At 41.3% G+C, this 57671-nt stretch carries 56 protein-coding genes (1 of these 56 running past the window's edge); 35 read left to right on the top strand and 21 right to left on the bottom strand.

The annotated features are described in order from the left end of the window. On the bottom strand, positions 1-1731 hold the 5' portion of the coding sequence (locus CWC16_RS09565; RefSeq protein ID WP_138541381.1) for a bifunctional diguanylate cyclase/phosphodiesterase. 1290 nt of this gene lie to the left of the window's left edge; the window shows 1731 of its 3021 coding nt (coding positions 1-1731); it begins with the start codon at positions 1729-1731; its stop codon lies beyond the left edge, outside the window. Between the two features lie 346 nt (positions 1732-2077). Here CWC16_RS09565 and CWC16_RS09560 point away from each other — a divergent pair, with 346 nt between their 5' ends. Further along, the gene (locus tag CWC16_RS09560) at positions 2078-2920 is read left to right on the top strand and encodes a pirin family protein (RefSeq protein WP_138541380.1); all 843 of its coding nucleotides are present in this window, start codon (positions 2078-2080) and stop codon (positions 2918-2920) included. Positions 2921-2941: 21 nt separating this feature from the next. Continuing rightward, positions 2942-3922, top strand: a complete 981-nt coding sequence (locus CWC16_RS09555; protein ID WP_138541379.1) for a glutathione S-transferase family protein — start codon at positions 2942-2944, stop codon at positions 3920-3922. A gap of 70 nt (positions 3923-3992) precedes the next feature. Here CWC16_RS09555 and CWC16_RS09550 read toward each other — a convergent pair whose 3' ends face one another. From CWC16_RS09550 to CWC16_RS09540, 3 genes are read right to left on the bottom strand one after another with little or no spacing between them, the layout of a single operon-like run. Next, positions 3993-4235 (bottom strand): hypothetical protein, encoded by a 243-nt coding sequence (locus tag CWC16_RS09550; protein ID WP_055017502.1) that lies wholly within the window; start codon positions 4233-4235, stop codon positions 3993-3995. Between the two features lie 10 nt (positions 4236-4245). After that, positions 4246-4692, bottom strand: coding sequence for a threonine/serine exporter family protein (locus tag CWC16_RS09545; protein ID WP_138541378.1), 447 nt, complete (start codon positions 4690-4692; stop codon positions 4246-4248). A 5-nt stretch (positions 4693-4697) separates the two neighbouring features. Continuing rightward, positions 4698-5036 carry a DUF883 domain-containing protein gene (locus tag CWC16_RS09540; protein ID WP_082422669.1) on the bottom strand — a complete coding sequence of 113 codons (339 nt, stop codon included), beginning with the start codon at positions 5034-5036 and terminating at the stop codon, positions 4698-4700. 501 nt (positions 5037-5537) lie between these two features. On the opposite strand from CWC16_RS09540, the gene mraZ reads away from it, so the two are divergent. The 16 genes from mraZ to lpxC all read left to right on the top strand — a co-directional run bounded on the left by mraZ (position 5538) and on the right by lpxC (position 23286). Then, on the top strand, positions 5538-5996 hold the full coding sequence (mraZ, locus tag CWC16_RS09535) for a division/cell wall cluster transcriptional repressor MraZ (RefSeq protein ID WP_004589407.1): 459 nt from the start codon (positions 5538-5540) through the stop codon (positions 5994-5996). 28 nt (positions 5997-6024) lie between these two features. Next, positions 6025-6963, top strand: a complete 939-nt coding sequence (gene rsmH / locus CWC16_RS09530; protein WP_055014178.1) for a 16S rRNA (cytosine(1402)-N(4))-methyltransferase RsmH — start codon at positions 6025-6027, stop codon at positions 6961-6963. Further along, complete coding sequence (gene ftsL / locus CWC16_RS09525) at positions 6960-7286, top strand: cell division protein FtsL (protein ID WP_138541377.1); 327 nt, start codon at positions 6960-6962, stop codon at positions 7284-7286. The genes rsmH and ftsL overlap by 4 nt, the downstream gene beginning before the upstream one ends. Further along, positions 7283-9100, top strand: coding sequence for a penicillin-binding transpeptidase domain-containing protein (locus CWC16_RS09520; RefSeq protein WP_055019422.1), 1818 nt, complete (start codon positions 7283-7285; stop codon positions 9098-9100). The genes ftsL and CWC16_RS09520 overlap by 4 nt, the downstream gene beginning before the upstream one ends. After that, entirely contained in the window at positions 9093-10571 is a 1479-nt protein-coding gene (gene murE, locus CWC16_RS09515) for a UDP-N-acetylmuramoyl-L-alanyl-D-glutamate--2,6-diaminopimelate ligase (protein WP_138541376.1), read from the top strand. Before CWC16_RS09520 ends, murE begins: the two co-directional genes overlap by 8 nt. Then, positions 10568-11950, top strand: coding sequence for a UDP-N-acetylmuramoyl-tripeptide--D-alanyl-D-alanine ligase (locus CWC16_RS09510; protein ID WP_138541375.1), 1383 nt, complete (start codon positions 10568-10570; stop codon positions 11948-11950). The genes murE and CWC16_RS09510 overlap by 4 nt, the downstream gene beginning before the upstream one ends. Next, positions 11950-13032, top strand: coding sequence for a phospho-N-acetylmuramoyl-pentapeptide-transferase (gene mraY, locus CWC16_RS09505; RefSeq protein WP_138541374.1), 1083 nt, complete (start codon positions 11950-11952; stop codon positions 13030-13032). Before CWC16_RS09510 ends, mraY begins: the two co-directional genes overlap by 1 nt. Next, positions 13033-14367, top strand: coding sequence for a UDP-N-acetylmuramoyl-L-alanine--D-glutamate ligase (murD, locus tag CWC16_RS09500; RefSeq protein WP_138541373.1), 1335 nt, complete (start codon positions 13033-13035; stop codon positions 14365-14367). Then, positions 14364-15539 carry a cell division protein FtsW gene (gene ftsW, locus CWC16_RS09495; RefSeq protein WP_055014171.1) on the top strand — a complete coding sequence of 392 codons (1176 nt, stop codon included), beginning with the start codon at positions 14364-14366 and terminating at the stop codon, positions 15537-15539. Before murD ends, ftsW begins: the two co-directional genes overlap by 4 nt. Then, positions 15536-16612 (top strand): undecaprenyldiphospho-muramoylpentapeptide beta-N-acetylglucosaminyltransferase, encoded by a 1077-nt coding sequence (gene murG / locus CWC16_RS09490; RefSeq protein WP_138541372.1) that lies wholly within the window; start codon positions 15536-15538, stop codon positions 16610-16612. Before ftsW ends, murG begins: the two co-directional genes overlap by 4 nt. Positions 16613-16654: 42 nt before the next feature. After that, entirely contained in the window at positions 16655-18064 is a 1410-nt protein-coding gene (murC, locus tag CWC16_RS09485) for a UDP-N-acetylmuramate--L-alanine ligase (RefSeq protein ID WP_502704905.1), read from the top strand. Next, entirely contained in the window at positions 18061-18981 is a 921-nt protein-coding gene (locus tag CWC16_RS09480; RefSeq protein ID WP_138541370.1) for a D-alanine--D-alanine ligase, read from the top strand. The genes murC and CWC16_RS09480 overlap by 4 nt, the downstream gene beginning before the upstream one ends. A 1-nt stretch (position 18982) precedes the next feature. Then, positions 18983-19768 carry a cell division protein FtsQ/DivIB gene (locus tag CWC16_RS09475; protein WP_138541369.1) on the top strand — a complete coding sequence of 262 codons (786 nt, stop codon included), beginning with the start codon at positions 18983-18985 and terminating at the stop codon, positions 19766-19768. Further along, positions 19765-20997 (top strand): cell division protein FtsA, encoded by a 1233-nt coding sequence (gene ftsA, locus CWC16_RS09470; RefSeq protein WP_004589420.1) that lies wholly within the window; start codon positions 19765-19767, stop codon positions 20995-20997. The genes CWC16_RS09475 and ftsA overlap by 4 nt, the downstream gene beginning before the upstream one ends. A gap of 23 nt (positions 20998-21020) precedes the next feature. After that, positions 21021-22268: a cell division protein FtsZ gene (gene ftsZ, locus CWC16_RS09465; protein WP_138541368.1), complete on the top strand. Its 1248-nt coding sequence runs from the start codon at positions 21021-21023 to the stop codon at positions 22266-22268. Positions 22269-22374: 106 nt separating this feature from the next. Next, positions 22375-23286 (top strand): UDP-3-O-acyl-N-acetylglucosamine deacetylase, encoded by a 912-nt coding sequence (lpxC, locus tag CWC16_RS09460; RefSeq protein ID WP_004589422.1) that lies wholly within the window; start codon positions 22375-22377, stop codon positions 23284-23286. An 82-nt stretch (positions 23287-23368) separates the two neighbouring features. Here the strand turns inward: lpxC and yjjG are convergent, their stop codons facing one another. The 3 genes from yjjG to CWC16_RS09445 all read right to left on the bottom strand — a co-directional run bounded on the left by yjjG (position 23369) and on the right by CWC16_RS09445 (position 25548). After that, the gene (gene yjjG, locus CWC16_RS09455) at positions 23369-24043 is read right to left on the bottom strand and encodes a pyrimidine 5'-nucleotidase (RefSeq protein ID WP_138541367.1); all 675 of its coding nucleotides are present in this window, start codon (positions 24041-24043) and stop codon (positions 23369-23371) included. Continuing rightward, entirely contained in the window at positions 24043-24585 is a 543-nt protein-coding gene (yjjX, locus tag CWC16_RS09450) for an inosine/xanthosine triphosphatase (RefSeq protein WP_138541366.1), read from the bottom strand. The genes yjjG and yjjX overlap by 1 nt, the downstream gene beginning before the upstream one ends. A 63-nt stretch (positions 24586-24648) precedes the next feature. Continuing rightward, entirely contained in the window at positions 24649-25548 is a 900-nt protein-coding gene (locus tag CWC16_RS09445) for a phosphoribulokinase (protein WP_055017496.1), read from the bottom strand. A gap of 116 nt (positions 25549-25664) precedes the next feature. Between CWC16_RS09445 and CWC16_RS09440 the strand changes: the two genes are divergently transcribed. Beyond that, positions 25665-26537 carry a TolB-like translocation protein gene (locus tag CWC16_RS09440; RefSeq protein ID WP_138541365.1) on the top strand — a complete coding sequence of 291 codons (873 nt, stop codon included), beginning with the start codon at positions 25665-25667 and terminating at the stop codon, positions 26535-26537. 63 nt (positions 26538-26600) lie between these two features. Continuing rightward, positions 26601-26966: a hypothetical protein gene (locus tag CWC16_RS09435; protein WP_138541364.1), complete on the top strand. Its 366-nt coding sequence runs from the start codon at positions 26601-26603 to the stop codon at positions 26964-26966. A 65-nt stretch (positions 26967-27031) separates the two neighbouring features. Here CWC16_RS09435 and CWC16_RS09430 read toward each other — a convergent pair whose 3' ends face one another. From CWC16_RS09430 to CWC16_RS09405, 6 genes are all read right to left on the bottom strand, one after another. Next, the gene (locus CWC16_RS09430; protein ID WP_138541363.1) at positions 27032-29605 is read right to left on the bottom strand and encodes a M1 family metallopeptidase; all 2574 of its coding nucleotides are present in this window, start codon (positions 29603-29605) and stop codon (positions 27032-27034) included. Positions 29606-29753: 148 nt separating this feature from the next. Further along, positions 29754-30434 carry a site-specific integrase gene (locus CWC16_RS09425; RefSeq protein WP_138541362.1) on the bottom strand — a complete coding sequence of 227 codons (681 nt, stop codon included), beginning with the start codon at positions 30432-30434 and terminating at the stop codon, positions 29754-29756. A 153-nt stretch (positions 30435-30587) separates the two neighbouring features. Next, positions 30588-30938 carry a DUF2750 domain-containing protein gene (locus tag CWC16_RS09420; protein ID WP_055014159.1) on the bottom strand — a complete coding sequence of 117 codons (351 nt, stop codon included), beginning with the start codon at positions 30936-30938 and terminating at the stop codon, positions 30588-30590. Positions 30939-30955: 17 nt separating this feature from the next. Further along, the gene (locus CWC16_RS09415) at positions 30956-31534 is read right to left on the bottom strand and encodes a glutathione S-transferase family protein (protein WP_138541361.1); all 579 of its coding nucleotides are present in this window, start codon (positions 31532-31534) and stop codon (positions 30956-30958) included. Between the two features lie 54 nt (positions 31535-31588). Beyond that, the gene (locus CWC16_RS09410; protein WP_055014157.1) at positions 31589-31870 is read right to left on the bottom strand and encodes a peptidylprolyl isomerase; all 282 of its coding nucleotides are present in this window, start codon (positions 31868-31870) and stop codon (positions 31589-31591) included. Between the two features lie 79 nt (positions 31871-31949). Further along, positions 31950-32519, bottom strand: coding sequence for a glutathione peroxidase (locus CWC16_RS09405; protein ID WP_138541360.1), 570 nt, complete (start codon positions 32517-32519; stop codon positions 31950-31952). A gap of 82 nt (positions 32520-32601) precedes the next feature. On the opposite strand from CWC16_RS09405, the gene CWC16_RS09400 reads away from it, so the two are divergent. From CWC16_RS09400 to CWC16_RS09390, 3 genes are all read left to right on the top strand, one after another. Continuing rightward, complete coding sequence (locus CWC16_RS09400; protein WP_055014155.1) at positions 32602-33093, top strand: GNAT family N-acetyltransferase; 492 nt, start codon at positions 32602-32604, stop codon at positions 33091-33093. Positions 33094-33203: 110 nt separating this feature from the next. Then, positions 33204-35195, top strand: a complete 1992-nt coding sequence (locus tag CWC16_RS09395; protein WP_138541359.1) for a sensor histidine kinase — start codon at positions 33204-33206, stop codon at positions 35193-35195. 48 nt (positions 35196-35243) lie between these two features. Next, positions 35244-36371, top strand: a complete 1128-nt coding sequence (locus tag CWC16_RS09390) for a response regulator (RefSeq protein ID WP_138541358.1) — start codon at positions 35244-35246, stop codon at positions 36369-36371. 32 nt (positions 36372-36403) lie between these two features. On the opposite strand, the gene queG is transcribed toward CWC16_RS09390, so the two are convergent. The 4 genes from queG to CWC16_RS09370 all read right to left on the bottom strand — a co-directional run bounded on the left by queG (position 36404) and on the right by CWC16_RS09370 (position 40479). Further along, positions 36404-37537: a tRNA epoxyqueuosine(34) reductase QueG gene (gene queG, locus CWC16_RS09385; protein ID WP_138541357.1), complete on the bottom strand. Its 1134-nt coding sequence runs from the start codon at positions 37535-37537 to the stop codon at positions 36404-36406. A gap of 113 nt (positions 37538-37650) precedes the next feature. After that, entirely contained in the window at positions 37651-38868 is a 1218-nt protein-coding gene (locus CWC16_RS09380) for a methyl-accepting chemotaxis protein (RefSeq protein WP_138541356.1), read from the bottom strand. 46 nt (positions 38869-38914) lie between these two features. Continuing rightward, positions 38915-39616, bottom strand: coding sequence for a glycerophosphodiester phosphodiesterase (locus CWC16_RS09375; protein WP_138541355.1), 702 nt, complete (start codon positions 39614-39616; stop codon positions 38915-38917). Beyond that, positions 39613-40479, bottom strand: a complete 867-nt coding sequence (locus CWC16_RS09370; protein ID WP_138541354.1) for a DMT family transporter — start codon at positions 40477-40479, stop codon at positions 39613-39615. The genes CWC16_RS09375 and CWC16_RS09370 overlap by 4 nt, the downstream gene beginning before the upstream one ends. A 158-nt stretch (positions 40480-40637) precedes the next feature. On the opposite strand from CWC16_RS09370, the gene CWC16_RS19870 reads away from it, so the two are divergent. The 5 genes from CWC16_RS19870 (at position 40638) to rlmB (ending at position 45903) form a co-directional block, all read left to right on the top strand. Next, a complete protein-coding gene (locus CWC16_RS19870) occupies positions 40638-40808 on the top strand; it encodes a hypothetical protein (RefSeq protein ID WP_171037640.1) in 171 nt (56 codons plus the stop codon). Further along, complete coding sequence (locus CWC16_RS09365; RefSeq protein WP_138541353.1) at positions 40805-41902, top strand: sensor histidine kinase; 1098 nt, start codon at positions 40805-40807, stop codon at positions 41900-41902. The genes CWC16_RS19870 and CWC16_RS09365 overlap by 4 nt, the downstream gene beginning before the upstream one ends. Positions 41903-41904: 2 nt before the next feature. After that, on the top strand, positions 41905-42519 hold the full coding sequence (locus CWC16_RS09360) for a response regulator transcription factor (protein ID WP_138541352.1): 615 nt from the start codon (positions 41905-41907) through the stop codon (positions 42517-42519). A gap of 145 nt (positions 42520-42664) precedes the next feature. Next, entirely contained in the window at positions 42665-45163 is a 2499-nt protein-coding gene (rnr, locus tag CWC16_RS09355) for a ribonuclease R (protein ID WP_138541351.1), read from the top strand. Continuing rightward, a complete protein-coding gene (rlmB, locus tag CWC16_RS09350) occupies positions 45160-45903 on the top strand; it encodes a 23S rRNA (guanosine(2251)-2'-O)-methyltransferase RlmB (RefSeq protein WP_138541350.1) in 744 nt (247 codons plus the stop codon). The genes rnr and rlmB overlap by 4 nt, the downstream gene beginning before the upstream one ends. A 199-nt stretch (positions 45904-46102) precedes the next feature. Here rlmB and CWC16_RS09345 read toward each other — a convergent pair whose 3' ends face one another. Beyond that, positions 46103-46951 carry a LysR family transcriptional regulator gene (locus CWC16_RS09345; protein WP_138541349.1) on the bottom strand — a complete coding sequence of 283 codons (849 nt, stop codon included), beginning with the start codon at positions 46949-46951 and terminating at the stop codon, positions 46103-46105. 126 nt (positions 46952-47077) lie between these two features. On the opposite strand from CWC16_RS09345, the gene CWC16_RS09340 reads away from it, so the two are divergent. From CWC16_RS09340 to gcvP, 4 genes are all read left to right on the top strand, one after another. Further along, positions 47078-47677: a hypothetical protein gene (locus CWC16_RS09340; RefSeq protein ID WP_138541348.1), complete on the top strand. Its 600-nt coding sequence runs from the start codon at positions 47078-47080 to the stop codon at positions 47675-47677. 98 nt (positions 47678-47775) lie between these two features. After that, the gene (gene gcvT / locus CWC16_RS09335; RefSeq protein WP_138541347.1) at positions 47776-48858 is read left to right on the top strand and encodes a glycine cleavage system aminomethyltransferase GcvT; all 1083 of its coding nucleotides are present in this window, start codon (positions 47776-47778) and stop codon (positions 48856-48858) included. Between the two features lie 71 nt (positions 48859-48929). Then, on the top strand, positions 48930-49319 hold the full coding sequence (gene gcvH, locus CWC16_RS09330; protein ID WP_055017488.1) for a glycine cleavage system protein GcvH: 390 nt from the start codon (positions 48930-48932) through the stop codon (positions 49317-49319). Between the two features lie 154 nt (positions 49320-49473). Beyond that, complete coding sequence (gcvP, locus tag CWC16_RS09325; protein ID WP_138541346.1) at positions 49474-52365, top strand: aminomethyl-transferring glycine dehydrogenase; 2892 nt, start codon at positions 49474-49476, stop codon at positions 52363-52365. A 696-nt stretch (positions 52366-53061) separates the two neighbouring features. On the opposite strand, the gene CWC16_RS09320 is transcribed toward gcvP, so the two are convergent. Together CWC16_RS09320 and CWC16_RS09315 are read right to left on the bottom strand one after the other, a co-directional pair. After that, positions 53062-53634: a hypothetical protein gene (locus tag CWC16_RS09320; protein ID WP_138541345.1), complete on the bottom strand. Its 573-nt coding sequence runs from the start codon at positions 53632-53634 to the stop codon at positions 53062-53064. Positions 53635-53645: 11 nt separating this feature from the next. Further along, positions 53646-54596 carry a hypothetical protein gene (locus CWC16_RS09315; RefSeq protein ID WP_138541344.1) on the bottom strand — a complete coding sequence of 317 codons (951 nt, stop codon included), beginning with the start codon at positions 54594-54596 and terminating at the stop codon, positions 53646-53648. Positions 54597-55091: 495 nt separating this feature from the next. Here CWC16_RS09315 and CWC16_RS09310 point away from each other — a divergent pair, with 495 nt between their 5' ends. Continuing rightward, positions 55092-55985 carry an Abi family protein gene (locus CWC16_RS09310; RefSeq protein ID WP_138541343.1) on the top strand — a complete coding sequence of 298 codons (894 nt, stop codon included), beginning with the start codon at positions 55092-55094 and terminating at the stop codon, positions 55983-55985. Between the two features lie 38 nt (positions 55986-56023). Here the strand turns inward: CWC16_RS09310 and CWC16_RS09305 are convergent, their stop codons facing one another. Further along, entirely contained in the window at positions 56024-56332 is a 309-nt protein-coding gene (locus tag CWC16_RS09305; RefSeq protein ID WP_004587588.1) for a hypothetical protein, read from the bottom strand. 425 nt (positions 56333-56757) lie between these two features. On the opposite strand from CWC16_RS09305, the gene CWC16_RS09300 reads away from it, so the two are divergent. Beyond that, complete coding sequence (locus CWC16_RS09300; RefSeq protein WP_249929205.1) at positions 56758-57336, top strand: Vgb family protein; 579 nt, start codon at positions 56758-56760, stop codon at positions 57334-57336. A gap of 83 nt (positions 57337-57419) precedes the next feature. Then, a partial coding sequence (locus tag CWC16_RS09295; RefSeq protein ID WP_171037639.1) for a transposase occupies positions 57420-57671 on the top strand: 252 nt, incomplete at its 3' end.

The raw sequence follows: 57671 nt of genomic DNA, 5'->3' as shown, positions 1-57671 counted from the left end.
TAAGTGATCAAAGTGAGTTTTTCGCCATATGGTTTCATCGGCTTGTTTTTTTTCTGTTAGGTCGGTAAATATAGCGACCCGGCGAGTAGGCATGTTTTTATCGTCGTAAACGGTATCTATGATCAGAAATTCGGTATAGGTGTCGCCATTCTTTTTGCGATTAATTATCTCACCCTGCCAACGGCCTGTTTCCCTGAGCTCTTCCCACATTTTTTCATAAAATGCTTTTGAATGTTTGCCCGACGCCAAAATGCGACTGGTTTTACCAATCGCTTCTTCTTTGCTGTATTGAGTTGTTTCGCAAAACGCAGGGTTTACATCATAAATAACGCCATTAGGGTCTGTAATCATCATCCCTTCACTGCTATTACTGTATACAAGCGACGCTAAATGAAGTGCTTTTTCGTTGACCTTTTTTTGGCTAATATCTCTAAGCACAATAATGTATTCATTATTAGTAAGGGTATTAATTCTTGCTTCGAAAAAGTACTCTTTAGATTTTTTACTTAATGAAAGCTCAAGTGTTTGCGAGTTCTGCAAACTCCCTAAATTAGAAAGTAATAACTCGGCACTGGCCTTAGGCAGTACATCGGCTAATTTAAGCGCGGAGCTAGGGTCAACGCTTAGCACAGGGCTAATATGCCCGCCAATATAAAGTACTTCACCTTGGGTGTTTGTACGTATGTAGGTATCGGGTAAAGCATTTAATAAGCTCATTAATTCGTTGTGCTTGTTTTTTAATTTTGCCTCTGTAGATAGTCGGGTCTGCGCCATAACAGCAAAACGGTCGTAAAGTGCTTTTAATTCTGGGCTATTGGGCTTTTTAATATGTTTGGGCATAGCGCCATCTGCAAGCTCATCAGTGGCTTTAGTTAAATTAGCGATAGGTTTAAATATACTTTGTTTAATTAAACGCCTAGCGAGTAACACTAATAAGGCAATAGCCAATAAAAATGCAAAAATAGTTTTAGCAAAGCTTTCATTAACCTTATTAATAAAATCCTCGACTGAGACAGCAATATGAATGTCTAAATTATTACCATGTCCGTCTTCATATATAACTGAGCGATGAAAAATTTGGTTTTCGCCTTTTGCATTTTTAAATACGGTTAACGAGCTTTTTGCGTGAAGTAAATCTACATCGGTAATCTTTTGGCCTAAATCACGTGGTTGATTAGGGTAATTGGCGAGTATTAAGCCGTTAGAGTCGGCAATAACAGCTTTAGCGTTGTTAGGTAATTTAGCTTCGCTTAGTACTATGTTCCACCAGTTCAATGCTATAACAGTAACTAGTGTGCCTTTTAGTTGGTTATTAGAGTCAATAATTGGGTAGGCAAAATTGACACTTTGCGCTTGAATACTTCGGTCGTATTGAAAATACCCCACCGAAAAGCTTTTATTATTAATAGCATTTTGAAAATAAGTACGATCGCTAATATTAATATTCTTACTACGCCCATTTGTTACACACTGAAGGTCGCCGTTTTTATCAACAATACCTATATTTGCAATATTTTTATAAAGGGCTTTTATTTCATAAAAGTAGCCTGGGCAGGTCGTAGGGAGCGTGTTACTTTTTGCCGTTTTATCGGCTAGATAAATAGTCACCCGTTTAACATCATCAACCATCGTTTTTTGTTGCTGTGTCAATTGCTTAGCTATATTTACTATTCTTTCTTCACTTTTTTCTATCGCAGCATCACGCTCATACCATAGCGTAAATACCGTCACTGCAGCGCCCGGAATGCTAAGTAGGATAAGTAATCTATAGAGCTGGCATTTAAGCGATGAAGTAAAGATAAGTTCTCCTTGGACTTTATGTTCCTAAAAAAATGATTGTAGACATAAAAGCTGAAAATAACCATACAAAATATAGGGTTGTATTAAAAAGTTGTTATAAATCAGCCCAAGCCTGAGCTTTTAATCATTAAGCCTATTATGCAACATAACCGAATTATCACCATTACCAAGAAGTCTTCTAAAAATTAGAACGATTTACTCGATTTAAAGACATGGTTGTTTAATTTTATGAATGTTTTAATTAGCTCATTAATTAATCTACTACAGTATTTTAAATATGAATATAGTAAAAGTGTTAACAGCTTATGCAACACAAGATGGGGATGGTGTAAATATCAGCCGAATACCTGGTTTTGATGGCAAATATCTCGACCCCTTTTTGATGATTGATGAGCTAAAGTCTAATAATGAAAGCGACTATATTGGTGGTTTTCCCCCGCACCCTCATCGTGGCATAGAAACCTTTACATACATTATTAAAGGTGGTTTTGAGCACCAAGATCAAATGGGCAATAAAAAAGCGATCCGCTCTGGCGATGTACAGTGGATGAGTACAGGTAGAGGCGTTATGCACAGTGAAATGCCATTGGCAGATACAAAAGAGGGGCTGCATGGCTTTCAAATTTGGATCAATATGCCCAGCGGCGAAAAAATGCGTGCGCCACGCTATCAAGACACAACACAAAATCCAGCTCCTGTAGTAACTAACAAGCAAGGGGTTATCTTTACTGCACTTGCGGGGAGTTGGCAGTTTGACAATTACACGCTAACGTCGAGTTTGCAAAGCTTAGCGGCCAACGCCGCACTGGCTAATGTTACTCTCCCTATTAATACACGCATACAGTTAGCAAGGCTTAAACAGCGTAAAGTAATGATTTATGTCCATACAGGCGAGCTTATTTCGGATGATGGGCAAACCTTTAATGCTGGCAAATTACTCATATTAAATGAAAACAGTGGCATTGACGTTTCTTCAAAAAAAGGCGCGGGAATACTTATTTTAGCGGGTAACCCGCTTAAGCAGCCTATTGCACATATGGGCCCGTTTGTAATGACCACGCAAGAGGAAATTAAACAAGCGGTGCGTGATTATCAAAACGGTGAATTTGGCACCATTTAATCGTTAACTGAGGAGGTTATTATGGGTTTATTAGTTGATGGCCAATGGCAAGATAAATGGTACGACACTGACTCGAATAATGGTAAATTTAAACGTGAGGCAGCAAAGCTTCGTAATTGGATCACAAAAGATGGTAGCCCCGGGCCTACAGGAAGCGGCGGGTTTAAAGCGCAAGCAAATCGTTACCACTTATATGTTTCTTTAGCATGCCCGTGGGCGCATCGCACACTTATATTTAGACAGCTAAAAGGCCTAAGCGATATCATTAGCGTATCGGTCGTCAGCCCTGATATGTTAGATAAGGGCTGGAGCTTTGATTTAGATAAGCTAAGTAGCGGCGATGATTTATTTAATAGTGAATACTTACATCAAATTTATACTAAGCACGATGCAAATTACAGTGGGCGAGTAACTGTCCCTGTACTTTGGGATAAGCAGCAAAATAAAATTGTTAGTAATGAGTCTGCAGATATTATTCGTATGTTTAATAGTGCGTTTAACGAAATTACTCATAATACGGATGACTATTACCCGCAATCACTTCAAGCTGATATTGACGAAATTAACGACCTTGTTTATGCCAATATTAATAACGGGGTATATAAAGCGGGTTTTGCAACCACGCAAACAGCATACGAAGATGCATTTACTGCGTTATTTAAAGCACTTGATAAAGTAGAGGACATACTAAGTAAAAACCGTTACCTGATGGGGGGCAGATTAACCGAGGCAGATTGGCGTTTATTTACAACACTCATCCGGTTTGACAGCGTGTATGTAGGGCATTTTAAGTGTAATTTACGCACTATAGAAAGCTACCCAGCGCTCAGTAACTATGTTCGTGAATTATACCAAATAGAGGGAGTGGCCAGTACGGTAGACTTTAAGCATATTAAGCGACATTACTATTTTAGCCACAAAATGATTAATCCAACGCGAGTTATCCCAAAAGGGCCTGCCCTGAACTTTAGCCAAAACCATAACAGATCGTCGTTAGGCTAAGTGCTATTTGAGTACAGCACAATAAGTAGCAATTGCACTCATAAAAAAGCGTGTATGCTTGCAATTGCTGCTATGCAAATAATTTTACTAGCCAGCCGTATTTACGCACAAAACTGTTTTCACTTTTACCTGCCTGCAGCGTTGCACCAGCTAAAAAAGCAGAGGCCAATCCTACCTTAGTCGCTGCAAAACGTTTAAAGCGGTACTTTATTGCTGCATGGTGCTGGCGCTTTAATGCGTGCTGTAAATCCATTTGCTTATTTAACGTGTCAACGTTCTCATTGGGTTCTTTAATTAGAAAATTAACGAGCATGGTTATTTCCTTATAGATTTAAAAGTTGCTTTACACTTTTAATCGTTTTACTAAAACCAATTTTGTTGCTTAGGTAAACGGTATTTCGCCAAAGCCAAACTAAACAGATTATCTGCGCTAGTGCAGCCGTAGCAAAACTCAGCCAAACTGAGCCAAATAAATCGTATACACCGTAACCAATTGCACCTAGTAAGCCGGCCCACAACAAAATCAAACCACTGGCAAAGCACCCTAAAAATATAGTGATCAACGCCATTGATCGTAACGACAGCTTCCACTCAGCCTTTGCAAGTTGGTGGGTAAGCTTTCCTTGCGTTTTATAATCCTCCTTGAGCTGGTTAGAGTATTCAATGATCTTTGCTATATGATCCTGCCAATCGTCCTTTTGAGTAGGGTCTTCAGTCGTTTGATTTTGAGCATTACCATCCGTGGTTGCTGTTGTTTGTGAGCTACTCATTATTTTTACTTACGACGAAATAATGAAGTTACAAGCATACCAGCCGCAAAAGCAATACCTGCTGTCGCTAGTGGATTTTCTGAAGCAAAGGCACGCGTTTTAGCGCTGCACTCAGATAATTTTTCACGGGCAATAAGTTGTTTTTCACTTAGCGCTTCTGCAGAGCTTGAAGCACCTTTGCGAACGCTAGATTCAGCAATTGAAGCCTTGCTTGAAAGCGCATCTACCGCATCATGTGCCACAGAGGTTGCTTTTTCTGTAAGTGGAGCTTCACTTTCTTTTTGTTTAAGATCAGGTTTCATGTTTGTTTCAGTATTCGGTTTTGTATTTGTTGCAGTAGCCATAATCAATCCTTAATAAATAAAATAAAAAATTTAACTGGTGCTATAGGAGATGCAACGATTAAACCAACCATTAAAAATATTTTAACTGTTTGATTTAGTTGTTTTTATTGTTTTATGGCAGGGCGCGGTAGATTAAATTAAAAGCAGCATGAAGTAAGTATTGCTGCCGTGCTAAGTAAATTTTACATGGCTATAAACTAGATTCATTTTTTTGTAATTATTCATCGATTATTCAGTAAGCAAATTATGTAAACCAGACGTTATTAGTAACGCTTAAAGAAAATTTTATCTACTACCTCCACTTTTTCCCACGTAATTCAATCGCTTTGCATAAAGCCTTATTTTTTCTAGCTTAGCGAGACGTTAAAGCTGGTCAGCTTACTTGACAAAAAGGCTTGTCAAGCCCTAAACTGGAGCACTGTGGTAAAAAGTGGTTTTTAGTGGATCTAACTGGATCAAATTAATCGAAACGCGATTACACAATTTAAAAGTAGGCTTTTTATGTTTCGTGGCGCTAGTTCACTGAGCTTGGATGATAAAGGACGTTTTGCGGTACCGACTAAGTACCGAGACGCTTTGCTGTCTGAAGATCAAGGAACGGTAATATGTACCATTGCGTTAAACGAACCGTGTTTATGGTTGTATCCTCTTGCACAATGGCAAGAAATAGAAAGCCGCTTGTCTAAAATCTCTAATATGAATCCACGTGCTCGCCGAATGCAACGTATGTTGTTAGGTAATGCCACAGAGTATCAACTTGATAAAAATGGTCGGATTTTGCTGGCGCCTTCATTACGTAGCCACGCAGAACTTGGCAAAAAGATCATGCTAGTTGGTTTAATGAATAAATTTGAAATTTGGGATGAAGCGCGTTGGCACGAACAAATGCGCCAAGACACTGAGCTGGAAAGACTCGGCGATTTTGAAGCAAACCAAGATTTAGATAATTTCACACTCTAACGGCACTAAAAAAGGCAAACACAAGCTAATGACTGCGCAATTTGAACACGTATCCGTATTAATGGACGAAACCATCGATGCTCTTGCAATTAAGCCAGACGGCATATACATGGATGGTACTTTTGGACGTGGCGGACACTCAGGTCAAATACTTGCTCGACTTGGAGAACAAGGGCGTTTACAAGCCATTGACCAAGACCCTCAAGCGATAAAATCGGCTGAAAAGTTTGCCGATGACAGTCGCTTTGCTATAGCTCACACCCGCTTTTCCAATTTATACGATGTTGCAGAGCAAAACGATCTGTTAGGTAAAGTTGATGGCATTTTGTTAGATATTGGTGTTTCTTCACCTCAACTTGATGACGCAGAGCGTGGCTTTAGTTTTATGAAAGACGGCCCCCTCGATATGCGTATGGACCCAACAAGTGGGCGCAGTGCAGCACAATGGCTGGCCGAAGCTGAACTTGAAGACATTACCCACGTGATTAAAACCTACGGTGAAGAAAAGTTTGGCAAGCGTATAGCCCATAAAGTACTAGAAGTTAGAGAACACACACCCATTACCACAACCAAACAGCTTGCTGATTTAGTCGATGAAGCGGTGCCTGTAAAAGATAAATTTAAACACCCAGCCACACGTACATTTCAGGCAATCAGAATTTACATAAACAGTGAACTGGAAGAAATTCAAACCGCATTGCAAGCCGCTGTAAAAGTATTAAAGCCGGGTGGGCGTTTAGTGGTGATTTCGTTTCATTCACTTGAAGACAGAATTGTGAAGCAGTTTATTAGAAAACAGAGTAAGGGAGAAGCGATACCCAGAGGTCTGCCTTTAACCGACGCACAAATAAATAAAAACCTGACGTTAAAAGCAGTGGGTAAAGCTATTAAACCAAGTGCTGAAGAAATTGAGCGTAATCCACGCTCTCGCAGCTCAGTACTTAGGATTGCACAGAGGCTTGGATGAACACTAAAGCGAATAATCGCCAACCCAATTTATTTTTAGAAATATTAAAAGGCCTAGGAGCTAATAAGCTAACCTCGGCCTTGTTGGTTGTGATATTCGCTTCAAGCCTTGCGGTCGTGCAGGTTACTCACTCTGCTCGTGCGCAGCTAATTAAACAAGATACGCTGTTACAAGAGCGTGATGAACTTGATTTAGAGTGGCGCTATTTACTTGTAGAAGAAGAGTTCTATTCGCAGCATGCGCGCATTGAAGAAGTGGCTACCACAAAGCTTGAAATGAAGCGCCCTACCAGTCAGGACGAACAGGTAATAATAATACAATGAGAAATCGCGGCAAAAAGCAGGTCAATAACTTAATCACATGGCGTTTTATGCTGGTATGCACTGTGGTGTTTTTAGTGTTTGTAACACTGGTGTCGCGTGCTGCCTATTTACAAGTTATTGAGCCAGATAAAGCCCGTTCAGAAAGCGATAAACGCACCGTGCGCGTTGAAAAACTGCATGTCCAACGCGGAATGATCTTCGACCGTCAAGGTAAAGAGCTTGCTGTAAGTGTGCCTGTCGTTAGTGTGTATGCCGATCCTAAAGCATTGCATAAGTCGCTTGTTGCTAAAGTTATAAAACAGGCGCGTAAAAACGGTGAAGATCATAAAACCTTGGCAGAAAATGTAGCCGAGCTAGATAAACGTACTTCAGCATACTACGCAAATGATCTACGCTGGCGTGAGCTGGCAGATGTATTACGTATTGATCCTAACAAAATTAACTCGCGGTTATTAAACGATCCCACCCGTCGATTTGTGTATTTAAAGCGCCAAGTAACCCCTGCTGTTGCCAACTACATTAGCCAATTACGTTTACCAGGTATTCATTTATTAGATGAGTCTAAACGGTATTACCCGGCAGGAGAGGTAACAGCGCACATCATAGGTTTTACAAATATAGATGGAAAAGGCATAGAAGGTATTGAAAAACTTTACGAAAATGCCTTAACGGGCGAAGAAGGTCGCCGTACTATTCGTAAAGATGCCCAAGGGCGCGAAGTTGAAGTACTTGATGAGCGTGAACGTGTAGAGCCTGAAAACATTCAGCTAAGTATTGATCAGCGCATTCAAGCGATTGCTTATAAAGCAGTAAAATCTGCCGTGCTCACGTATAAAGCGACCTCAGGGTCAGCCATGGTGGTTGATGTTAAAACTGGTGAAGTACTGGCCATGGTAAATAGCCCATCATTTAACCCTAATAACTTAAACGACGCACAACCTCATAAACGTCGTAACCGTGCAATTACCGATTTGTTTGAACCAGGTTCAACCGTTAAGCCACTAGCCATTTTAGCTGGGCTAGACTACGGCGCAATTAAAGCCGACGACACCATTGATACCTACCCAGGTTGGATGCGTTTAGGCGGCAGTTTAGTAAAAGATACCCGTAACCACGGTGAAATGACGCTTCGTGAAATTTTAAAGTACTCATCAAACATGGGCGTGGCTAAAGTAACGCAACAAGTACCTAAAGATTACTTAGTTGGTTTATATCAAAAAGTGGGGTTTGGTAGCGATACGGGCACAGGTATGGTTGGCGAAAGCAGCGGCTTATTTTACCCAAACCGCCGCTGGTCTGATTTTGAAATTGCCACGTTATCGTTTGGCTATGCTATTTCGGTAAGTACGGCGCAAATGGCCCGTTTTTACACCATGTTAGGTGCCGGTGGGATTAATCGCCCACTTACTATTTTAAAGCAAGACGGTGTGCCAGAAGGCGAACGTATTTTTAAACAAAAAGACGTAGAAGCCGTTGTTCACATGATGGAAAGCGTGTTTGAAAAAGACGGTACAGCGCGTAACGTTAAAGTAGACGGCTACCGCGCAGCAGGTAAAACTGGTACATCTAAAAAAGCAGTTGCTGGTGGTTACGGTGATGAATACGTAGGTTATTTTGCAGGTGTAGCGCCGGCAAGTAACCCACGCTTGGCTGTGGTAGTGATGATCAATGAGCCTGGCGGCGATGTGTACTATGGAGGTGCCACCGCAGGCCCTGCATTTGCAGAAATCGTCTCTAACGCATTAAGAATATTAAACGTAGCCCCTGATAAGGAAGAAGTGGCGTACGTAAAAGGTAAAGATAACGATGCGTGATTTAAAGGCTATTTTAAAATACATCGACATAGATGCACCTTCGCAGCTAGTTAAAAATTTACGCCTTGATAGCCGTGATGTAACACCAGGTGATGTATTTGTGGCGATAAAAGGCCATGCACTTGATGGCGGCCAGTTTATTGCCAAAGCAATCGAAAATGGTGCTACAGCCATTATTGCCGATAGACTGTGCGAATTTGACGTTGAATTTGAGCCTCTTTATTTAGTAACAGAGCTTGATAAAAAACTCCCAGAGCTGGCAAGCCAATTTTATGAAAACCCAAGCCGGTCACTTGATTTAATTGGCGTAACGGGCACTAATGGTAAATCAACAACAACAGCCATGATGGCGCATTTAGCGCAGTTTTGTAGTACAGATTCGGCCATTATAGGCACATTAGGCTATGGCCACCCAGATACACTAACGCCACTTATTAATACCACGCCTTCAGCTGTTGATTTGCAGCACATATTGCATGACTTAAAGCAGCAGCATAAAAAGCTTGTAGCGATGGAGGTTTCATCGCACGGATTAGTGCAGCAGCGCGTGGCTCAATGCCAATTTAAAGCGGCGGTGTTTACTAATTTATCGCGTGATCACCTTGATTACCATGGTGATATGGCAAGTTATGGCGACGCTAAGCTAATGCTGTTTCGCGATTTTGACCCCGAACTTGTGGTACTAAATCAAGACGATGGGCAAGCAGAGCAATGGCTTGAAAAATACAGTTTTAATAACCTAATTTGCTATGGTCGGAAAAATTTAGCGCCGCAAGATGCGCGTTATGTTTATTTTTCTGATGTGGAATACTCTAAAAATGGTATTTCGGCGCAATTGAGCACAAGTTGGGGTGACATTAGCGTAACATCGCCTCTATTTGGTGAGTTTAACTTATATAATTTAACGGCAGCCCTGGCAACATTGCTAGGGCTTGGTTACCCGCTTGAGCAATTAGCAGCTGGATGCGCACATTTGCACCCCGTAGCAGGGCGTATGCAAGCGTTTAGCGAAGTGAATTTACCTACGTGCGTTGTTGATTACGCTCATACCCCAGATGCTCTTGCATTGGCTTTACAGGCATTACAAAAGCATGTGCCTGGTGGGGTTAGCTGTGTTTTCGGCTGTGGCGGCGACAGAGATAAAGGCAAGCGTGCTTTAATGGCACAAGCGGCAGAGCAAAATGCAGATAAGGTGATTGTTACCAGCGACAACCCCCGTTCAGAAAACCCAGATGCAATTTTAGCAGATGTAGCTGCGGGCTTATCGCAGCCTGAAAAAGCCCATTTAGAGGCTGACAGAGCAAAAGCCATTCGCTATGCAATAGAAAATGCAAATGCGAATGACGTAATTTTAATTGCAGGCAAAGGCCACGAGGGTTATCAAATTATTGGCGATCAACGTATCGACTTTTGCGATCGCAGTTATGTAAAAGAACAACTAAAAAAAGCAGTAAGAGGGATAACTCAATGATCCCAATGGATTTTGATTGGCTGGCAAATGTGCTAGCAACCGATTATCTAGGTGATAATCTCAATGTAGTAAATATTAATACCGATACCCGCAGTATTTGCGAAGGAGAGGTGTTTTTAGCGTTAAAAGGCCCTAATTTTGATGGCCATAAATTTATCGCTGACGCTAAACGAAAAGGCGCTATTGGCGTTATTGTGCAGCACAAAGTAGATGTAGATATACCGCAGTTTGTTGTTAGCGATACCCGTATTGCATTAGGCAATATAGGTGCAGCAGTTATGGCGCAGGTTAATCCTAAAACCATTGCTATTACAGGCAGTGTAGGTAAAACAACGGTAAAAGAAATGTGCGCTGCGATTTTATCGGTGCATGGAGATGTGCTTGCTACAAAAGGTAATTTTAATAACGATATTGGCGTGCCGCTTACGCTATTACGTTTAGAGCCGCAGCACCGTTTTGCTGTTATAGAGCTTGGTGCCAACCACTTAGGCGAAATTGCTTATACAACCGCCATGGCTAAACCCGATGTAGCTGTGGTGTGTAATGTCGCCGCTGCGCATTTAGAGGGCTTTGGTAGCCTAATGGGCGTTGCTAAGGCAAAAGGTGAGATTTTTGATGGCCTGAAAGAGGATGGCGTTGCCATTGTTAACTGCGATAGCGAATTTAGCCAGTACTGGCTTGATAAATTAAAAGGGCGCACTGTTAAGTGTTTTTCAAGTACTGAAAAACTTGATATTTGGGCTGAAAATATCAGCCTAGACGAAAACGCTCGCGCGAGCTTTTTATTGAGTACACCAGATCAAAAAGTACCCGTAACGCTTGCTCTTCCTGGTAAGCACAACGTAAGCAATGCGCTTATTGCCGCGGCTTTAACCAGCGAGTTTGACGTATCGCTTGAAGAAATAGCCACAGCACTTGCCACCATGGGGGATGTAAAAGGACGTGTAAATTTAATAAAAGTGAGTGACTCACTCACTGTTATTGATGACACCTATAACGCTAATGTTAAGTCGGTAAAAGCTGCCATTGATTTATTAAGTGATATTCAAGGGCACCGTATTTTTGCACTGGGCGATATGGGAGAGCTTGGTGAAGATGCCAGAACTTACCATCAAGAAGTAGGTGAATACGCAAAACAGCAAGGTATAGATGAGCTGTATACGCTGGGTGTGTTAAGTAAATACGCAAGCGATGTGTTTGATAAGCCAAACCGTCATTTTTCTAATCGCGAAGAAATGCTCAAGCAAATTCAAACCAGTCTTAACAATACAAATAGTAAAACCACACTTGTGGTGAAAGGATCGCGCAGTTCTCGCATGGAATTATTAGTAACCGATTTAGTAAATGGCCAGCAACAAGCCATCAATGGAGTATCATAATGTTAGTTTGGCTGGCAGAGTATTTAACTCAATATTACAGTGGCTTTAATGTTTTTTCGTATTTAACCCTACGCGCCATTTTAGGGATATTAACAGCGTTAATGATGTCGCTTTATTTTGGTCCTAAGCTCATTCGCTCATTACAAAAAATGCAAATTGGCCAAGTAGTGCGTGATGATGGTCCAGAATCTCACTTATCTAAAAAAGGCACTCCTACAATGGGGGGCTTACTCATTTTAGGCGCCATATTTACCAGCACCTTATTATGGGCTGACCTATCGAATAAATACGTATGGGCAACTTTATTTGTAATTGGCTCATTAGGTTTAGTTGGCTTTATAGATGACTACCGCAAAGTAATACGCAAAGACCCTAAAGGACTAATTGCTAAATGGAAGTATTTTTGGCAATCGGTTATTGCTTTAGTGGTTGCTACTGCATTGTATACCTCCAGTACACACGCATCAGAAACCTCATTGGTTGTGCCATTTTTTAAAGATGTATTGCCACAGTTAGGCTTGCTATACATTGTGATTACTTATTTTGCATTAGTGGGAACTTCAAACGCGGTAAACCTGACTGATGGCTTAGATGGCCTAGCGATTGTACCTACTATTTTAGTGGCTGCCGCACTGGCCATCATTGCTTATTTGACCGGTAATATTAATTTTTCTGCTTATTTACATATCCCGCATTTACCGCTTGCCAGTGAGCTTGTGGTTGTATGTACCGCTATTGTTGGCGCGGGCTTAGGCTTTTTATGGTTTAACACGTACCCAGCCCAGGTGTTTATGGGCGATGTAGGGTCTTTGGCACTTGGCGGCGCGCTAGGCATAATTGCAATTTTAGTACGCCAAGAACTACTGCTAATTATTATGGGCGGTGTGTTTGTAATGGAAGCTTTATCGGTAATTTTACAGGTTGGCTCATATAAACTACGCGGACAGCGCATTTTTAGAATGGCGCCTATTCATCATCATTACGAGCTAAAAGGTTGGCCAGAGCCACGTGTTATTGTGCGCTTTTGGATTATTTCAATTGTGCTAGTGCTTGCTGGCCTTGCGACATTAAAGATTCGATAAATGCAGTATTTAAACGAGATAAAAAACAAACATATAACAGTGCTCGGACTCGGTGTAACCGGTCTGGGCATTGTACGTTTTTTATTATCTCATGGTTTTGCACCAAAGGTTGTTGATAGCCGTGTTGCGCCACCAGGTATGGATTGGCTTAGCGAACACGCACCTGATCTTGATACGCATTTTGGTGACTTAGGGAATGCTGCACTTTGTAAAACCGACATGATCATCATAAGCCCTGGGCTTAGTTTAAAAATCCCCGCAATTGTTCAAGCAATAGAGTCAGGCGTTGAGGTCATTGGTGATGTTGAGCTGTTTGCTCGTATAAATACTAAACCCGTTGTTGCTGTCACAGGCTCTAATGGTAAATCAACCGTTGTTACGCTTGCGTATGAAGTGCTTAAAGCTGCAGGTTACAAAGTGGCATTAGGTGGCAATATTGGTACTGCGGTACTTGACCTATTAAACGATGATTTTGATGTGTATGTGCTAGAGCTTTCAAGTTTTCAGCTGGATACTTGCTCGAGCTTACAACCAATAAGCGCAGCGGTATTAAATATATCTGAAGATCATTTAGATCGTTACGACAGTTACCAAGCCTATATCGACTCTAAATTAAGTATTTATAACAATGCTGAGCTTTTAGTAACAAACGCAGATGACGTTCAAACTAAGCCTATTAGCCATTCTTTAGCGCCACAAATAAGTTTTGGCACCGACCAAGGTGATTATCGCTTAGCCCCACATAATAATAAGCTGCACTTTATAGTAAAAGGTGAAGCGTTTTTACCTGTTAGCACGCTTTCGGTAGTTGGTAAGCACAATTACTTAAATACACTGGCGGTAATGGCGTTATTAAGCCCGTTTGATATTAGTAAAGATCAATATACTGCAGCGCTTGGCCAATTTAATGGTTTAGCGCACCGTTGTCAGTTTGTTGGTGAGCAAAATGGGGTCAAATATTTTAACGACTCTAAAGCTACCAATGTGGGTGCCACTATAGCAGCTATAGATAGTTTGGCCTCAGCTCATGAAAACCTAATTGTAATAGGCGGTGGTGATGCCAAAGGCGCTGATTTAAGTGCGTTAACGCCTTATATAAAAAATCATGTAAAAGCACTTGTTTGCTTTGGCAAAGATGCAGATAAACTTGCTGCATTAAGCAGTAAATCGCACTTAGTAAACACAATGCAAGAGGCGGTATCGCTGGCTAAAGTGCTCAGTAAGCGCGGCGATATTGTATTACTTGCGCCTGCCTGCGCCAGCATTGATATGTATAACAACTACATGCAACGCGGTGATGACTTTGTGCAATGCGTTAAGGAAGGGCTGGTATGATTGCCTTTGCCGATTTAAAAGAAACGCTCACTCCAAAACCTTCAGCACAGCTTTATGACGTGCCACTGCTTTATTGCATGCTCATGCTTATAGGTGTGGGTTTTGTAATGGTGACCAGTGCCTCTATGCCTACAGCCGAAAGGCTGTTTGATAACTCATACCATATTACCATTCGCCACAGCCTGTTTTTAGCAATGGCATTTATTTTATTTTGGATTGCCGCCAGTGTCCCTATGGATTGGTGGAAACGCTCAAACCCGTATTTGTTATTGCTTGGCATGGTGCTGCTTATTGCGGTGTTAATAATAGGCCGCGAAGTTAACGGCGCAAAACGTTGGATTCCCATTGGACCTGTTGGTTTTCAGGTGGCTGAGGCCGCCAAATTATACTTTTTCAGTTATATAGCTGGCTACTTGGTAAGAAAGCGTGAAGAAGTACAAGAAAATATTAAGGGCTTTGCAAAGCCTATTGCTGTATTTGCGGTGTATGCCTTACTCATTTTATTGCAGCCCGATTTAGGGACCGTAGTAGTTATGTTTGTAACAACAGTGGGGCTGTTATTTTTGGCCGGCGCGAAGCTGTGGCAGTTTTTTGTACTCATTTTAACAGGCATAGGGCTTGTTGTATTACTGATTATTGTAGAGCCATACAGAATGGCGCGAGTGGTGGGCTTTTTAGACCCTTGGGAAGACCCATTTGGAAAAGGGTATCAGTTAGTGCAGTCGCTTATGGCCTACAGCCAAGGGGGCTGGTTTGGCCAAGGGTTAGGTAACAGCGTTCAAAAGTTACAGTATTTACCCGAGGCTCATAACGACTTTATTTTTGCTGTTATAGGTGAAGAGCTAGGCCTTGTAGGTGTAGCAAGTATTTTATGTGTGTTGGCTGTGTTTGTATTTAGGGCGCTTTTAATAGGCCAGCAAGCGTTAAAGTGTGGCAAAGAATACGAAGGCTATTTTGCGTTTGCTATTGGCATTTGGTTTGCGTTTCAAACCATGGTTAATGTAGGCGCCAGTGCAGGGTTATTACCGACTAAAGGGTTAACCTTGCCGTTTATTTCGTATGGTGGTTCAAGTTTATTAATCATGACGATTGCCACCGGTATTTTATTGCGTGTTGATTTTGAAACTAAAATGGCAACCAAACAAGCCACCTCACGCGGAGGTAAACGATGAGTAAAAAGTTAGTAGTTGTGGCTGGCGGTACAGGTGGGCATATATTCCCTGGTATTGCTGTAGCCGATTATTTAAAAGAGCAAGGCTGGCAAGTAAGCTGGATAGGCACGCCAGACAGAATGGAAGCGGATGTTGTACCAAAGCATAACATTGAGATTGATTTTATTAATGTAAAAGGCGTTCGCGGTAATGGTTTAAAGCGTCTTATTAAAGCTCCATTCATGGTACTTAATGCAATATTGCAAGCGCGTAAGGTATTGAAATTTCAGCAACCAGATGTTGTGCTTGCTATGGGCGGCTATGTAACTGGACCAACGGGGATAGCGGCTAAAAGTTTAGGTATCCCACTGGTGATTCATGAGCAAAATGCAGTGGCAGGTATGAGCAACAAATGGTTGGCAAAATTTGCCAACAAAGTACTTGCTGCTTTTCCAAGCGCCTTTGCACCAGGGCAAGCTGAATTAGTCGGTAATCCAGTACGTGCAAGCGTTGCTAATGTCGCTAAACGTGATGTTTCAAGTTCTGTAAATATTTTAGTGGTGGGGGGCTCGTTAGGCGCACAAGTGCTTAACCAAACACTGCCAGAGGCATTTAGTTTACTTGCTAAAACAGCGCCAATTAAAGTGTGGCACCAAACAGGTAAAGGTCATATTGAGAGCGTACGAAGCGCGTATGCGCAAAACAATATTGCAGATGAAGACCTAAAAGTTGCTGAATTTATAGATGATATGGACGCCGCCTATGCATGGGCCGATATAGTTATTTGCCGTGCCGGTGCACTGACTGTTAGTGAAATCGCCGCCGCAGGTAAAATGGCTGTGTTTGTGCCGTTTCCACATGCGGTAGACGATCATCAAACCGCCAACGCAAAGTATTTAGTAACCGCAAATGGCGCGCTTTTAATGCCTCAGCCCCAGTTTAATAAAGACTCCATAGTTGAGCTATTAAACCCGTATTTGGCAAAGCCTATATTAATTAAACAAATGGCCAGTAATGCTAAGCAACAAGCCATTTTAGATGCCACAGCAAGCGTTGCTTCGCACTGTGAGCAAGTAACAAATAAGAGAAAATAAGTGAAAGATAAGTCAATACAAGAACAACAAACTCGACCTGCTATGCGTCGAATAGAGACCATCCATTTTATTGGTATTGGCGGTGCGGGTATGGGCGGCATTGCCGAAGTACTGGCTTTTGAAGGCTACCGTATTACAGGCTCAGATATAGCGCACAGCGCAATGACCGAACGCTTAATTAAAGCAGGTGCTGAAGTATTTATAGGCCATCACGAAAACAACGTAAAAGATGCCAACGTCGTTGTTGTTTCAAGTGCTATTGACGAAACAAACCCTGAAATTATTGCAGCAAAAGCGGCACGTATACCGGTAGTTCGCCGTGCAGAAATGCTTGCCGAATTAATGCGTTTTCGCCATGGCATTGCCATTGCGGGCACACATGGTAAAACCACAACAACGAGTTTAATTGCCAGCATTTATGCTCAAGCAGGACTTGATCCTACTTTTATTATTGGCGGCTTATTAAATAGCGCAGGCAGTAACGCAAAAGTAGGTAAGAGCGACTTTTTAATTGCTGAGGCAGATGAAAGCGATGCATCATTTTTGCATTTACAGCCAATGGTATCGGTGATCACCAATATTGAAGAAGATCACATGGAAACCTATGGCGGCAGCCTTGAGAAAATGAAAGACACTTATGTGGACTTTATTCATAACCTGCCATTTTATGGCTTAGCCGTTGTGTGTATAGACTCGCAGGTAGCCAGTGAGCTGATCCCGCGTTTTGCTCGCCCTGTAATCACGTATGGCGAGTCAAAAGATGCCGACTACCGCATGAGCGATTTTAGTCAATCAGCAAGTACTTGTACTTTTACAGTGACTAATAAGAATGGCGATAGCCTAACAGCTACGCTTAACATGCCGGGTAAGCACAATGCACTTAATGCCACGGCGGCAATTGCAGTGGCTAAAGATCAAAACATTGCTAACCACGCAATTTTAGAGGCATTGCAAAAATTTGAAGGCATAGGGCGTCGTTTTCAGCACTACGGTGAATTTGAAAATGAGCGCGGCAATGTCATGCTGGTGGATGACTACGGACATCATCCATCAGAAGTTGCAGCCACCATTGCAGCTGTACGCGAAGGCTGGCCAGAAAAACGCTTAGTTATGGTTTATCAACCACACCGATTTACCCGTACACGCGATTTATACGAAGACTTTGTAAAAGTACTGGCTGATGTCGATCAACTTTTATTACTAGATGTGTACAGTGCCGGTGAAGATCCTATTGTGGGCGCAGACAGTAAAAGCCTGTGCCGCAGCCTACGTCAACGCGGAAAAGAGCCTCTACACGTAGCAACGAGCGCAGAGCTTGCTGGTGTGCTGGCCGATAACTTACAAAATAACGACTTAGTTTTAACGCAAGGCGCTGGTAATATAGGACAATTGGTTAAAACATTAGCGGCAACAGGTATGTCGGTTGAAAAATTAAAGCAAGGTGAAGTATGACGCAGCAAAACGCGCAATTTGGTAAAGTAGCAGTACTGCTAGGGGGTAACTCAGCAGAGCGCGAAGTGTCACTATGTTCAGGGCAAGCAGTGCTTAATGCACTACAAAATGCTGGCGTTGATGCCATTGCTTTTGACCCGCAAAATCGTTCATTGTGGGAATTAAAAGAGTTAAACATAGATCGTGTCTTTATTGCATTGCATGGCCGTGGTGGCGAAGATGGAACAGTGCAAGGTGCGCTTGAATTTATGAACTTGCCATACACAGGCAGTAATGTATTGGGTTCAGCCTTAGCAATGGATAAAGTCCGTTGTAAGCATTTATTTAAATCTGCAGGACTAAGCACAGCGCCTTATGCAGTTGTTGATGCTAAAAAAGGCTTTGATGCAAAAGCCATTATGGATGAGTTTAAAAAAGTAATGGTGAAACCATCACACGAAGGCTCAAGCATAGGTATGGCGCAAGCAAGTACCGCTCAAGAGCTTGAAGATGCTCTCACACACGCCTTTAAGTTTGATAGCCAAGTGTTAGTGGAGCAGTGGATAACCGGACGCGAGTTTACAGTGACTGTATTAGGCGACGAAGTGCAACCTGTTATTGAAATGACGACCCCAAATGGCTTTTACGATTATCAAGCTAAGTATCAGTCAAACACAACGCAGTATCATTGCCCTGCGGATTTATCGGCGCAAGATACACAGTGTATACAAGCTATGTCATTAGAAGCGTTTGATTTAGTGGGTGCAAGCGGCTGGGGCCGTGTAGATGCGATGCAAGATGAGCAGGGAAATTTTTATTTGTTAGAAGTAAATACAGTCCCTGGCATGACCGAAAAATCGCTGGTGCCCATGGCGGCAAAAGCAAACGGGGCAACATTTGAGCAATTAGTTATTCGCATTTTGGAGCAAACGCTTTAATATGCACCCCCTTTTAGAAAAAGCTCAACAGTTAAAACAGCAACTTAACTTTAATTGGTCGCTAATTTTTGGTGTGAGCTTTTTTCTAGTGGTAGTGATAGGGCTGGTGCAAATAACGAGCGGTGTATCTGATTGGCTAGTAGAGAACAAAGATGCACAAATAAAGCACCTAACGGTGCTAGGAAAGCCCAAATACACTGACGAAAAGGCCATAATAAAAGCAATAAAAAAGGCCGATTTAAGCAGTTTTTTTGAGCTAGATGTAAAACGCGTACAGAAACTAGTAAAAGATTTACCTTGGGTTGCAACTGTATCGGTTCGCAAGCAGTGGCCTGATACAATACAAGTGTACGTAGTTGAACACGAAGCCGTAGCCCATTGGAATAGCGATTTACTGCTAAACCAAAGTGGCGATGCTTTTGAAGCAAGCAGCGATAAACTTGCCAATGATTTACCGCAACTTTATGGCCCAGAGGGTAGCGAAAAAGAAGCGTGGATTGCTTTTAAGCAATTTGACGAAATGCTAAAGGTAAATGCGTTAACATTAAAAAGCTTGGCACTTTCGGAGCGTTTTTCGTGGCAGTTGTGGTTAGATAATGGTGTGCGCCTAAATTTAGGGCGCAAAGATAAAGCAAAGCGAGTACAGCGGTTTATAGATGTGTACCCGCGCATGGAAAAGCGTGCAGATGCACAAATAGATGCAATAGATTTACGCTATGATACCGGCCTTGCAGTTAGCTATAAGCCTGTGCAAGAACAGCAATTACAAAATAAGAGTAAGGCATGACTAAGTCAGCAGAAAGAAACCTAGTGATTGGATTAGACGTTGGTACCTCAAAAGTGGTGGCCACGGTAGGTGAAATCACCGCAGATAACAAGCTCAGCATTGTTGGTGTGGGCAGCCAAGTATCTCATGGTATGGATAAAGGCGGCGTAAACGATTTAAACTTAGTGTCTGAGTCGATTCGCCGAGCAATAGATGAAGCCGAATTAATGGCTGATTGTCGTATTAGCTCAGTGTACCTAGGGATCTCTGGCAAACACATACAATGTCAAAACGAAAGCGGCGTGGTTGCAATTAATAATACCGAAGTAACTGATGAAGACATTGAAAATGTAATTCATATAGCGCGCTCTGTGCCTATTTCGGCTGAGCGTAAAATGCTGCATGCATTACCGCAAGAATATAGCATTGATATGCAAGAGGGTATTAAAAACCCCCTTGGTATGAGCGGCGTGCGTATGGAAGCACGTGCACACATTATTACTTGTTCAAACGATATGGCTAAAAATATCGAAAAATGCGTAGAGCGCTGTGGTTTAGAGGTTGATCAGCTTATATTTACCGCACTCGCATCGTGTTATTCAGTATTAACTGATGACGAAAAAGAGCTTGGCGTAGCGGTGCTCGATATTGGTGGTGGTACAATGGATATCACTATTTATATTAACGGTGCATTGCGTCATTCTTCAGTGATTCCGGTGGCGGGCAATCAAGTAACCGGTGATATTGCAAAAATATTTCGTACACCTATATCACATGCTGAGTCACTCAAAGTACAATATGCATGTGCAAGTAGCCAAATGGCCAGTAACGAAGACACCATAGAAGTACCCAGTGTAGGCGGGCGACCAGCACGTTTAATGTCGCGTCATACTTTATCTGAAGTGGTAGAGCCTCGTTTTAGAGAATTATTTGAACTAGCGATGGAAGAAATTCGTCGCTCAGGTTTAGAAGACCAAATTGCGGCAGGCCTCGTTATTACAGGCGGGACTGCTAAAATGACTGGCGCAATGGAAGTGGCTGAAGACATTTTCCAAATGCCAGTGAGAATAGGCAAACCAATCGGGATAGTTGGTTTGACAGACTACGTAGACGATCCTTCGTACGCAACCGCTGTAGGTTTGTTACAATACGGGCGCACTATGCAATCGATGAATGCACAAAAATCGAAAGCAGAGGATAATAATAATTGGTGGAACCGCATTACTAAATGGTTCCAAGGCGAGTTTTAAAGTACTCAAGTCGGAGAGTAAACATGTTTGATATGATGGAACAACACAGCGAAGAAGCTGTAATTAAGGTAATTGGCGTGGGCGGTGGCGGCGGTAACGCTGTTGAGCACATGGTAAAACAACAAATAGAAGGTGTGCGCTTTATAGCCGCAAATACGGATGCACAAGCATTACGTAATTCCGCTGCCGATATTACCGTACAACTAGGCACGCAAATTACCTCAGGGTTAGGTGCAGGTGCAAACCCAGAAGTAGGTCGCGAATCGGCTGAAGAAGATGCAGAAACCATTCGTGCCAGCCTTGAAGGCGCAGATATGGTATTTATTGCTGCCGGCATGGGCGGTGGTACAGGTACCGGTGCTGCACCTGTGGTTGCTAAAATTGCTAAAGAGCTCGATATTTTAACGGTTGCTGTAGTAACGCGTCCTTTTGACTTTGAAGGTAAAAAACGCGCCGCAGCGGCTGAACAAGGCATTAACGAATTGTCAGAAATTGTAGACTCACTTATTACAATTCCGAACAATAAATTGCTTAAAGTTTTAGGCAAAGGGACTACACTGTTAGATGCCTTCGCTAAAGCAAACGATGTACTTTTTGGTGCGGTTCAAGGTATTGCGGAGCTAATTACACGTTCTGGTTTAATTAACGTGGATTTCGCCGACGTACGTACCGTAATGTCAGCAATGGGTACTGCCATGATGGGCACAGCTTCAGCATCAGGCCCAGATCGTGCTCAAGAAGCTGCAGAAGCGGCTATCTCAAGCCCATTACTAGAAGACGTTGATTTAACCGGTGCTAAAGGTATTTTGGTTAATATTACCGCAGGTATGGACATTGCGATTGAAGAGTTTGAAATTGTGGGTAACCACGTTAAAGCGCTAGCGTCTGAAAATGCAACTGTGGTTGTGGGTGCAGTTATTGACCCTGAAATGAGCGACGAGTTACGTGTAACCGTGGTTGCTACAGGGCTCGGCGGCGATCGTCGTCCGCAGTTTGGTATTGTTGATAACGGCTTTAAAAAGGCATCAGGCTCTGATGTAGCAAGTTCATCAAACCAATCTAGCAGCATGTACGTACCAAGCTTTGCAAGCCAAGGCACAAGCACTGAAGAAACGACGCCAAGCACGCAAGTAGAAAGTAAAGAACAAGCGCCATCTACAAGCTCAAGCAACACGGCAAGTTCATCAGCGCAAAGCAGTAAAAAAGCGGATAAATCAGAAGGCGGAGATTATTTTGATATTCCGGCTTTTTTACGTAAGCAGGCTGATTAACATTTACTAATGCTTTTGTTTGAAATATGTACAAATATTGAAAGGCAAAAGGATTTATGTTAAACTCCGCCGTCTAACTGTAACTGATTTAAAAGTGAGCGAACCTATGATTAAACAGCGTACGATTGCACAAGTAGTCAAAGCCATAGGAATTGGACTTCATAAAGGTGAGAAGGTCACAATAACTCTCCGACCTGCGAGCGCAAATACCGGGATTGTATTTCGTCGTGTGGACCTTGATCCGGTTGTTGATTTTGAAACAACACCTGAAGCCGTTGGTGATACGCAATTATGTACCTGTTTAATTAACAAAGATGGTGTTCGCTTATCAACGACTGAGCACTTAATTGCAGCGGTTGCTGCAATGGGTATCGATAATTTAATTGTTGAATTAGATAGCTCAGAAGTGCCGATTATGGATGGTAGTGCATTACCGTTCATTTATTTGTTACAAAAAGGCGGCATTGAAGAGCAAAATGTTGCGAAACGCTTTATTCGTATAAAAGAAAAAGTACGTATTGAAGAAGGCGATAAATGGGCCGAAGTAGAACCATATGATGGTTTTCATATCGACTTTGAAATTGCCTTTGATCACCCGGCCATTAACGAAAGCCGTCAGCGCATTGGTTTAGATATTACTGCGCAAAGCTTTACTGAAGAAATTAGCCGTGCACGTACGTTTGGCTTTATGAAAGATATTGAATACATGCATGCTAATAACCTAGCACTGGGTGGCAGCATGGACAGCGCAGTAGTACTTGATGACTTTAAAGTACTAAACCCAAATGGTTTGCGCTACAGCGATGAATTTGTAAAACACAAAATATTAGACTGTGTGGGCGACATGTTTATGACAGGTCATAACCTACTAGGTAAAGTAACGGCTTATAAATCGGGTCACGATTTAAATAACAAGTTACTTCGCAAAATTATGGCAACAGAGTCAGCATGGGAGTGGGCAACATTTGAAACGCCTGTTACGATGCCTGCACCCGGCCTTGAATTAGCGACTGCCTAATTTAGTATTTTTTAAAATACACGCTCACAAACAGTTATAAAAAATGACGCTAATAGCGTCATTTTTTTTGCTTTTAATTTAGCTAAATTTTAAGAATAGACTGCAATTGATCTAAGTTAGCTATTGTGTAAGTAGGAGTTATGCCTTCAGGTAACTGCTCGCCTGGGTGCTGTAGCCAACAGGTATCAATACCGGCATTATTGCCTCCCAAAATATCGCTAGAGGCAGTGTCGCCCACCATCAATATTTTGCTTTTATCTGGATTACCCATAAGCTTAAATGTGTGCTCGAAAATAGCCTTGTTAGGTTTAGCAATGCCTACTAGTTCAGAAATAACCAACCAATCAAACATCTCTTTTAAACCTGTGTGTTCTAAACGCACCGTTTGCAAGCGGGCAAAGCCGTTGGTTATGATGCCTAATTTAGCATGTGGCTTTAGTTTATTTAACAGCGCTACGGCGCCGGGTAAAGGTTCACAAATTTGTGCCATAGCATCTAAAAATGCATCGTTTAGCTCTTTAGCGGGTACCCCTAATTTTACAGCCCACTCGTTAAAGCGGGTTACTTGTAAGTAATCGGCGCTAATTTTTCCATCTTGATAATCTATCCACAGCTGCTTATTAGTTTTTTGGTAATGGATGTAATCGGCTTGAGTAAACTCAATATTGTACGCTTTAAACATGCGGGTCATTCCCGCTAAAATATCAAACCTGAATAGTGTTTCGTCTGCATCAAACAGTACATAACTGTATTTCATTAATTTTCCTGATAAAGGCTAGGGTGTAAAAAAGGCGCCATAGCTAAGGTAAGCGCTTGGGTGTAGGTGCTTTGTCGGGTTGCATGATTGTTTGTGAGAAGCCCTATCGCGCCGCCTTTTTGCTTAACATTATGGGTGTTAAATGTTTTATCCATCACATCGCCAAGCTCTTCACCTTTTAATAGCGCGTTATATAACACTTGCGGTAACGGCAGGTTACTGCTGCGTCCTATCGCTTGCTCAGAGCCATTATTAATAACAACATAGGCAAAGGTTGCAGCCCCATAGCTAAATTGCTCTGCACCGCCTTCCATTGCACAGTAGTAATCTGCTTGGTACATATTTTTGCAGTAAGTAACTCGGTTTTGTGCGCCTATACGGGTTTGCTCTTCGCCAATGGGTTGATCGGGAACATTTGAGGGAGCATCAACGCCTTGGCAATCAATTTCGTAACTAGGAAAGTACATTGCAAAAATATGTTTTGCAGCGTTAATTTTTACTGGGTTTTTAGAGCCCACAATAATTTTTAATGAGTGCGACACGTTTTCCCTCACTGTTAGCAAAAGCAGCAGTGTACGTCAGAAGTGTAAATCATAAAAGAGGGGCTAAATGGGTATATCTAAAGGGGCTAGGTTTTCAAGCGCTCGCTTTTTAACAATAATGTCTTTAATAAGCGGGGTAAGCACCAGCTCCATTGCTAAACCCATTTTACCGCCTGGCACCACAAGGGTATTTATACGCGACATAAAGCTGCCTTCAATCATCTGTAAATAATACGGAAAATCAACGTCATCAATTCCTCTAAAGCGAATAACAACAAAGCTTTCATCTAGTGAAGGGATATCTTTTGCGCTAAACGGGTTTGACGTATCAACCGTTGGCACACGTTGAAAGTTAATATGGGTGCGCGAAAACTGCGGCGTAATATGGTTAATGTAATCATCCATACTGCGTACAATTGAATCCATTACTTTTTCGCGGGAATGCCCGCGGTCTTGCGTATCGCGGATCAATTTTTGGATCCACTCAAGGTTAATAATTGGCACCATGCCTATAAGCAAGTCTACGTGCTTAGCCACATCGTGATCCTGATCAACCACGCCTCCGTGCAAACCTTCATAAAACATCAAGTCAGTGTTTGTTTCAAGATCTTGCCAAGGAGTAAATGTACCGGGTAACTGATTGTAAGGCACGGCTTCATCAAAGGTGTGTAAGTATCGGCGTAACTTGCCTTGGCCTGTTTCGCCATAGGTACTAAATAAGGTTTCTAATGCGCCAAAGTCATTGGCTTCGCGGCCAAAGTAACTAATGTGCTTACCTTCTTGCTGTGCTTCGCGTATTTTTTTGTCCATTTCTGGGCGTGTGTAACGATGAAAGCTATCTCCTTCGATAAAAGCCGCATCAATATTAAGGCTACGAAAAATATGTTTAATTGCATTGGTGGTGGTTGTAGTACCCGCACCCGATGAACCGGTTATTGCAATGATAGGATGTTTAGCAGACATGTTTTTTCTCTTTTTTAGGACCAAGACAGTTATAAAGAGTTGACTGACTGAGGTCAAGTGACGCCATCGGCAAATAACGTTATCATGAGGTGCTTAAAATTAAAACGAGAGAAAGCATGAAACTTATTAAACCATGGCTTGGGCTAGCTTCTATTGCGGCGCTAAGCCTAGCGAATGCACAGGCTAGCATGCCAAAAAGCCAAATTTTGTTGGCCGATTTAAATACACCTTACGGTATGCAAGTAAGTATAGTGAGCGACAAAAACAGCTATAACAATCAGCCTTATTTAACAAACCAAGGTATTTATTTTACGCACGAAGTTATTTCAAGCGAGCAAAGTCAAACCGATATTGCCTATTATGACTTAGCAACCAAGCAAGTAAGCAACATAACAAATACGCCAATGAGCGAATATTCGCCCACTGTTATGCCCTCAAAACAAAGTTTATCGGCCATTGTGGTAGAGCAAGATAGCAAACAAAAGCTGTGGCAATACCCACTCGATACTGAGCAAGCTCCGAGCCGTATTTTTGATTGGATTGAACCTGTTGGCTACCATGCATGGGGCGCTCAAAGCGACTTAGTGATGTTTATTTTAGGTGAGCCACATACATTGCAATATACGTCGGTTGCTGCGGCAAAAGGCGAGGTGGTAGCAAGCAACATAGGTCGTACGCTTATTTATAACAGTAAAACCGCAACATTTTTATTTAGTTACACAAAAAATGAACAGCATATTTTAGCAAGTTTTAACCCCCAATCTAAACAGGTGGAAGATTTACTAAGATTGCCAGAGCAAGTACAAGACTTTATTTTAAAAGATGCTAATACAGTGGCTTATGCGGTTAAAAACCGTGTGTATATGCGTAACTTAAGCGGCACCAATGAAGTTTCTCAATGGCTTAACTTAAGCCCGTATTGCGAGACAAACATAACAAGAATGAGTTATAAAAAAGACAAACTTGCCTTTGTATGCGATGTAAAATAATTCGGACTTTGCGGCGCGTATAGGCTAATGTAATGCACTATTAAACATTAAAGGGATCACCACGTGGCGTATAGTACAGATGAGTTAACAGAGCAGCTCATTCAGTTAAAGTGCAGAAGTAACTTTAAAATTAAAAACATTGCTGAGTACATGTTAGCAAATTCTAAAGAAGCCATTTATACCCACAGCGAAGCGGGTAAAGGCAAAATAATTATTCGCCCAGCCTTTGAGGTGTTTAGCGATGACTTTGCAACAATTGATGAGGTAACACGAGTACAAGGTTATTTTCATAGTAGCGAGATGACGCGCTTTCCTACACGTATTCACAAAAGTGCGCAGCCGATTCACTATGGTGTGGCCTTTAAAATTAACTCAGCGCAAGCAGCAAAAGACTTTATTGCCAAGCTAACACAGATTATTAACGGGTAAATAAAAGTCGCTGAGTGGATAACTCAGCGGCTTTTTTAATTATGCATATTTACTGTTAATTAAGCTTATTTGCTTTTTAAAAAGTCATTAACTGATGCAAGCTCTCGCTCTTTAAGCGCAATACAGTCGTTAGTACTTTCTTCAAGCTTGCTTAAGGTACGCGCATAGCCCGGTGTTTCTTCAATTTTATCTTTAAAGAATGCTTGCGTGGTTGCTAAACTTTGTTGATCACAACGCGCGGTCGTAAAGTACGGTAAGTTAGGTACAAAAAACGGCGGTAAATTTTGTGTTACCTTGTCGTAATTGTTGTATATCCACTTAATAAATAGTGCTTGGCGTGACTCGCTGTAACTTTGACCTGCTAAAATAGTACGCATGTCAGATGCCGTTACGTCGTCAGTGAGGGTATACGCTAACACTTGCTTTTGTAACTGCGGCTTGCCCATAAAGCCCATTGCTGCCAACATGTTTGTGCGTACTTGTGGATCTTTAGTGGTTTTAAAGGTTACCATAAATTGATCAAGTAAGGCTTTATCCCCATTATAGGCGGCAAGTTTTAAGTAGGTAGCTGCTAAATACGGATCCACTTTTTGCGGATCGTTTAAGTACACTTGCGTTTGCTCTTTTGCTTTGCTGATCACGCGCTGATCTTCGCCATCAAAACCAAGTAAGGAGACAACACCTGCACGTAGTTGTGATACTGCACCGTCTTCGCCAGCTTGTGCTTCAAGTGAGTATTTTTTAGCTGCAGGCATTACTGCACTGCGAATAAACTCAGGCCATAACGCTTCGTTGCTTTCATCTTTAAAGGTATTTTTTTGCGATACTAAATAGCCCAGCGCTGTATTAGCAACACGAGGGTGATCATCGCTTACAAATACTTCTAGAGTATGCATTAGTTTAGCAGCCGATATTACACCTGCATCAAGCAGTGCATCAGTGGCAGAAAGCAGCGCTAAACGCTCACGATCATTCAGTGCTTGCGGCGCATGTTTTATCAGTGAGTCAAACTGCGCATCGTCCATTACCCAGCGGTAATAACCTAGTGCGCCTTCATCGGGGTAAATCCACTCTGGCTCAAAATCAAGCGTCAAAGTTTGGCTTTGCTGATTAAGTAAAATACTGGCTGTTTTTACTTTATCGCCAGCGCCATATTTTATCCCAACAGGGACATTCCAAAGCTGTGCAGGAGCATCTACACCGGCATTAGCAAAGCGACTTTGCGATACAGTAATTTTTTTACCGTCTTGTCTTACATTTACAAGCGGAAAAGAAGACTGTTCAATAAATGATTTTAAAACACTGGCAACATCTTTATTAGACGCTTTACCAAGTGCTTCCCATAAATCGGCTGCTTCGGCGTTTTTATATGAGAATTTTTTAAGATAACTTTGAATGCCTTTTTGGAATGCGTCTTCACCAATCCAGTTTTCAACCATAGCAAGCACCGCGCTGCCTTTACTGTAGGCAAGCCCTAAACCATCCATAATATCGGCTTCGGTTTTAATCGGTTTACGAATAGGCTTAGTGCTTAAGCGTGCATCTAATGCCATTACGTTGTTTTGTGGTAAATCAAGGTGAGATTCAAATTCAGGGTTAAGCTGTTTAGTAATCTTTGCTGCCATCCAGCTAGCAAATGCTTCGTTTAACCATAAGTCGTTCCACCACTTCATAGTCACTAAGTTACCGTACCATTGGTGAGCCAGCTCGTGTGCGATAATCGACACATTACGCTGTTTTTTACTGCGTGTAGCGGCTGCTAAATCAACCAGTAATATATCTTCGCGGTAGGTGACTAGGCCTGAGTTTTCCATTGCACCAAAAGGAAACTCGGGTACGGCTACCGAGTCGAGCTTTTTATAAATATAAGGAATACCAAAATACGCCTCAAGTGCAGCAAGTACTTTGGGCATGTTCTCTTTTGCATAATCAGCTAGATGAATTTTACCCTGCGGGGTAATAACACGCCCTGGAATTGGCATGTCTTTTATTTCAAGCTCTTCAAAAGGACCCACGGCCATAGCCACTAAATAAGAAGGAATAGGGGGCGTTTTATCAAAGTAATGTGTTGTCATATCGCCATTGACTGTGGTTTTAAGCTCTGGCGTATTGGCATAAACCTTTTGAGACGTTGGCGCTGTAATCGTTAACTGAAACGGTATTTTATAACTTGGTTCATCAAATACCGGAAAGGCTCGGCGCGCATCATTCATTTCAAACTGAGTAAATAAATAAGGTGTGCCCTGATCAATTGTTTTGTATAAGCCCACACTTTGGCGATTATACGGCGCCGAAAAATCTATTTTAAGGGTGTACTTACCCGGTTGAATTTTCTCATCACAGCTAAATTTTACTTTTTCTGTTTTTAACATTTCGTTGTTTAAGTCGCAGTTTTCATTGCCTAATAACTGCGCCATTTTAACAGCGTAAGCCACGCCGTTAAGTTCAATGTAATGAGTGGGTTTTAACACTTCTAGGGCTATTTCTGTCATCCCTGTAAAGGTGTCTTGGCTTGGGTCGAGTGTTAACGACACCTTTTGTGAACTTGGTTTAGCAAGCTTTTCGATAACGAACTCGTTAGCGTTGGCAGTAGTCATTGCTAAAGCAACGCTTACTGTTAATAGGCTTTTTAAAAACATAGTGATCCCTAGATTGTTGTTGTTAGAAACTGTCTCAAATAGGCATTTCTATGCCCTTAAAAGTTGAGATTTAGATATCCTAGCAGCTTTTTTTACGAGAGTAATTTAATAAAGTAGCTACTTGGATTTAAAATAGTAACAAATAGTGTCAGTGACTTTGGCGTTGGTTAAAGCGCTGCCAATGCAGTTGTGGATTAATAGTACGAATTTGTTGTATTACAGTGTTTAGTAGGGCTACATCATCAAATTTTTCATCAGGGTATTCGTTAAACCCCATTAAATAATTAAAAGCATCTTTTGAATTCGCTTGTAATGCATAAATACGCACTTGTTGCTCAAAATTAAGTCGCAGGCTACTTATGGCGGTTTTCATACCGAGTTGATCAACAGTGGGAATCGCACATTTTTGCAAATAACCCGCACGCTCACCTTCACCTGTAAACCAGATGCGCACTTTTTCGCTATAACGGCCAGACTTAGCTGGTAAATCAAATAACAATCGTGTGTGATTATGTGCTTTAACAAAGGCAATAAAGTCGTTAAGCCCTGCATCAACTAAGGCTTGATGCACCGGAACTAAGCGCGCTTTTATTTTTCCATTAGTATGAAAATTAAAACACAAAATGCCATTTTTAAGCTCAAGATCGTCAAGCGTTAAACAGCCAATTTCATCACTATATGCGCCACTGTAATAGGCAATTAAAGGCAACCAAAAATGCCAATGCTTTGCTTGCTCTCTTGCTACTTTAAAGTCGCTATAAATATAGCCGTTATAAAGCGTATGCAGTTCCATTGCTGAAAAAGGGCGGCGACCAAGATGGGTTTTCAACGTAATCCCTTGAAATTAATGACACGATATATTTTATACTTAAAACAGATAAACATGCGAGTGTCGATTCTAGTATTCATGTTTTTAGCTACAAAACAAAAACACCCACTTAAAAAGCAGGTGTTGTATTAACTATTATATAAAAAGCGATAATTATTCGCTTAGTGCGCGTGCTAAGCCAACAGGCTCAATTTCTACACACACTTGGTCGTCATTCCAATTTAAACCAACTAATGCGCTGTCTTCGTTTAAATCTTCTACCCACTCATCTAAAAATTCATCTAAATTAATTTCTACAGGCGTAAACTCTTGCCACTCTTCTTTACACTGGGCCTTTGCTGCCTCTTCGCTTTCCCATAAAAGCAGTACATCTGTTTCAGCAAACTGGTTAGATTCGCACACTACAAAGCCGCCGTCGTCGCCACCTAGCGCCCACACTTGCTCGCTTAAACGTACTTTTTCTACAAAGCTAACTAGTTGTGATTCAATTTCAATATCGCTCATGTGTTTACCTTATTTGTTTAGAGTCTAGGATCGGTGCTTATTGCAGCTTGATGCGTGCCATAGTCGTTATAAAAACTGACTAAAGCAGCGTGCTGGCTAAAGTCTGTTAATTCACGAAAGCAAATCCAATCAAGTAGGCAGTATAAACTGATGTTAAGGCATTCACAGCCTTTAAATTCATCATCGTTTAAATGATTATTTAAATAGCTTAATGTTTGTGCAACTCGTTCGTTTTGCAGATTAAAAAATAATTTATCGTCGCTAGTATCAAATCCTGAGCGTCTGCTAAGTGCTAATTCTACTAACGAGTCGTTACAGGCGTTGATAATATTAAGTAGGTGTTCTTGCGACCAAGTTAGTGGGTTTTTTTTAGCCTTGGCGATGAGGTAACGCAAAATGATAGTTGAGTCGCTTAGCGTTAAATCGCCATCAATTAAAACCGGTATTTTACTTGCGGGATTGTTACTGGCTAAGGTAGGGCGGTCTTGCTCAGAAAAAATATCGAGGTTTACTAGCGCTAAGTCAACATTGTTTTGTGCTGCCCACATTCTTACTCTGCGTACAAATGGAGACGGGGTAGATCCTATAAGTTTCATAATTGCTCCTAAAAAAAGCCGCATAAGCGGCTTTTATATTGTGATAACTCAACGTTATTCTGAGCGGCTTGTCACTTCTAGTAAGTGATAGCCAAACTGTGTTTGTACAGGACCTTGTACTTGGTTAATGGGCGCTGAAAATACAACTTTATCAAACTCAGGCACCATCATACCCGGGCCAAACTCGCCCAGTGCACCGCCGTCTTGACCAGAAGGGCAGTTTGAATAGGATTTTGCAAGCTCTGCAAAGTCTTCGCCTTGTTCAATCTTAGCTTTTAAATCTAAGCACTCTGCTTCGCTGTCTACTAAAATGTGCCTTGCACTTGCCACTGCCATAAAATCTCCTGTTTAAAGTTGGTGTATTTAACCATTAAAGCCAGTCTAGTTAGTTTTAACGCGCAGTACCAGTATAAACTTAATTGATGAGTAGCGTATTTTCAATTGCATCAATTAATTCTTTTGAAGTAGGGGCAACTTTACTGTTAAAACGTTTAATGGTTTTACGGTCAGCCGATACTAAGTATTTATAAAAGTTCCAGTTAGGTGAGCTGGTGTTCGCGTTTAAATGTTTAAATAGTGGGTTTGCATCACTGCCGCGTACTTCGCTGGCAGCAAACATATTAAAAGTGACGCCGTAGTTAATAAAGCACACTTTTGCTATGTCTTTTTCATCGTTTTCTTCTTGAAAAAAATCATCAGAAGGAAAACCTAATACCACTAAACCTTTGTCTTTGTATTGTTGGTGTACTTTTTCTAGGCCTTCAAATTGAGAGGTAAAACCACAATTACTTGCTGTATTTACAATAAGTAAAGGGCGGTTTTTAAATTGGCATAAGTTTAAGGATTCTTTCGAACGCAGTTTACGAAACTCAACATTTGTAAAGTCTTCGCATTGTGGCTGTTGTTTGTGGGGTAATGTGTCATTTGCTTGGGCACTTAAGCTGGTAATAAAAATACTCAGCCCCAGTAACGTTTTTTTTAACATACTCAACGCCTAAATTTATAATTGTTTGACTGGTCTATCTTACGCTAATATGCACAAAAGTGATCAACAATATTAAGCGCTTATGACAACACGATTAGCCACTATCGAAGATTTACCTACCATTGTAGCAATATACAACGAAACCATCGCTTCGCGTATGGTGACCGCCGATACTGAGGAAGTATCTGTAGAAAGTAAGCTAGAGTGGTTTAATAGCCACTCTAAAAAACGCCCGATTTATGTTTATTGCGAAAATGGTCAAGTACTTGCTTGGTTAAGCTATAAATCGTTTTATGGGCGTCCCGCATATGATGGCACTGTCGAAATAAGTATTTATATTACCAAAGCGGCACAAGGTAAAGGACTTGGTAAAAGGCTGATGGAGTTTGCGCAAAAAGAGGCTAAACAACTCAAAATTGAAGTGTTGCTTGGTTTTATTTTTAGCCACAATTTACCAAGTATTAAGCTATTTAAGCATTTCGGATTTAGCGTATGGGGAGAGTTGCCAAATATCGCGGTAATGGACAATACACACTATAGCTTAACTATTTTCGGCAAGCATCTACCAAAATAGTTGTGGAGCTTATCGGTAAAAAAATTAAAATTAAGTCTAACAACCTATACCAACTAAGAAATTATAGGCTACGCTATTAACATATAAAGTGTTTACGATAGTGTGGCTTAATGAGTCGAAAAATTTTAATTGTAGATAGCAGCAGTGTTATCGCAATGAGAGTAAAAGTTTTACTAGAATTAATAGGTTGTGAGGCTGAGCTCGTTCATTACTCTATGATCGATTTATACTCTAACACCAGCCAGTATGATTTGGTAATTGGTGCCTACGGAGTGCCGTGTGAAGTAGTAAAGTCGTTAGCTCAAACAATCTCACAAGACCGCTGCGTTTTACTTGCCCCTAAAGCCGAAAGCGGCGAACAACTTACCGCCTTTAGTGAGCTTAATAAACTTGTACCAGATGCAACGGTTATTTATCCGTTTTTCTCAAATAAAGAAATTACCTCATTACTTGAAAACCTCTTAGAGCTTGGCTCTAGCCATGTTTTAAAACTTCCTACTATTTTACTTGTTGATCATATACCCGAGCGCCTTGAAAAAATGAAAAGTAATTTAGTCGGCGCGCATATCAAAACGCTAACAGCAACCAGCGCAACAGACGCAGTGGCAGTGGCAAATAAAAAGAGTATAGATATTTTAATTAGCGACTTTAGTTTTGAAGATGGTACCGGTTTAAATATTTTCTCTGCTATTAAAATGTCTCAGCCAGATTGCCGCTGCTTATTATTTACTGCACACCCTGAGCAAGTTTCAATGATTGAGGCGATTCGTAAAGGGGTTGAAGATGTTTTAATAAAGCCCCTCACCGATAGTGTTCTGCTGCAATCAGTACATAAATTGTGGCAAACAGAGCTTTTAAAACGCCGAAATGCGGAGCTTGTAGAGCGTTTACAAGATACTGTTGATGCGTTAATTGAAAAAGACAGTCTACTACAAGTTATTTATAAAAATACGCCAGACGCCATTATGTTATTTGAGCGCAACGGCAAAGTAATTGAAGCAAACGATGCCTGCTTAAGGCTGTTTAAGCTGCCCTTTGACAAACTCGCGGGTTTTTCTGTATTTGAATTTTTAGATGAGGAATCAAGTGCTGAAATAAAAAACAAGATCACAACATTAAACAGTAATCGCCAGTTTAGTAGCGATCTGCGTTTGCAAAAAACAGATGGTGGGTATATTCCACTGGTTGGCTCATTTAACGAAATTGACCACCATGGCGAAATAGCGTTAGCGGTTATATTTAAAAATGTCACACATTTAAAAGAAAAAGAAGAATTACTCTTAGAAGCTAAAGACCTACTTGAAGAGCAAGTACGCGCGCGTACTTCTCAGTTAGAGCACGCCAAAAATGTAGCCGAAGCCGCCAATTTAAGTAAATCAGAATTTTTGGCAAACATGTCGCATGAGCTACGCACTCCTATGCACTCTATATTGAGCTTTTCTCGGTTTGGCTTGAGTAAGTTAGAAGCAGGCGATTTTGCTAAAGATAAACTTTTAAAGTATTTGTCGCGTATAGAAAGTAGCGGTGAGCGTTTGCTTTCGCTACTAAATAACTTACTTGATTTATCAAAACTGGATGTTGGGAAGTTTCCTTTTAATCCGCGCCCATACAATATCGAAAGTATTATCAAAACCAGTATTGATGATGTATCTGGTACAGCGATGGAAAAAGAAATTGAAATTGTTTTTTCAAAGCCAGGGCCAGTGGTTGTGCAGTGTGATGAAGAGCAAATAAATCAACTACTGCGCAATGTTTTAGGTAACGCACTTAAATTTAGTGAACCTAAAAGTCGTATTCAAGTGAACTTAATGGCTGATGAAAACAGTGCCATTATTGATGTAATAGACAATGGAATAGGTATACCCGAGGATGAATTAGAGCACGTGTTTACTAAATTTGTACAAAGCAGCAAAACAAATAGTGGCGCTGGTGGTACAGGTTTAGGACTTGCGCTTTGTAGAGAATTTGTAGCGCTTCATCAAGGTGAAATTACGGCAAGTAATAATAGCGATGGTGGTGCAACAATTAGGATTCAGGTACCCCTAGAAATAGATTTAGATGAGCATTTAGCCGATGATAAGCTAGCAGTGCAAGATAGCTAATTATTTGTGAATTAATGTTTAAATGATATTTAATTGGATGATGAAAATATGGCCTTAACTAAAATTCTTGCTGTAGATGATGAACCTTTCAACCTAGAAATTATTGAAGAAATTTTAGAAGATCTTGATTTCGAATTACAAGTTGCCACAAGCGGCCCTGAGTGTTTAGCCATGGTAGAAGGCTACATGCCCCAAGTTATTTTACTTGATGTGAGTATGCCGCAAATGAATGGCTATGAAGTGTGTAAAGCATTAAAGGCAAATCCAAATACAGCGCATATAATTGTTATGTTTGTTTCAGCTAGGGGAACGGTTGAAGAGCGTATGGAAGGCTACTCAGTTGGTGCTGAGGATTACATAGTAAAGCCGTTTGGGCATGATGAGCTTAAATCAAAACTTAAAAACTTAAATCAAGTATTAATAGAAAAACAGAGCCTCGAAAAACAAGTAGAAGATGCAACATCTACGGCATTTAACGCTATGGCAAATAGTAGCGAAATGGGGCAAATAGTTAATTACATTGAAAATATTGGGTTTATTAACAATCCGCAAGACTTAGGCAAAGCCCTAATAGACTGTCTGCAAACGTTTGACTTACAAAGCAATGTTGAATTTAGGTATGACGACACAATAGAGCACTTTGCCCTTAATGGTGTGTGTTCGCCTATTGTGGTTGAGCTGTTTGACATGCTTAAAAACAAAGGCCGCTTACATGAGTTCTCTCACCGTATATTAGTGAACTACGAAATGATAAGCCTATTAATACTTAACATGCCAGATCACGACCCAGATAAACACGGGCGTATTCGTGACCATGTTTGCTTTATTGTCAGTGTGACTGAACAGCAACTGCGGGCAATTATGACCAAGCAAATGCTTGAGTCGCAGCAGCAAAAGTTAAATGATGTAGCCAGCACGGTGCATAGTAAGTTTCATGGTTTAATTGGGTTGCTCAACGAAAACCGAGAAAGTAACGAAAAAGTATTCAAGCAGTTACAAGAAGACCTTGAAATACGCATACCTACAATGGGGTTAGATGAAGACCAAGAGATATTTATTTATAAAAAAGTAGACGAAACAATTCAAAATTCAGTTGCTAGAGAAGAGTCGGTTAAGCAAGTTAAAGCCGCATTTGCTGAAATTGAACAAGATTTGTCTTTGTTACTTAAAAAATAAACCTCTCAGACTATAAGGCTCACATGAGTGATTTACGCATCACGCGGTAAGCCTTTTTCGACTATTCTTATTAGGCGCTGTGTTTTACGAAGTTGTTCTCGTTGTTTATTATTTTGTTGCTCAAGCGCCCATTCTATATGCTCTTTTACTAGCTGCGAGCTAGATTCACGTTTGTTTTCTAAAGCGGAAATAATAGCAGGGCTAAAATCGGCATTGCCTAACCCCACCGCTAAATTACGAAGCCAACGTTCGTGGCCAATACGGCGAATAGGGCTGCCTTCGGTATTTTTTAAAAAAGTAGGTTCGTCCCAGGCAAATAGCTCAATTAAGTCTTTATTTTTTAGTTGCGTACGGGGATGAAAGTCTTGCTCATCGGTAATTTGACCATAACGGTTCCATGGGCAAACCAATTGGCAATCGTCGCAGCCGTAAACTCTATTCCCCAATAACGCACGGTATTTCTCAGGTATTGGCCCTTGGTGCTCAATGGTTAAGTAAGAAATACATTTACGTGCATCTACCACATACGGCTCTACAATTGCGCCTGTTGGGCAAAGCGTAATGCAAGCAACGCATTTACCGCAGCCTTCAAACGTATTTTCAGTATCAATTGGCAGCGGTAAATCAACAAAAAGCTCACCTAAAAAAAACCACGAGCCAGCTTCTTGATTTATTAATAAAGAGTGCTTACCTCGCCAACCCAATCCCGCTTTTTCAGCCAGTTGACGCTCAAGTACTGGTGCTGAGTCTACAAATGGCCTAAAACCGTAATCGCCAATTGCTTGTTCTATTTTTTGGCCTAGCTTTTTTAGTCGGTTGCGCATTAATTTATGATAGTCACGCCCTAATGCGTAGCGGCTAATGTAAGCTTTTTCGGTGTTTTTTAATGTTTTGGCAAAACTAGCATCAGGGGGCAGGTAATTCATTTTCACCGAAATAACCCGCTGTGTACCAGGTACTAGTTCAGCAGGGCGAGCGCGCTTCATGCCGTGAGCTGCCATATAGTCCATTGAGCCATGAAAGCCTGCATCTAACCAGCGCTGTAATTGTGCTTCGTGTTTAGATAGATCAATATCGGTAATACCAACCTCACTAAAGCCGAGTTCTTGGCCCCAGGTTTTAATATTTTTGGCTAGCTGTTGATAGTTGGGGGTTGAGTTACTCACACACATTACACACTTAAATAATTAGCTGCGTAATTTACCATATTTATAAAGCGCTGTTGAATGCTGCCTTTAAAATAGTAGGAAATTCACAGCCCAGCATTGTTTTGTAATCGCTATTGCACAAAGCGCTTTAACTGCTGCTGTGTTTGCTGACTAAGTGCATGTGATTGCTGACTATTACTTAGTGCATGATCAATGGCGCTTTTAGCTTGCTCGCCTAAGGTAACAATTTGCTCTACTGATTGGTGAGTGTGTTGCTGCGCTTGCTCTAGGGTATGCACTGCATCTGCTATTTGCTGAAGCTGCTGTTGGTTTTGTTCAAACTCACTTAGCATTGCTTTAAACCCTTCAGAGGTATTACTAATGGCACTTTGTGCGGTACTAGAGTGGCTAATTAACTGCTCACTTTCTTGGTTAGTTTCGTTAACCAGCTCATTCATTTGGTTAATAAAGTCGCTTATTTGTCGGGTTGCACCACTTACTTTTACCGATAAGGTACGTACTTCATCAGCAACAACAGCAAAACCTCTGCCCGCTTCGCCGGCGCGTGCCGCTTCAATGGCAGCGTTAAGTGCCAATAAATTAGTTTGATCCGAAAACTCCTCAACCATTTTTAAAATGCTGCGAATGTTTTCGCTGTTTTCTTTAAGGCCAGACACCGTTTTAGAAAATCTTTGTAGTAAGGTACCAATAAGCGACACTTTCTCGACTAAACTTGCAAGCTCTTGCGACGAAAGCTTAACAAAGTCTAAGTGTTCGCTGTTAACACTATGCACGCTATCAGTATTACTCACTATGCCCTCTAAGCTTTGCACTATTTGGTTGCTCGCATTAATTATAGTGTGGCTTAGCTGAGTTTGCTGTTCACTTAATTGCTGTGTATTTTGCATAGCGGTATTTACATCAACATTACTTTGCTCGCTGGCTTTAGCGCTGGCGTGAGTTGTACTCAGTAAATCACTTAAGTGGTTAGTAAATAAGTTATATTGCGTACTTAGTTCTTTAAATTCATCGAACGAAAATTGCGGTAAGTTGGCGGCTAAATTAGCCTCTTGCTGGTTTATGTTTATTAATGTGTCGCACATCGCTTTTACAGGGCGCACTATTAAATAGCGCATATAGAAAATAGTAAAGGCAAAGCCTGCAACAATAACCAAGGTTAACAACCAAAAAGCGCTAGTGCTGTGCTGATCACTTAAGCTTTGATATAACCAAAATAAGGTAATGGCCTGAAACAAAAATACAAAGCTTAAATTGCCCACTATTTTACGCGTAAGCGTATAAAAAAATGTTTGCTCAATATAATTATAAAATTGCATTACGCCACTCATTTATTGCTTACCCCATTTAGAGATTATCGACTAAGTTACCGTTAACTCAAGTAATAATGTTTGCTAAATATTTTTTAGACCGAGCAGGGTAATTAGTAAAAATACCATGCACCCCAATTTTAAGCATAAAATCTATGTCTTCGGGTCTATCTACGGTGTAGGCGTAAACGTGCAAACCCCGCGCTATGGCATCATCTACAAAGGCTTTATTTACAAAGCTTTTGTCTACATGAACACTAAACGCATTAAGCTTTTGTGCAAACTGTGCATAATCTAATGGAATTGATGAGGTTAATGCGCCAATCTGTAACCACGGTAACCTATTTTTTAGCCAATGAATTTGATGGTGATCAAACGACGACACTAAAATATTACCTTTAGTAATAATACCTTTAGCAATATTACTATTTAAAATGCTGACAAACTTTTCAAGCTCAAAGGTATGTTTTAGCTCTATATTGAGTAATGTTTTATTGTTATTCCAATCGAGTAATTGCTGTAAAGTGGGAATTTGCTCGCCGTTACCGGCATCCAGCTGGCTTAGTTGCTGCGCCGTAAAGTCGCTTACTTTTCCGTGCCCGCTGGTGGTTCTATCTAACCACGAGTCGTGTATGAGCATATAATCATCAAGCGCACTTTGAATATCAACTTCAATACCATCTACTCCCACATTTAACGCTTCTAAAATAGCGCTTTTAGTGTTTTCTGGGTAATGGCCACTTGCCCCTCGATGCGCAAATATTTTCATTTTTTAGCCTTTTGAGTAATAGACCATGTTTCAAAACAGGCTGCACTGACTATGAGTGCCCCACCAATAAGTGTTAGTAGCGTTGGGCGTTCATGAATAATAACAATAGCCAGCAACGTGCCATAAAGCGGCTGCAAGCACGAAATTAACCCCGCAGTAGCGGCCGATAAGTGTTTTAAACTCGCTGCAAATAGCGAGTGCGGTGTAGCGGTAAAAATAATACCCGCCACAGCAATTAAAATAAGGTCGTGGTTACTCACCTCATACACCGGCACTTCAATAAAAGCGCAAAGCATAACACTTGCCACTAAGGTTTGGTAAAACATGGTTTGAGGGCCGCCATACTGGCTAAAAAAACGTTTATGGGTAATATTTCTAATCGAAAAAAACAACGCTGATACCACACCCATAATAACCCCTAAGGTTACATCGTCACCCAAATTGGCACTGGGCACGAGTAAATATATACCAACTACAACCACCGCTGCGCTTACAATATCTTTTGCTTGGGGCCTGCTTTTATTAAACAAGGGCTCTAAGAACACCGTCATTACTGGATAACTAAAAAAAGCCAGCATGCCGACGGTTACGCCCGCCATTTGCATACCCGCAAAGTAAGTAACCCAATGCATGCCTACTGCCACACCTAAAAATAACGCAATAAGGTAGTCTTTTGGCTTGTTTAACTTAATGTGTTTTTTTTGAAAATACAGCATCGCTAAAAGTGCCATACCAGCAATAGCGGTACGGTACACTGTAATATCAATGGCATTTAACCCTATTAACTTTGCAAACAGGGCGGTGCCCCCAAAAAGTAATACGGCAATATGTAAGTAAATCAGGCTTTGCTGTTGTGGCTGCATTTTAATGAGAACTCCTTTTTTTATTATCTTATCACTGGGTGCGAACTCACAGGATGAAATTTTTAAAACATGACAAATGTCAGCAAAGTTAATGACATTTGACACGCTTATTATTTTTTGGCTTTGGCATAGTTAACTTATCTTAATGGGAGGTGGCTATGAATACGTTAATTTTAATAAGTCTCGCTATTAGTGAGTTTTTAGAATCATTTAGCTTTAGTGTTTCAATAAATGATTACTTTATACTCATTGGTATTTTTGTGTTATTTATATTTATTAATAAAAATAGTGTTATAAACAAAAATAATGAACTAAGGGCACTGGCATGAGTACAACAAATACGCTTTCAAAGCCCAGTAATAAAAAGTTTTGGGAATATGCGCCCCTAATTTTTACTGGGTTTTATTTACTTCCCACGCTTTTTAACTTATCTAACTTACCAGTCAATACCATTGTCATGAGCGTGGCCTTTTATATTGTATTTATTTTGCTTTACATAAAAGCCATGCATTGTGAAACAAAGCGTATAACAACATTGTTTATTGTTATGCTTTTGGTATGTTTTAGCGCCACATTTTATACCACAGGCACCTCTACTTTATATGGTTTTATCGCGTTTATAGCGGGTGAATCGTATGTTAAAAAAAGCAGGTTATATGCCGTTTTTAGCCTTATTTTTACAGTGGCGTTAAGTGCTTATTTAGCTGATATAGCAAACATAAAATACTTTTTAGCCGGCACTTTATTAATTTCAGGAGCGTTGTTGGCCTTTGGCATTGCAACTCAAAAGGAGCGCCTGCATAAAAAGCGCGAACAAGAAAGCGCAAACCAATTAGAGCAGTTAGCCGCTATTGCAGAGCGTGAGCGAATAGCCCGCGACCTGCACGACATTTTAGGCCACTCACTTTCATCTATTGCATTAAAAGCCGAACTTGCTAATAAGCTAAACCAAGGCGAGCGATACGAGCAAGCCAATAACGAAATAGCACAAGTGGCAGATCTGGCAAGGCAGTTACTTAGCGATGTAAGAAACGCCGTGAGCGATTTAAAGCAACTTAATTTAATAAGCCAAATAGCCCAGCTTAAACAAAGGCTAATAGAGCAAGATTTTAACGTTAACTTTAATGTTGTATTAGATACTTTGCCTCCCAAAGTAGAAGGGATCGCAGGGCTTATAATTAAAGAAGCGGTCACTAATTTATTGCGCCATAGCAGTAATAAAAACTGTGAGATACACATAGAGCAAACACAGCATCAGCTGCAAATAAGTGTGATTGATAACGCACCTTGCAGCACGTTAAACGCAGGTAACGGTTTAAATGGTATTAAAGAGCGCGCAGAGCAACTTAATGGCCATGCCACGTTTACTTGTGGCGATAAGTTTACTTTAAACGTAATGCTGCCAATTTCAGCTAAGGATTAACAATGATCAAAGTATATTTAGTGGAAGATCAAGCACTCGTGCGCGACGCAGTAGGGGCATTGTTAAGCCTTGATTTTAATATTGAAGTGATAGGCCAAGCCAGTAACGGCCAAGATGCCCTTAATGCAATAAAAGCACTGGGCGATGAGGCATTACCAGATATAATTTTAACCGATATTGAAATGCCACACATGAGCGGTATAGAGCTAAGTGAGCAAATAGCGGCCACGTTCCCGTCTATTAAAATGGTTATTATGACCACGTTTTCGCGAGCGGGTTATATTAGGCGCTCGCTCGCCCTAGGTGTTAAAGGGTTTATTTTAAAAGAAGCACCCAGTGATGAGCTTATCAATGCACTTAAAAAAGTAATGCAAGGGCAAAAGGTGATAGACCCAGAGCTTGCCATTAACGCGCTTGATGACGCCGACCCGCTCACCGATAAAGAGCGCAAAGCACTTAAGCTTGCAAGCGATGGCTTAAAAACAAGCGAGATAGCCAAACAGCTGTTTATAAGTGAAGGCACAACTCGTAATTATTTATCCGATGCTATCGCAAAACTCAATGCTACTAACCGCGTAGATGCAGCGCGTATTGCAAAGCAAAAAGGCTGGTTATAATCGCGCTTATATTAAGTAATGATTAAGGCCATAGAGCGTATGTTTTACTCATTAAACGGTTTATTAAAAGTTTCATACGCTTTTACCTGTCTCATTTTACGTATATGGGTTAAAATACCTACATAACCAACTAACAAGATAGTGAATGTCAAACCAAGATCCAAATCTCAGCCGAGAACAAGAAAAGTACGAAAACCCAGTCCCTAGTCGTGAGTTTATACTTACTCACCTTCAAGAGCGTTCAAAACCTGCTAACTTCACGCAACTTTGTGATGAATTAGCTGTAAACGATACCGAACGCCAAATTGCATTTAAGCGCCGCCTTCGCGCCATGGAGCGCGATGGCCAATTGTATTTTAATAAGTTTAAATGTTACGCCCTAATTGACGAAGCCGGTTTAACCAAAGGCAAAGTAATTGGCCACAGAGACGGTTTTGGCTTTTTAGAAGTTGAAGGCGAGAGCAAGGATTGGTTTATAGCCAAGCATCAAATGAACATGGTGCTGCATGGTGACATTGTACTTGCTAAAGGCACAAAGCGTGGCTCAGGCTCAAAATGTGATGCCCGCATAATTAAAGTCCTTACCAATGAGCGCGCACCTATTGTAGGGCGTTACTTTGTTGAGCATGGTATTGCCGTTGTTGTAGCCGAAGACCCACGTATTACCCAAGATATTATTATTCTGCCAGGCAGTGAAAACGGCGCGCGCCATAACCAAATGGTGCAAGTGCAAATCACTCAAAACCCTAGCCGTAACATGAACGCGGTAGGTAAAATTATTGACGTACTGGGTGAGCACTTAGCGCCAGGTATGGAAATAGAAGTGGCACTGCGCAATCACGATATTCCTCATGTTTGGCCAGAAGAAGTGGACGAACAAGTTGCTCATTTAGGTGAGTTTGTTGATGAAGCCGACAAACAAGGCCGTGTAGATTTACGCGACCTGCCACTGGTCACCATAGATGGTGAAGACGCTCGCGACTTTGATGATGCCGTATATTGTGAGCGTAAAAAATCGGGTGGCTGGCGCTTATGGGTAGCCATTGCCGATGTATCGCATTATGTAGGTATGAACACGCCGCTAAATAAAGAAGCGATAGCCCGTGGTAACTCAGTGTATTTTCCTGAGCAAGTAATTCCAATGCTGCCAAAAGTGTTGTCGAACGGTTTATGTTCGCTTAACCCTAAAGTAGACCGCCTTTGTATGGTGGCCGAAATGACGGTATCAGATGCAGGTAAGCTTTCGGGTTATAAGTTTTACGAAGCGGTGATGAACTCACATGCGCGTTTAACCTACACCAAAGTAAATGCCATTTTACAAGGCGATGAAAAACTACGCGAAGAATACGCACCTGTTGTGCCACATTTAACTGACTTACAGCAAATGTATATGGCGCTTAAGTCGGCGCGCCAAACCCGTGGTGCTATTGAGTTTGAAACGCTCGAAACACGTTTTGTATTTAACGCACACCGTAAAATAGAATCAATTGTGCCGGTTGTTCGTAACGACGCGCACAAACTGATTGAAGAATGTATGATTTTAGCCAATGTATCGGCGGCTAAATTATTAGAAAAACACGAAGCCAGTGCGCTTTACCGTGTGCACGATGAGCCAGATCAAGAAAAACTAGGTAACTTTACGCAGTTTTTAAGTGAGCTTGGCATTCAAAGCACATTAAGCGATGAGCCAACACCGAAAGAAATTACCCAAGTGTTAGCCCGTTTAGGCGACCGCCCAGAAGCCGAGCTTATTCAAACCATGCTACTTCGCTCTATGAAGCAAGCGGTTTATCAGCCAGATAACATAGGTCACTTTGGCTTAGCACTGCCTGCGTACGCACACTTTACCTCACCGATTCGCCGTTACCCTGACTTAGTGGTACACCGTGCAATTAAAGCGGTAATAAAAGCACAAGGTCAGCAAACATCGGGCGCATACGCGTACACCGATGATGAAGTAGACCAACTAGGCGAGCAGTGTTCAACCACCGAGCGCCGCGCAGACGACGCAACGCGTGAAGTTGCCGACTGGCTTAAATGTGAGTTTATGCAAGACCACGTGGGTGATGAGTTTAACGGGGTTATTTCATCCGTTACTAACTTTGGTTTATTTATACGCCTAGACGACTTACAAATTGATGGACTGATCCATGTTACTAATTTAGGTGAGGAATACTTCCATCATGATGGGGCAAAACACACCCTCATTGGTGAGCATACACATACCGTTTACCGCCTTGGTGACAAAGTAACAGTGCAAGTGGCTTCGGTAAGTTTAGATGAGCGCCGTATAAATTTAACGCTCAGTGGTGATGTAGCTCAAGATAGATACGCCCGTCGCCGTGGTGCAGCTAAAGGGCGCGGTAAACCAAGCCATGTACCGGCAAGTGTAAGATCGCAGCTTAAAGCGGGTAAAATCCCTGGAAAAAATACATCAGGTGATGAAAAACCTAAAGCGGGTAAAAAACCAGCCAGCAAAAGTAAAGGTAAACCTGCAGGTAAGTCTGGCGCAAAGCCAGCCGGTAAAAAAGCCGCTGAAAAAACCACCGCTAAGAAAAAATCGAAAAAAAAGGCTGTTAAAAAGCCTAAAAGACCAGGCAAAAATGCCCGTAAACGTAATAGCTCAGGAGCAAATAATACGTGAGTAATGAATTAATTTTTGGCTTTCACTCTGTTGAAGCAATTTTAGCAAAAGAGCCAGAGCGTTTTTTAGAAATTTATGCCCTAAAAGGCCGTGATGATAAGCGCTTAACCCCGATTATTAATGAAGCACGTAAATTTGGTATTTCTGTACAATTTATGCAGCGAAAAGCGTTAGACAACAAAGCAAACGGTGAGCAACACCAAGGTATAATTGCTAATGTAAAAGCAGCGCGTGTGTATAACGAAAAAGATTTAGATGAGATCATTGCTCGCGAAGACACGCCGTTTTTATTGGTGCTAGATGGCATAACCGATCCGCATAATTTAGGTGCTTGCTTACGTAGTGCCGATGCTGCAGGCGTACACGCCATTATTGTACCTAAAGATAAGTCGGCCAAGCTTAACGGCACAGCACGTAAAGTAGCCTGTGGCGCAGCCGAAACCGTACCGCTTATTCAGGTAACAAACCTGGCGCGTACGCTTCGCGAAATTAAAGATGCAGGCGTATGGGTTGTGGGCACCGCTGGCGAAACAGACACCCACGTGTTTGATGCAAACCTGACTGGGCCAATGGCAATAGTAATGGGAGCAGAGGGCGAGGGCATGCGCCGTTTAACGCGTGAGCATTGCGACGTGTTAGTTAAAATTCCGATGGCAGGAAGTGTTTCTAGCTTAAATGTATCGGTAGCCACCGGTATTTGTTTATTTGAAGTGCTACGCCAACGTAACGTAAATAACTAATATCCATTTGCTTAATTAATATATTTATTTTTAGGCAGCTAAGCGTGTCGATAGACAAAAACTCGTTATTTAAACGTTTAAATGAGGGGTTTAGTTAGCGCCAGGTTTAGCTTACAAAACGCCGAGGTTAGTTTAACCTCGGCGTTTTTTATGTAGCGTAGTTGGTAATTTTACAGGTTAAGCAAATCGCTAACGCGCACTAATAGCCTAAACGTAATGCGATAAACTCAGCGAGTTTGTCTACCGCGTGCTCTGACTCCCCCCCGCTTTTTATTAAGCTAATGCCTATGCTACCAAGGGCAGGTAAATGTTTACTTTGTACCTGAAAATTAAGATCGCTTGGTACCGTGCTTTTAGCCAGCACAGTAATTCCTAATCCCTCTTTTATGGCGGCTATTAACCCAGTTAAGTCGGCATTACTGTATACAATACGATACTTAATACCTGCGCTTTTAAGTGCATCGGTAGCACGGCGCCTATAAATACAGCCCTCGGGCGCAGTTACTAAGGTAACAACCTCATTTTTAGCCTGCGCTAAATCGCCCACCCAAACTAGCTCATCTTGCATAAAAATAGGAAACTTGTCTGAATTAAGGCGCTCGTTAAGCGCTAAAACAAGATCAAATTGATCCTGCCTTGAAGCCGACAGCAAATGCTTACTCAAGCGTGATTTAACTTCTAACGATACCTCTGGATAAAGCGAAACAAAGTCACCAATGATAGAGGGCAAAATACGCGCAGCAAATTCGCTAGGAATACCCAAGCGCACCTTACCGGTTATGCTCTCTGAGGTGAATTGCTGCAAAATAGCATCGTTATACTGCATCATTTGTTTTGCCATAGGCAAAAGTAGCTCACCGTACTGATTAAGCACTTGGCGCTGGCCTTGTTTTTTAAATAATTTATAACCGAGTAAATCTTCAAGGCGTTTAATTTGCAAGCTTACCGCAGGCTGCGACAAGCCCAGCAGGTCGCCGGCTTTTGCAAATCCACCTACTTCAACAACCATTACAAAGGTACGCAAACTGTCGGTTGATATGTTTTTCATATTTAAAATTACAATTTATATAGCCATATATATAAGTATTATTTATCAATTGATTAATAATTACAATTTGTTGTTGTCACAGTGGCGCAATATACTTTTGGTATCAAAAATACACAGGTGTTTGTTATGACTTTTAACCCAATAATGTTTGCCCGCCACAGCAATGCTGCAAGTGCAGTGACTAATGCCGTGCAAGCTAATAACAACCTGGTTGTAATGGACTTTAGTGGCAGTGAAACCAGTGTATTTTTAAGCACTATTTTAGGGTTAGATCTAACAAAGCTTACAGCCAGCGGCTTAGGCCTAAAAGGCACGCTTGATGGCGATTTAAATTCAGACTATAGCTTTGCTGTTTATTACTTTAGCGAAACCGCATTTAGATTTGTATTACCGCACAGCGCAAGCTTGCAATTACAAGCACTTATAAACGAACAACAACTTCGTTTTGATATTGACTATGTACTACGTAGCGACCTTGCAACCCTTGCGCTGTGTGGAGAAAATGCCTTTGATGCCCTAATTAGCGCGTTTAAATTAACGCCAGGGCTGCGTTTATCAAACCCGCAACTATGCTATGGCGCACAAAGCGGAGATGTATTTATTACTGCAATAGACAAAAACGATGAACAACATTTTGTGTTAGTCGCCAAGCAACAAGCACTACAAAAATGGCAACAGCACTTACAAGCACAAGGTTTTGCACTAATGCAAAACCAAGCTGCTTAATACATAAAATAACCGGTAAACATAACTATGTTTGCCTGTTTAGTTAAACCTATTTAAGCCACGCCCGCACAGGGTTAATTTAAAAGTGAAGGAATGTTATGACTTCTAAAACTGTACTACATGCTAAGCACCTTGAAGCAGGCGCAAAAATGGTTGATTTTCATGGCTGGGAAATGCCAATCAACTACGGCTCACAAATAGAAGAACACAATGCCGTGCGTACCGATGCAGGTATGTTTGACGTATCGCACATGACGATTGTGGATGTTGAAGGCGAGCAAGCAAAAGCATTTTTACGTAAGTTAGTAGCAAACGACGTGGCAAAATTAACTGTCCCCGGTAAAGCGCTTTACACTGGCATGCTTAACGAGCAAGGCGGCGTAATCGACGACTTAATTATTTACTACTTTAGCGAAACCTTTTACCGTTTAGTGGTAAATTCTGCCACCCGCGAAAAAGATTTAGCACACTTAGCTAAGGTATCTGCCGACTTTACAGTAAGCGTTACTGAGCGCCCAGAGTTTGCAATGATTGCAGTACAAGGCCCTAACGCAAAAGCAAAAACAGCCACACTTTTAAATGCCGAGCAACAAGCCGCTGTTGAAGGAATGAAGCCATTTTTTGGTGTACAAGTGGGTGATTTATTTATTGCCACAACGGGTTATACTGGCGAAGACGGTTACGAAATTGTAGTACCGAGCGAGCAAGCAGCTGATTTATGGCAGCAACTGCTAGATGCAGGTGTTAAGCCTGCTGGTTTAGGTGCACGCGACACGCTACGTTTAGAAGCAGGTATGAACCTTTACGGCCTAGATATGGACGAGAGCGTATCGCCACTTGCAGCTAACATGGCATGGACTATTGCATGGGAACCAGAAGATCGTGACTTTATTGGTCGTGACGTACTTGTTAAGCAACGCGCTGAAAAAAGCACCGACAAGCTTGTTGGCCTAGTGCTTGAAGAAAAAGGCGTATTGCGTAGCGGCTCAAAAGTAATCGTTGAAGGTGGAGAAGGGGTTATTACCTCAGGTACTTTCTCACCAACGCTTGGTTTTAGTGTAGCCCTTGCACGTGTACCGCGTTCAACAGGGGATACAGCCCAAGTAGAAATGCGCAAAAAATTAGTTAACGTTAAAGTAGTAAAGCCTAGCTTTGTACGTAACGGCAAATCAATCATTTAAAAATTTGGTTATACCAATCACAATAATTTTGTGATTGGTATCCTCCCAATATAAACCAAAGGAACAAAATAATGAGCAATATCCCTAGCGATTTAAAATACGCCTCTTCTCACGAGTGGGTTCGCAACGAAGGTGACGGTACATTTACTGTGGGTATTTCTGAGCATGCACAAGAGCTGCTTGGTGACATGGTATTTGTAGAACTACCTGAAGTAGGCGACGAAGTAGATGCAGGCGAAGACTGTGCAGTAGCAGAGTCGGTTAAAGCTGCATCAGACATTTACGCGCCAATTGGCGGCGAAATTGTAGCGATTAACGAAGAGCTAGAAGACGCACCAGAAACGGTTAACAACGACCCATACGGTGACGGCTGGTTATTCCGCATTAAAGCAACTGACGAGTCAGAGCTTGAAAACCTACTTAGCGCAGAAGACTACGCTAACACAATCGACGAAGAGTAATACTCTAAGTAGATGACAAAAGCCCCATTCACTGTTTTTGGGGCTTTTATGATTTAACGGCCTATTTCCCATACACAGTAAGTTATTAAATCATCACATATTTTAATCAATACTAATTACCCGTTAGTATTTAGGATCATAGGAATCTAGACGCATGTCAAACGCCAAATCTCTTGAACAGTTAGAGCAAAAGCAAGATTTTATTCGCCGCCACATTGGGCCAAGCCCAGCACAAGTAAGCGATATGCTAAGTGCTTTAGAAGTATCAAGTGTGCAAGAGCTGATCGACCAAACTGTACCTGCAAGCATTCGCTTAGCGCAGCCATTAACAGTTGGCGAAAGCCGTACTGAAGTTGAAACACTAAGCTACTTAAAATCGGTAGCAAGCAAAAATAAAGTTTTCAAATCGTACATTGGCCAAGGCTACCACCCAACGCACGTACCGCACGTAATTTTACGTAACGTACTAGAAAACCCAGGTTGGTATACTGCGTACACGCCGTACCAGCCAGAAATTGCGCAAGGGCGTTTAGAGTCGTTATTAAACTTTCAAACTATGACCCTAGATTTAACAGGCCTAGATTTAGCAAGTGCCTCGTTACTTGACGAATCAACCGCTGCTGCTGAGGCTATGGGCCTTGCAAAACGCGTATCTAAAGCTAAAAAAGCCAATGCCTTTTTTATTGCTGACGACGTACACACACAAACTATTGACGTAGTAAGCACCCGTGCTGAGCAGTTTGGTTTTGAAATAATTGTAGGTAAAGCAGAAGATGCCGTTAACCACGACATTTTTGGTGCACTTTTCCAATACCCATCTACATCGGGTGAAGTAGTCGATGTAACCGACCTAATTGCTGGCGTACAAAGCAAAAAGGCCATTGCCTGTGTTGCTGCCGACATTATGAGTTTATTACTATTAAAAGCACCGGGTAAACTAGGTGCTGACGTAGTACTTGGTTCGGCTCAGCGTTTTGGTGTACCTATGGGTTACGGCGGTCCACACGCTGCATTTTTTGCAACACGTGATGCTTACAAACGTTCATTACCAGGGCGTATTATTGGTGTATCTAAAGACCGTTTAGGTAACGACGCACTACGTATGGCAATGCAAACGCGCGAACAACACATTCGCCGCGACAAAGCCAACTCAAACATTTGTACAGCGCAGGTACTACTTGCCAACATGGCAGCGTTTTACGCGGTGTACCACGGTCCACAAGGCTTAAAAACTATCGCGCAACGTATACATCGCTTTGCTGATATTTTAGCTGCTGGCCTAAAAGCTAAAGGTATCGCACTTAAACACAGCACCTGGTTTGATACGCTAACAGTTGTAAGCGACAGCAAAGATGACGTAATAGCACGTGCACTTGCCAAAGGCGTTAACTTTGCCACGAACCACGACGGCGAGTACTCTATTTCGATTTCAGAAACCACCACACGCGCCGATGTAGCTGAGCTATTTGATATTGTACTAGGTGAAGGCCACGGCCTGAGTGTAGACGCTATTGCTGCCGATATTGAAGCAAACGGTAGCGACTCTATTCCAGCTAGTTTAGTACGTGATGACGAAATACTAACGCATCCAAACTTTAACAGCTACCACAGCGAAACAGACATGCTTCGCTACATTAAGCGTCTAGAAAACAAAGATTTAGCGCTTAACCACTCAATGATCTCGTTAGGTTCATGTACCATGAAACTAAACGCGACCGCTGAGATGATCCCTATTACTTGGCCTGAATTTGCAAACCTTCACCCATTCTGTCCGCTAGACCAAGCAGAAGGTTACCAAATAATGATTAACGAGCTGCACGACTGGCTAGTTAACATTACCGGTTACGATGCGGTTTCACTACAGCCAAACTCAGGCGCACAGGGTGAATACGCAGGCTTAATTGCTATTCGTAAATACCACGAGTCACGCGGCGATGCGCACCGTAACGTATGTTTAATTCCAAGCTCAGCACACGGTACTAACCCTGCATCTGCGCAAATGGCCAGCATGAAAATTGTCGTGGTTGATTGCGATAAAAACGGTAACGTAGACATGGCCGATCTTAAAGCGAAAGCTGAAGAAGTGTCTGAAAACTTATCGTGTATTATGATCACATACCCATCTACACACGGCGTTTACGAAGAAACCATTCGCGAAATTTGTGACATTGTGCACGAGCACGGCGGCCAAGTTTACATGGACGGCGCAAACATGAACGCGCAAGTAGGCGTAACAAGCCCAGGCTTTATTGGCTCAGATGTATCGCACTTAAACTTGCACAAAACATTTTGTATTCCACACGGTGGCGGCGGCCCAGGTGTAGGCCCAATTGGTGTTAAATCGCACCTTGCGCCATTTATGCCAAACCACAGCGTAATTAACGTACCGGGTACCAACATTAACAATGGTGCCGTATCAGCAGCGCCTTACGGCTCAGCCGCTATTTTACCTATTTCATGGGCTTACATAACCATGATGGGCTCAGAGGGCTTAAAACAAGCCACCGAAATGGCGATTGTGAACGCTAACTACTTAACGCACGAGTTAAGCCAGCACTTCCCAATTTTATACCGTGGCCGTAACAACCGCGTTGCGCACGAATGTATTGTTGACCTACGCCCACTTAAAGAGCAATCAGGCATTACTGAAATGGACGTCGCTAAGCGCTTGCAAGATTATGGCTTCCATTCACCCACTATGTCGTTCCCAGTAGCGGGCACGTTAATGATTGAGCCAACAGAGTCTGAGTCAAAAGGCGAGATTGACCGCTTTATCGAAGCAATGGTGTCAATCAAAGGCGAAATCGACAAAGTAATCTCTGGCGAATGGTCAATCGAAAACAACCCACTTGTGTTTGCACCGCATACACAAGCTGACGTGTTAGGTAACGAATGGGACCGCGCATACGATCGTTTTTACGCAGCCTTCCCAGTACCAAGCGTTGCTAAAGACAAGTTTTGGCCAACCGTTACACGAATAGATGACGTATACGGCGACCGTAACTTAGTATGTTCATGCCCAGCGGTTGAAACATATCGCGACTAAGAACCGCGACTAATTTTTGAACTTTCATGGGTAGTAAGTTCCATTATAGTTTGAAAATTTATCAAAATTATAAAAGCCGTTGCAGCCATGCAACGGCTTTTTTGTGTGTGTTAAACATTGTAGACGCACAGCTTGCTGGCGTGTTGGGCGCAGCCCAAAAATGGTTAATTGCTGTAGGCGTTTAGCTTGTTGATGTGCGAGAGGCAGCCCGAATAAGCATTTAAAAAGGTGCTTGAGGTTACTATTACAGATAGCGGGAATGCGTTTGGTACTTCTAGAAATTAGAAACCTTATTCAAGGTTTTTGCCAGATTGCCGGCGGCAACCAAGGGGCGGCTACCGCCGAACGCCCCCTGGAATCCCGCGGCACCCCGAGCATCATGCTTAATCCTTCAAAACACAATTGATGTGAACGTAAACGCCATGAAAGCACACCCATGTGCAAGCATGGTTTTCATTTCATTGCCTACATGGATGTAGGTACTTAGGATTTGTCGGGAACAAAATCCTGCCATGAAATGAATTACTCATCAATTACTTATTTTCAGGGCGTGATGACGGGAAAGGGTGTTAAACGTGAGATTGGTGTTTGGCTTTGGCAATAAATAAGATCTAACCCTCTACATTCTTGACTTGAAAAATTATTGTGGGAATTAGCCTGTAAACTAAAAAATCCCCTAAATAGGGGCTACATATACTATTTTGAGCTTTCAGTGAGGTTTTCTTTATTCTTCTTTTTTATTTTTTCCTCCTCTAGCTTAACTGTCCTTGCCTTATCTAAAAACTCAAACCAATCATTTAGACAAAGCTTAATCAGATATAATGAATACATTAGTACACAAATAGCAAATACAGCCGCAAGAATGGCGATTAAAGCTGCATAAAAGCAGTTAAACAACCCTAATGTTAGCTGTGTTATTGCTGCCCCAATGCAGCTAATTACCGTCCAAAATAAAAAGTCACTTAGGTTTTTCAGCGGAGCATAAAATACTAGTTTACTATTAAGCTTGCTTTGTTCTTTAAAGCGCTTTTCATACTGTTTATGGTCATAAACATTTTCTTTTAATTTAACGATAATGAATGTTTTTAAAGAGAGTAAAAATCCACCAAGAGTTAAAAAACCAGCAAACAAGCTACCACGTATATTTATTTGATAAAACTTGACCACTTTATTTGGATCTAGACCTAAGAAAATAGTACAGCTAAAAATAATAGCAATTACAAGGAAAGAAGCCACAAAGCAGCAGCATAGAACCTTTTTCCCAGCCATAGTTTGTTCCTCTATTTGACCTTAAGTTTAGCTTTAAAATACTCTGATCGCTCTTCACAAATATTAATCAACTCTTCAATCATCCAGCTACTTGCAAAATCATCGATGTTCAATGAGTCAATTTTTTTAGTGATATCATCAAAATCATACACACCAAAAATATCTAGGTTTTCTGAAATATTAAATGTTTGCTCATTATCGTTAATGTCGATTGCAATAACACGACCAGAGTCAGCATCGGAATTATTTACGCATGTCATGACATTTTTTACCAAATCTCTGAATTTTGATTGCTGACTAAAAAGAAAGCGTTGAGTGTTTTTTACTACGTGATCTTTTAATCCTCTAAATTCATCGGTCTCAGCCTCTAAAGTCGAGAAGTTTAATTCTAACGCTTTAATTCGTTTCATATGAGCAAGAATTTTGCTTAGCTTTTCTTCACTAACAAGCATTTGCCATTTAAAGCGGTCATGATTCTCTGCATTAGCCTTTGTTGTTGCTTTCTTTTTAGAGAGGTTTTCTGTCTTAATGTAAAGTTCTTTTGCTTCTTCAACTTTTTGGCGATGTACAATATTGAAACGCTGATTAAGCAGCTTCATCGTACCATTCATACTGCACGATTGGTGATAATACTGATAAAGGCCAATACCATTATCTTTTTTAACAATAAAGAAGTTAAACTCCATCAAGCTAGAATCAGGATCAAGATCAGATACAACTAATTTCATAGATCCATCTGCATCTTGTTTTAACTGACAATACGTTTTAGCATCTTTAGCTGTAATAACTAGGCCAACGTAATAATCGTTGTATGAGTCAGTGTCAACAAAAAGTAATCGACCACCTCTTTTCTCGTTCTCATTATTCGTGTCGATAAAATCAGCTTCAATGTTGGTCATTAAATCATTTAGGCTAGGTTTTTTAGTAGGATCGATAGTAAATCCCATAATGCGTACTTTCATAAAGTTCCCTCTAGTTTTGGAAACTCTACTGTATTACAAAAATGCTTTATAAAAAACTATACTGAATATGTTATTAACAAAATAAAAATCAGAGGGGTCACCCATTAGAAAGCTCCGATCAAGGAGGTCGCTGTGTTTTCTTGATCTTTTTATTCAAAAACCAAGTGTTCTTATTATTTATACTCAATTTAAATATGGCTACGCACCTAGTAATGATGTCGATTGGTGTGAACATGCAGCATGGCTTGAATGAAGAACGCTATATGAGTTTAAGCGTTTTAACTAAGCATTATTGATGATTAATTAAGGCCTTAGGTCTTAGGTTTGCACCTCATTCATCGTTTAGTGCCAGTATCAACCCAAGCTATAAATATCTTGAAATTATACTTTTAAGCTCTATAATTACGCGTAACAACACCCCTCCCGCTACCCGTAAGCTCAGCGCCCTGCGAGGGGTTAATTATTTCTATAGCATGGTAAAAGGATTTAGCCTTCATGCAGTTCCCTAAAGCCCCCATAACATTTGAAAAGCAAGTCGACTTACTTGAAGAGCGTGGGCTAGTAATTAATGATAAAGAAGCAGCAGCCTTTTATCTTAGTCATATCAATTATTACAGACTAGGCACTTATTGGTGGTCGTTTATTGAAGATCATCACAATCATACTTTTAAGTCTGGTACTACGTTTGAGCAAGTGTTAAATCTGTATTCTTTTGATAGAGAGTTAAGGTTGTTACTACTTGATGCCATTGAGCGAATAGAAGTATCTCTGCGAACTCAGTGGTCATATCATTTAGCAAAAAAGTATGGCTCACACGCACACTTAGATCCTACTGCATTCACTTCTAAATTTAACCATAACGACTTTGTTAGTAATATTTGTGCTGAAATTCAACGAACGTCAGATACAAATATAAAAAAGCAAAATCAGAAATATAATGAAGAGACCCCCGCTATTTGGATTGTTGCTGAAGTAATGAGTTTTGGCTGGCTTTCTAGAAGTTATGATGCAATAGGGCGACGAGCGCTAAAAAATGATATTGCAGATTCATATAAAGTAAAAGAAACAATACTCTCATCTTTTTTACACCACATAACGACGGTACGTAATATCTGTGCCCATCATAGTCGCTTATACAACCGAGATTTTACATTTACGATGAAGCTGCCAACAAATGGCGACAGTGTTTTACTTAATAGCTTTAGCGATACAACTAAACAGTTATACAACACACTCGTTATGTGTGGTTATTTTATGGATTTAATTAGCCCTAACCACCATTGGAAACAAAAGCTAGCTAGCTTAATTGAGGTATATGATATTAAAGTAACCGAAATGGGCTTTCCTGAATGTTGGAAAGAGTTACCTATTTGGAGTAGAGCTAATTAACTAAGAGCTATAAGCCCTTAGCTAACTTAAACCCTATTTTAATCATCAGGGCCTTTTAAAGTAAACACTAAGTGTTTACGCATATCTTTTAAAATCACGCCTTTTTTAAGCATTGCGGCGCTTAAACGCTTTTGCCATTTTAATAAATCAGGCTCTGCGGCTGCTAAAGCTTGCTCGTTTTCAAACTGAAAACACAAAAGTAGTGAACTTGGAAATAAGTGATATTCCACATCAAACCAGCACTGCAACATACCAGGGATTTCTTCGCGCCCTTGTGCTTCTAGTTTATCGGCAACGTTAAGCACAAGTGCTTGTTGTTTTACTTGCACTGCAGAGAGTTTTTTCATTATTAAAATCCAAATTAGCGGCTAATAGATACAGCCAGAATGCGGGCATTATACGCAAGCTTGTAGGTATGCAACAACCGTGGGTTGATTTGAGCGAAGCGAGACCTAACGCACAGCCAATGTAATAACCACAATAAGTAAAAATGCTATTACTTGTAGGCGCTTAGCTTGCAAGCGCGTTGGCCGAAAGCGCGCACTATTTGGTTTTACATGTAGAGGGAGTTTGTTTTAGTTTTTAAGCAGGAAAACGTATTTAAACTGCTATTACGCCTCCAACAATAATGATTTTTACACCGAAAATAAAAACAATACCATTTTGCTAAAAGCTAAAAGCTAAAAGCTAAAAGCTAAAAGCTAAAAGCTAAAAGTGCTCACATAGTAAACACTTTCGCCCTATGCTTTAATATTAAAAAAGGGAGGGCGTTATGCATAAAAATCGATTTTTATTTAATAAACAGGTTGCTGCAATGGCTGCGCTAGGGACTTTAGCTGCGCCGTTACCTGTATTGAGTAACGAGCCAGGGGTATTAGTTGAGCAGCTTTGTGCCAGTTGCCATAGTTTAAACAATCTTGAGCGCAGTGCGGGTTATAGCCAAGCGGATTGGCAAACACTTATAAGCTATATGGTTGATACAGGCGAAGGTACTGCACTTAGTAAAGATATAAGCGCGTATTTGGCTAAGCATTACCCTGTTAACACTAAGCGCGAGTCAACGGTGGTTAAAGGGGATTTAAAACTAAACTTTAAATACTGGCAAGTGCCTACGCTTGGGCAACGCGCTCGCGACCCTGTGCAAGGTGAAAACGGGCTTATTTGGTGGGTTGGCCAGTGGGGCAATATTTTAGGTAGGTTAAACCCTGAAACCGGTGAAATGAAAGAGTACACACTGCCAAGTGGTACGTATGCGCACAGTGTGTCGCTTGATAAAAATCAAACCCCTTGGTTTTTAGGTAATAAAAATGGCACGGTGGGGTATTTAGGAACCATTGGGGTCAAATCTTGACTTCAGGAACCATTGGGGTCAAATCTTGACTTCAGACTTCAAAGGTCTAGATTTATAATTTACAGGTTATCGAGTTGATTACTATGTCTAGGCCGCTGCGAATAGAGTATGAGAATGCGTTTTATCATGTAATGAATCGCGGCAGAGGGCGTGAAAATACCTTTTTGAGTGATGACGATTTTAAGCATTTTTTATATTGCATTGAGCAAGCAAGCCTTCGCTTTAATATTGAAGTGCATTCTTATTGTTTAATGACCAATCATTACCACCTGCTAATCAAAACCCCTGATGCAAATTTAGGCCGAGCCATGAAACATATTAATGGCCTTTATACT

Source organism: Pseudoalteromonas sp. S3776, assembly GCF_005886915.1.
In the GTDB taxonomy this organism is placed as follows: Bacteria; Pseudomonadota; Gammaproteobacteria; order Enterobacterales; family Alteromonadaceae; genus Pseudoalteromonas.
Note: the sequence above shows the minus strand (reverse complement) of the source record. Positions and strands in the feature narration are given on the sequence as shown.

What these genes read in the sequence shown, in the direction of transcription:
- CWC16_RS09560 (WP_138541380.1), top strand. Translation starts at nt 2,078, where the DNA reads ATGAATATAGTAAAAGTGTTAACAGCTTATGCAACACAAGATGGGGAT.
- CWC16_RS09555 (WP_138541379.1), top strand. Translation starts at nt 2,942, where the DNA reads ATGGGTTTATTAGTTGATGGCCAATGGCAAGATAAATGGTACGACACT.
- CWC16_RS09550 (WP_055017502.1), bottom strand. Translation starts at nt 4,235, where the DNA reads ATGCTCGTTAATTTTCTAATTAAAGAACCCAATGAGAACGTTGACACG.
- CWC16_RS09545 (WP_138541378.1), bottom strand. Translation starts at nt 4,692, where the DNA reads ATGAGTAGCTCACAAACAACAGCAACCACGGATGGTAATGCTCAAAAT.
- CWC16_RS09540 (WP_082422669.1), bottom strand. Translation starts at nt 5,036, where the DNA reads ATGGCTACTGCAACAAATACAAAACCGAATACTGAAACAAACATGAAA.
- mraZ (WP_004589407.1), top strand. Translation starts at nt 5,538, where the DNA reads ATGTTTCGTGGCGCTAGTTCACTGAGCTTGGATGATAAAGGACGTTTT.
- rsmH (WP_055014178.1), top strand. Translation starts at nt 6,025, where the DNA reads ATGACTGCGCAATTTGAACACGTATCCGTATTAATGGACGAAACCATC.
- ftsL (WP_138541377.1), top strand. Translation starts at nt 6,960, where the DNA reads ATGAACACTAAAGCGAATAATCGCCAACCCAATTTATTTTTAGAAATA.
- CWC16_RS09520 (WP_055019422.1), top strand. Translation starts at nt 7,283, where the DNA reads ATGAGAAATCGCGGCAAAAAGCAGGTCAATAACTTAATCACATGGCGT.
- murE (WP_138541376.1), top strand. Translation starts at nt 9,093, where the DNA reads ATGCGTGATTTAAAGGCTATTTTAAAATACATCGACATAGATGCACCT.
- CWC16_RS09510 (WP_138541375.1), top strand. Translation starts at nt 10,568, where the DNA reads ATGATCCCAATGGATTTTGATTGGCTGGCAAATGTGCTAGCAACCGAT.
- mraY (WP_138541374.1), top strand. Translation starts at nt 11,950, where the DNA reads ATGTTAGTTTGGCTGGCAGAGTATTTAACTCAATATTACAGTGGCTTT.
- murD (WP_138541373.1), top strand. Translation starts at nt 13,033, where the DNA reads ATGCAGTATTTAAACGAGATAAAAAACAAACATATAACAGTGCTCGGA.
- ftsW (WP_055014171.1), top strand. Translation starts at nt 14,364, where the DNA reads ATGATTGCCTTTGCCGATTTAAAAGAAACGCTCACTCCAAAACCTTCA.
- murG (WP_138541372.1), top strand. Translation starts at nt 15,536, where the DNA reads ATGAGTAAAAAGTTAGTAGTTGTGGCTGGCGGTACAGGTGGGCATATA.
- murC (WP_502704905.1), top strand. Translation starts at nt 16,655, where the DNA reads ATGCGTCGAATAGAGACCATCCATTTTATTGGTATTGGCGGTGCGGGT.
- CWC16_RS09480 (WP_138541370.1), top strand. Translation starts at nt 18,061, where the DNA reads ATGACGCAGCAAAACGCGCAATTTGGTAAAGTAGCAGTACTGCTAGGG.
- CWC16_RS09475 (WP_138541369.1), top strand. Translation starts at nt 18,983, where the DNA reads ATGCACCCCCTTTTAGAAAAAGCTCAACAGTTAAAACAGCAACTTAAC.
- ftsA (WP_004589420.1), top strand. Translation starts at nt 19,765, where the DNA reads ATGACTAAGTCAGCAGAAAGAAACCTAGTGATTGGATTAGACGTTGGT.
- ftsZ (WP_138541368.1), top strand. Translation starts at nt 21,021, where the DNA reads ATGTTTGATATGATGGAACAACACAGCGAAGAAGCTGTAATTAAGGTA.
- lpxC (WP_004589422.1), top strand. Translation starts at nt 22,375, where the DNA reads ATGATTAAACAGCGTACGATTGCACAAGTAGTCAAAGCCATAGGAATT.
- yjjG (WP_138541367.1), bottom strand. Translation starts at nt 24,043, where the DNA reads ATGAAATACAGTTATGTACTGTTTGATGCAGACGAAACACTATTCAGG.
- CWC16_RS09445 (WP_055017496.1), bottom strand. Translation starts at nt 25,548, where the DNA reads ATGTCTGCTAAACATCCTATCATTGCAATAACCGGTTCATCGGGTGCG.
- CWC16_RS09440 (WP_138541365.1), top strand. Translation starts at nt 25,665, where the DNA reads ATGAAACTTATTAAACCATGGCTTGGGCTAGCTTCTATTGCGGCGCTA.
- CWC16_RS09430 (WP_138541363.1), bottom strand. Translation starts at nt 29,605, where the DNA reads ATGTTTTTAAAAAGCCTATTAACAGTAAGCGTTGCTTTAGCAATGACT.
- CWC16_RS09420 (WP_055014159.1), bottom strand. Translation starts at nt 30,938, where the DNA reads ATGAGCGATATTGAAATTGAATCACAACTAGTTAGCTTTGTAGAAAAA.
- CWC16_RS09415 (WP_138541361.1), bottom strand. Translation starts at nt 31,534, where the DNA reads ATGAAACTTATAGGATCTACCCCGTCTCCATTTGTACGCAGAGTAAGA.
- CWC16_RS09410 (WP_055014157.1), bottom strand. Translation starts at nt 31,870, where the DNA reads ATGGCAGTGGCAAGTGCAAGGCACATTTTAGTAGACAGCGAAGCAGAG.
- CWC16_RS09405 (WP_138541360.1), bottom strand. Translation starts at nt 32,519, where the DNA reads ATGTTAAAAAAAACGTTACTGGGGCTGAGTATTTTTATTACCAGCTTA.
- CWC16_RS09400 (WP_055014155.1), top strand. Translation starts at nt 32,602, where the DNA reads ATGACAACACGATTAGCCACTATCGAAGATTTACCTACCATTGTAGCA.
- CWC16_RS09395 (WP_138541359.1), top strand. Translation starts at nt 33,204, where the DNA reads ATGAGTCGAAAAATTTTAATTGTAGATAGCAGCAGTGTTATCGCAATG.
- CWC16_RS09390 (WP_138541358.1), top strand. Translation starts at nt 35,244, where the DNA reads ATGGCCTTAACTAAAATTCTTGCTGTAGATGATGAACCTTTCAACCTA.
- CWC16_RS09380 (WP_138541356.1), bottom strand. Translation starts at nt 38,868, where the DNA reads ATGAGTGGCGTAATGCAATTTTATAATTATATTGAGCAAACATTTTTT.
- CWC16_RS09375 (WP_138541355.1), bottom strand. Translation starts at nt 39,616, where the DNA reads ATGAAAATATTTGCGCATCGAGGGGCAAGTGGCCATTACCCAGAAAAC.
- CWC16_RS09370 (WP_138541354.1), bottom strand. Translation starts at nt 40,479, where the DNA reads ATGCAGCCACAACAGCAAAGCCTGATTTACTTACATATTGCCGTATTA.
- CWC16_RS19870 (WP_171037640.1), top strand. Translation starts at nt 40,638, where the DNA reads ATGAATACGTTAATTTTAATAAGTCTCGCTATTAGTGAGTTTTTAGAA.
- CWC16_RS09365 (WP_138541353.1), top strand. Translation starts at nt 40,805, where the DNA reads ATGAGTACAACAAATACGCTTTCAAAGCCCAGTAATAAAAAGTTTTGG.
- CWC16_RS09360 (WP_138541352.1), top strand. Translation starts at nt 41,905, where the DNA reads ATGATCAAAGTATATTTAGTGGAAGATCAAGCACTCGTGCGCGACGCA.
- rnr (WP_138541351.1), top strand. Translation starts at nt 42,665, where the DNA reads ATGTCAAACCAAGATCCAAATCTCAGCCGAGAACAAGAAAAGTACGAA.
- CWC16_RS09345 (WP_138541349.1), bottom strand. Translation starts at nt 46,951, where the DNA reads ATGAAAAACATATCAACCGACAGTTTGCGTACCTTTGTAATGGTTGTT.
- CWC16_RS09340 (WP_138541348.1), top strand. Translation starts at nt 47,078, where the DNA reads ATGACTTTTAACCCAATAATGTTTGCCCGCCACAGCAATGCTGCAAGT.
- gcvT (WP_138541347.1), top strand. Translation starts at nt 47,776, where the DNA reads ATGACTTCTAAAACTGTACTACATGCTAAGCACCTTGAAGCAGGCGCA.
- gcvH (WP_055017488.1), top strand. Translation starts at nt 48,930, where the DNA reads ATGAGCAATATCCCTAGCGATTTAAAATACGCCTCTTCTCACGAGTGG.
- gcvP (WP_138541346.1), top strand. Translation starts at nt 49,474, where the DNA reads ATGTCAAACGCCAAATCTCTTGAACAGTTAGAGCAAAAGCAAGATTTT.
- CWC16_RS09320 (WP_138541345.1), bottom strand. Translation starts at nt 53,634, where the DNA reads ATGGCTGGGAAAAAGGTTCTATGCTGCTGCTTTGTGGCTTCTTTCCTT.
- CWC16_RS09315 (WP_138541344.1), bottom strand. Translation starts at nt 54,596, where the DNA reads ATGAAAGTACGCATTATGGGATTTACTATCGATCCTACTAAAAAACCT.
- CWC16_RS09310 (WP_138541343.1), top strand. Translation starts at nt 55,092, where the DNA reads ATGCAGTTCCCTAAAGCCCCCATAACATTTGAAAAGCAAGTCGACTTA.
- CWC16_RS09305 (WP_004587588.1), bottom strand. Translation starts at nt 56,332, where the DNA reads ATGAAAAAACTCTCTGCAGTGCAAGTAAAACAACAAGCACTTGTGCTT.
- CWC16_RS09300 (WP_249929205.1), top strand. Translation starts at nt 56,758, where the DNA reads ATGCATAAAAATCGATTTTTATTTAATAAACAGGTTGCTGCAATGGCT.